The 45,180-nt window shown below is 74.0% G+C and carries 43 protein-coding genes; 21 read left to right on the plus strand and 22 right to left on the minus strand.

Annotation, left to right across the window (positions count from 1 at the left end; translation table 11 throughout):
• The coding region (locus CTKZ_RS14395; protein WP_148090501.1) for an MFS transporter at positions 1 to 625 on the minus strand (625 nt) is incomplete at its 3' end.
• Positions 626 to 767: 142 nt separating this feature from the next.
• Between CTKZ_RS14395 and CTKZ_RS14400 the strand changes: the two genes are divergently transcribed.
• The 3 genes from CTKZ_RS14400 to CTKZ_RS14410 are packed head-to-tail and all read left to right on the plus strand — an operon-like array spanning position 768 to position 3,505.
• Positions 768 to 2,192 carry a ferredoxin reductase family protein gene (locus tag CTKZ_RS14400; RefSeq protein ID WP_235843493.1) on the plus strand — a complete coding sequence of 475 codons (1,425 nt, stop codon included), beginning with the start codon at positions 768 to 770 and terminating at the stop codon, positions 2,190 to 2,192.
• A 6-nt stretch (positions 2,193 to 2,198) separates the two neighbouring features.
• A complete protein-coding gene (locus CTKZ_RS14405) occupies positions 2,199 to 2,741 on the plus strand; it encodes an FMN-binding protein (RefSeq protein WP_124343591.1) in 543 nt (180 codons plus the stop codon).
• The gene (locus CTKZ_RS14410) at positions 2,738 to 3,505 is read left to right on the plus strand and encodes an FAD:protein FMN transferase (protein ID WP_235843494.1); all 768 of its coding nucleotides are present in this window, start codon (positions 2,738 to 2,740) and stop codon (positions 3,503 to 3,505) included. Before CTKZ_RS14405 ends, CTKZ_RS14410 begins: the two co-directional genes overlap by 4 nt.
• Before the next feature lie 55 nt (positions 3,506 to 3,560).
• On the opposite strand, the gene CTKZ_RS14415 is transcribed toward CTKZ_RS14410, so the two are convergent.
• From CTKZ_RS14415 to CTKZ_RS14440, 6 genes are all read right to left on the minus strand, one after another.
• Positions 3,561 to 4,454 carry an SDR family oxidoreductase gene (locus CTKZ_RS14415; protein WP_124343592.1) on the minus strand — a complete coding sequence of 298 codons (894 nt, stop codon included), beginning with the start codon at positions 4,452 to 4,454 and terminating at the stop codon, positions 3,561 to 3,563.
• A gap of 89 nt (positions 4,455 to 4,543) precedes the next feature.
• Positions 4,544 to 6,562: an ABC transporter ATP-binding protein gene (locus CTKZ_RS14420; RefSeq protein ID WP_124343593.1), complete on the minus strand. Its 2,019-nt coding sequence runs from the start codon at positions 6,560 to 6,562 to the stop codon at positions 4,544 to 4,546.
• Complete coding sequence (locus CTKZ_RS14425) at positions 6,559 to 8,304, minus strand: ABC transporter ATP-binding protein (protein WP_124343594.1); 1,746 nt, start codon at positions 8,302 to 8,304, stop codon at positions 6,559 to 6,561. Before CTKZ_RS14425 ends, CTKZ_RS14420 begins: the two co-directional genes overlap by 4 nt.
• Positions 8,305 to 8,518: 214 nt before the next feature.
• Positions 8,519 to 9,679 (minus strand): SPFH domain-containing protein, encoded by a 1,161-nt coding sequence (locus CTKZ_RS14430; protein ID WP_124343595.1) that lies wholly within the window; start codon positions 9,677 to 9,679, stop codon positions 8,519 to 8,521.
• Between the two features lie 49 nt (positions 9,680 to 9,728).
• Complete coding sequence (locus tag CTKZ_RS14435; protein ID WP_124343596.1) at positions 9,729 to 10,199, minus strand: NfeD family protein; 471 nt, start codon at positions 10,197 to 10,199, stop codon at positions 9,729 to 9,731.
• Between the two features lie 120 nt (positions 10,200 to 10,319).
• The gene (locus tag CTKZ_RS14440) at positions 10,320 to 11,105 is read right to left on the minus strand and encodes an ABC transporter ATP-binding protein (RefSeq protein WP_124343597.1); all 786 of its coding nucleotides are present in this window, start codon (positions 11,103 to 11,105) and stop codon (positions 10,320 to 10,322) included.
• Positions 11,106 to 11,217: 112 nt separating this feature from the next.
• On the opposite strand from CTKZ_RS14440, the gene CTKZ_RS14445 reads away from it, so the two are divergent.
• On the plus strand, positions 11,218 to 11,988 hold the full coding sequence (locus tag CTKZ_RS14445; RefSeq protein WP_124343598.1) for an Rv1486c family protein: 771 nt from the start codon (positions 11,218 to 11,220) through the stop codon (positions 11,986 to 11,988).
• A gap of 6 nt (positions 11,989 to 11,994) precedes the next feature.
• Here CTKZ_RS14445 and glgA read toward each other — a convergent pair whose 3' ends face one another.
• On the minus strand, positions 11,995 to 13,218 hold the full coding sequence (glgA, locus tag CTKZ_RS14450; RefSeq protein WP_124343599.1) for a glycogen synthase: 1,224 nt from the start codon (positions 13,216 to 13,218) through the stop codon (positions 11,995 to 11,997).
• Positions 13,219 to 13,329: 111 nt separating this feature from the next.
• Here glgA and glgC point away from each other — a divergent pair, with 111 nt between their 5' ends.
• From glgC to CTKZ_RS14465, 3 genes are all read left to right on the plus strand, one after another.
• Entirely contained in the window at positions 13,330 to 14,571 is a 1,242-nt protein-coding gene (gene glgC / locus CTKZ_RS14455; RefSeq protein WP_124343600.1) for a glucose-1-phosphate adenylyltransferase, read from the plus strand.
• Between the two features lie 167 nt (positions 14,572 to 14,738).
• Complete coding sequence (gene serB, locus CTKZ_RS14460) at positions 14,739 to 15,413, plus strand: phosphoserine phosphatase SerB (protein ID WP_268904341.1); 675 nt, start codon at positions 14,739 to 14,741, stop codon at positions 15,411 to 15,413.
• On the plus strand, positions 15,410 to 16,495 hold the full coding sequence (locus tag CTKZ_RS14465; protein WP_124343601.1) for a DUF4037 domain-containing protein: 1,086 nt from the start codon (positions 15,410 to 15,412) through the stop codon (positions 16,493 to 16,495). Before serB ends, CTKZ_RS14465 begins: the two co-directional genes overlap by 4 nt.
• 48 nt (positions 16,496 to 16,543) lie before the next feature.
• Here the strand turns inward: CTKZ_RS14465 and CTKZ_RS14470 are convergent, their stop codons facing one another.
• Genes CTKZ_RS14470 through CTKZ_RS14480 form a run of 3 tightly spaced genes read right to left on the minus strand, consistent with a single transcriptional unit; the run spans position 16,544 to position 18,646 of the window.
• Entirely contained in the window at positions 16,544 to 17,062 is a 519-nt protein-coding gene (locus tag CTKZ_RS14470) for a SixA phosphatase family protein (RefSeq protein WP_124343602.1), read from the minus strand.
• 15 nt (positions 17,063 to 17,077) lie between these two features.
• Positions 17,078 to 17,848, minus strand: coding sequence for an enoyl-ACP reductase FabI (fabI, locus tag CTKZ_RS14475; RefSeq protein WP_124343603.1), 771 nt, complete (start codon positions 17,846 to 17,848; stop codon positions 17,078 to 17,080).
• A gap of 45 nt (positions 17,849 to 17,893) precedes the next feature.
• A complete protein-coding gene (locus CTKZ_RS14480; RefSeq protein ID WP_124343604.1) occupies positions 17,894 to 18,646 on the minus strand; it encodes a beta-ketoacyl-ACP reductase in 753 nt (250 codons plus the stop codon).
• A gap of 134 nt (positions 18,647 to 18,780) precedes the next feature.
• Here CTKZ_RS14480 and CTKZ_RS14485 point away from each other — a divergent pair, with 134 nt between their 5' ends.
• From CTKZ_RS14485 to CTKZ_RS14495, 3 genes are read left to right on the plus strand one after another with little or no spacing between them, the layout of a single operon-like run.
• A complete protein-coding gene (locus tag CTKZ_RS14485; RefSeq protein WP_124343605.1) occupies positions 18,781 to 19,131 on the plus strand; it encodes a DUF3099 domain-containing protein in 351 nt (116 codons plus the stop codon).
• On the plus strand, positions 19,128 to 19,370 hold the full coding sequence (locus CTKZ_RS14490) for a hypothetical protein (protein ID WP_124343606.1): 243 nt from the start codon (positions 19,128 to 19,130) through the stop codon (positions 19,368 to 19,370). The genes CTKZ_RS14485 and CTKZ_RS14490 overlap by 4 nt, the downstream gene beginning before the upstream one ends.
• Positions 19,367 to 20,383 (plus strand): SURF1 family cytochrome oxidase biogenesis protein, encoded by a 1,017-nt coding sequence (locus tag CTKZ_RS14495; protein ID WP_124343607.1) that lies wholly within the window; start codon positions 19,367 to 19,369, stop codon positions 20,381 to 20,383. The genes CTKZ_RS14490 and CTKZ_RS14495 overlap by 4 nt, the downstream gene beginning before the upstream one ends.
• On the opposite strand, the gene CTKZ_RS14500 is transcribed toward CTKZ_RS14495, so the two are convergent.
• A complete protein-coding gene (locus tag CTKZ_RS14500; protein WP_124343608.1) occupies positions 20,367 to 21,965 on the minus strand; it encodes an ABC-F family ATP-binding cassette domain-containing protein in 1,599 nt (532 codons plus the stop codon). The genes CTKZ_RS14495 and CTKZ_RS14500 overlap by 17 nt on opposite strands.
• Positions 21,966 to 22,098: 133 nt before the next feature.
• Here CTKZ_RS14500 and CTKZ_RS14505 point away from each other — a divergent pair, with 133 nt between their 5' ends.
• The 4 genes from CTKZ_RS14505 to ypfJ all read left to right on the plus strand — a co-directional run bounded on the left by CTKZ_RS14505 (position 22,099) and on the right by ypfJ (position 25,092).
• Positions 22,099 to 22,737: a biotin transporter BioY gene (locus CTKZ_RS14505; RefSeq protein WP_124343609.1), complete on the plus strand. Its 639-nt coding sequence runs from the start codon at positions 22,099 to 22,101 to the stop codon at positions 22,735 to 22,737.
• A 13-nt stretch (positions 22,738 to 22,750) separates the two neighbouring features.
• The gene (locus tag CTKZ_RS14510; RefSeq protein WP_124343610.1) at positions 22,751 to 23,470 is read left to right on the plus strand and encodes an energy-coupling factor ABC transporter ATP-binding protein; all 720 of its coding nucleotides are present in this window, start codon (positions 22,751 to 22,753) and stop codon (positions 23,468 to 23,470) included.
• The gene (locus CTKZ_RS14515; protein ID WP_124343611.1) at positions 23,467 to 24,111 is read left to right on the plus strand and encodes an energy-coupling factor transporter transmembrane component T family protein; all 645 of its coding nucleotides are present in this window, start codon (positions 23,467 to 23,469) and stop codon (positions 24,109 to 24,111) included. The genes CTKZ_RS14510 and CTKZ_RS14515 overlap by 4 nt, the downstream gene beginning before the upstream one ends.
• A gap of 93 nt (positions 24,112 to 24,204) precedes the next feature.
• Positions 24,205 to 25,092, plus strand: coding sequence for a KPN_02809 family neutral zinc metallopeptidase (ypfJ, locus tag CTKZ_RS14520; RefSeq protein ID WP_124343612.1), 888 nt, complete (start codon positions 24,205 to 24,207; stop codon positions 25,090 to 25,092).
• 232 nt (positions 25,093 to 25,324) lie between these two features.
• Here the strand turns inward: ypfJ and CTKZ_RS14525 are convergent, their stop codons facing one another.
• Complete coding sequence (locus CTKZ_RS14525; RefSeq protein WP_235843495.1) at positions 25,325 to 28,732, minus strand: glycoside hydrolase family 9 protein; 3,408 nt, start codon at positions 28,730 to 28,732, stop codon at positions 25,325 to 25,327.
• A gap of 287 nt (positions 28,733 to 29,019) precedes the next feature.
• Between CTKZ_RS14525 and CTKZ_RS14530 the strand changes: the two genes are divergently transcribed.
• Positions 29,020 to 30,003 (plus strand): LacI family DNA-binding transcriptional regulator, encoded by a 984-nt coding sequence (locus CTKZ_RS14530; protein ID WP_235843496.1) that lies wholly within the window; start codon positions 29,020 to 29,022, stop codon positions 30,001 to 30,003.
• Between the two features lie 55 nt (positions 30,004 to 30,058).
• Entirely contained in the window at positions 30,059 to 30,598 is a 540-nt protein-coding gene (locus CTKZ_RS14535; RefSeq protein WP_235843497.1) for a GNAT family N-acetyltransferase, read from the plus strand.
• A gap of 89 nt (positions 30,599 to 30,687) precedes the next feature.
• Here CTKZ_RS14535 and CTKZ_RS14540 read toward each other — a convergent pair whose 3' ends face one another.
• The 8 genes from CTKZ_RS14540 to CTKZ_RS14575 form a co-directional block, all read right to left on the minus strand.
• Complete coding sequence (locus CTKZ_RS14540) at positions 30,688 to 31,014, minus strand: metal-sulfur cluster assembly factor (protein WP_124343615.1); 327 nt, start codon at positions 31,012 to 31,014, stop codon at positions 30,688 to 30,690.
• A complete protein-coding gene (gene sufU, locus CTKZ_RS14545) occupies positions 31,011 to 31,496 on the minus strand; it encodes a Fe-S cluster assembly sulfur transfer protein SufU (protein ID WP_124343616.1) in 486 nt (161 codons plus the stop codon). The genes CTKZ_RS14540 and sufU overlap by 4 nt, the downstream gene beginning before the upstream one ends.
• Entirely contained in the window at positions 31,493 to 32,839 is a 1,347-nt protein-coding gene (locus tag CTKZ_RS14550) for a SufS family cysteine desulfurase (RefSeq protein WP_124343617.1), read from the minus strand. The genes sufU and CTKZ_RS14550 overlap by 4 nt, the downstream gene beginning before the upstream one ends.
• Positions 32,840 to 32,934: 95 nt before the next feature.
• A complete protein-coding gene (gene sufC, locus CTKZ_RS14555; RefSeq protein ID WP_124343618.1) occupies positions 32,935 to 33,693 on the minus strand; it encodes a Fe-S cluster assembly ATPase SufC in 759 nt (252 codons plus the stop codon).
• A gap of 16 nt (positions 33,694 to 33,709) precedes the next feature.
• Positions 33,710 to 34,042, minus strand: a complete 333-nt coding sequence (locus CTKZ_RS14560) for a non-heme iron oxygenase ferredoxin subunit (protein ID WP_124343619.1) — start codon at positions 34,040 to 34,042, stop codon at positions 33,710 to 33,712.
• Positions 34,039 to 35,340, minus strand: a complete 1,302-nt coding sequence (sufD, locus tag CTKZ_RS14565) for a Fe-S cluster assembly protein SufD (protein ID WP_124343620.1) — start codon at positions 35,338 to 35,340, stop codon at positions 34,039 to 34,041. The genes CTKZ_RS14560 and sufD overlap by 4 nt, the downstream gene beginning before the upstream one ends.
• The gene (sufB, locus tag CTKZ_RS14570) at positions 35,340 to 36,785 is read right to left on the minus strand and encodes a Fe-S cluster assembly protein SufB (RefSeq protein ID WP_124343621.1); all 1,446 of its coding nucleotides are present in this window, start codon (positions 36,783 to 36,785) and stop codon (positions 35,340 to 35,342) included. The genes sufD and sufB overlap by 1 nt, the downstream gene beginning before the upstream one ends.
• Entirely contained in the window at positions 36,782 to 37,519 is a 738-nt protein-coding gene (locus CTKZ_RS14575) for a helix-turn-helix transcriptional regulator (protein ID WP_124343622.1), read from the minus strand. The genes sufB and CTKZ_RS14575 overlap by 4 nt, the downstream gene beginning before the upstream one ends.
• A 274-nt stretch (positions 37,520 to 37,793) precedes the next feature.
• Here CTKZ_RS14575 and CTKZ_RS14580 point away from each other — a divergent pair, with 274 nt between their 5' ends.
• From CTKZ_RS14580 to CTKZ_RS14600, 5 genes are all read left to right on the plus strand, one after another.
• Positions 37,794 to 38,717, plus strand: coding sequence for an ABC transporter ATP-binding protein (locus CTKZ_RS14580; protein ID WP_124343623.1), 924 nt, complete (start codon positions 37,794 to 37,796; stop codon positions 38,715 to 38,717).
• Entirely contained in the window at positions 38,714 to 39,493 is a 780-nt protein-coding gene (locus CTKZ_RS14585) for an ABC transporter permease (protein ID WP_124343624.1), read from the plus strand. The genes CTKZ_RS14580 and CTKZ_RS14585 overlap by 4 nt, the downstream gene beginning before the upstream one ends.
• 114 nt (positions 39,494 to 39,607) lie before the next feature.
• The gene (locus tag CTKZ_RS14590) at positions 39,608 to 40,588 is read left to right on the plus strand and encodes a COX15/CtaA family protein (protein ID WP_124343625.1); all 981 of its coding nucleotides are present in this window, start codon (positions 39,608 to 39,610) and stop codon (positions 40,586 to 40,588) included.
• A 100-nt stretch (positions 40,589 to 40,688) separates the two neighbouring features.
• Positions 40,689 to 41,705 carry an ATP-binding cassette domain-containing protein gene (locus CTKZ_RS14595; protein ID WP_124343626.1) on the plus strand — a complete coding sequence of 339 codons (1,017 nt, stop codon included), beginning with the start codon at positions 40,689 to 40,691 and terminating at the stop codon, positions 41,703 to 41,705.
• Positions 41,702 to 42,523: an ABC transporter permease gene (locus tag CTKZ_RS14600; RefSeq protein ID WP_124343627.1), complete on the plus strand. Its 822-nt coding sequence runs from the start codon at positions 41,702 to 41,704 to the stop codon at positions 42,521 to 42,523. Before CTKZ_RS14595 ends, CTKZ_RS14600 begins: the two co-directional genes overlap by 4 nt.
• A 58-nt stretch (positions 42,524 to 42,581) precedes the next feature.
• Here the strand turns inward: CTKZ_RS14600 and CTKZ_RS21635 are convergent.
• Positions 42,582 to 45,180, minus strand: a 2,599-nt coding sequence (locus tag CTKZ_RS21635) for an ATP-binding protein (protein WP_160142907.1), incomplete at its 5' end; no start/stop codon positions are given.

Here is a 45,180-nt window from a genome sequence, read left to right on the forward strand (position 1 = left end):
CGTCCGGCACGGGCGTCCCGTCCGCGAGCGCGGCCCGCTCCGCCGGCGTCATCGCGCCGCCGACCCGCTGCCGTGACACGAGCACCGCGGTGACGACGGCGAGCGCCGCAGTGGCCGCGACGGCCGGCCGCCAGCCGAACCCGGCGGCGACGCACGCCCCCACGGCGAGAGGCCCGATCAGGCCCACGCCCGACCCGACGCCGTTGGCCTCGGTGACGGCCGCCGACGCCGCGGGGCCGTGGTGCTGCGCGAGCCCCGGCTGGGCCGAGCTGATCGCGAGGTTCCCACCGATCGCGAGCACGAACATCCCGAGCAGGCTCACCGCGAGCGACCCCGCGGTGAGCAGCACCGTGATGCCGACGACCACGACGGCGCACGACGCGAGCAGCGTCCAGCGCCGCCCGCGGGCCCGCACCGAGCGCGGCGTGAGGAACGCCGTGAGGATCGCGCCCGCCGCCATCGCGGTGCCGTGCAGACCGGCCTGCGCGCCGGTGAGGTCGAGGTCGTCGGCGAGCAGCGGCACGCTCGGGTTGAACGAGTAGAGCAGCCACCCCCACACGACGAAGCAGCCGTACAGCGCGACGGTGAAGCGGTCGCGCCGGAGCCGCGGGTGGGAGGGGGTCATGCGGGCAGGTTACGTCCCGCCGGTGACGCGTCCCGCGGGCCGGAGGTCCCCCGCGGCGCGCGGCCACCCGCTCGGCCCATTCATGGCCGCCTCCCGCACTGCTCACGGGGTTCTCCCAGGAACGGGCACGAGCGTCAGTCCCGTGAGCACCACGACAGTCGAGCAGCCCCCGGCCGCGGCACCCCCGCCGCTCCCCGTGCGCCTGCGTCCGCCGCGCACCGCCCGCTGGTGGCCCGACGCGGTCACCGCGCTGACGTGGGCCACCGTCGTGTGGGTCGTCGGGCTGTGGGCGACGGGCGGCGGCGTCGGCGCGCTCGCCGGGTCGCCCGCCGACGTGCTCGGCTCGGTGGGCCGCCTGTCCGGGCTGCTCGCCAGCGACCTCCTGCTGCTGCAGGTGCTCGGCATGGCCCGCATCCCGTGGGCCGAGCGGGCGTTCGGCCAGGACCGGCTCGCGCGCTGGCACCGGTGGACGGGGTTCACGTCCTTCCACCTGCTGCTCGTGCACATGGCGACGCTCGTGGTGTCGTATGCGCTCGCCGCCGGCACGGGCGTGCTGCGCGAGGCGTGGGACATCGTGACGACGCTGCCCGGCATGCTGATCGCGGCCGCGGGCACGGCGCTGCTGGTGGCCGTCGTGACGTCGTCGCTGCGCGCCGCGCGCCGCCGGGTGCGGTACGAGAGCTGGCACCTGCTCCACCTGTACGCCTACCTCGGCGTCGGGCTCGCGGTCCCCCACCAGCTGTGGACGGGGACGGACTTCGTCGGACGCCCGTGGGCCGCGGTGTTCTGGTGGACGCTCTGGGGTGCCGCGGTCACCGCGGTCCTCGTCTTCCGCGTCGGCGTGCCGCTGCGGACGTCCCTGCGGCACCGCCTGCGCGTGGACCACGTCGTGCCGGAGGCTCCGGGGCTGGTGTCGGTGCACGTCGGCGGGCGCCGGCTCGAGGAGCTCCGCGTCGACGCCGGGCAGTTCTTCGTGTGGCGCTTCCTCACCGGGCCCGGGTGGACCCGGGGGCACCCCCTGTCGTTGTCCGCCGTGCCCACGTCGGCCGGTCTGCGGCTCACCGTCGGGACGCGCGGCGACGACGGGGAACGCCTGGCCCGGCTGCGGCCCGGCACGCGCGTGCTCGTCGAGGGGCCGTACGGACGCCTGACTCCGCGCGCGCGCACGCGCCCACGGCTCGCCGGCTTCGCCGCGGGCTCCGGCGTCGCCCCCGTCATGGCGCTCCTGCACGACAGCGCGTGGCAGGCGGGCACCGACACCCTCGTCCTGCGCGCGAGCTCCGTCGAGGAGACGCCGCTGGCCGCGGACGTCGCGTGGCTCGTGCGCGACCGCGGCCTGCGGTACGTCCCCCTGACGGGGCCACGCAGCACCACCGGCACGACCTGGCTGCCCGGCGACCTCGGTCACGTCCCCGGTCCCGACGCCGTCCGGTGGCTCGTCCCGGACCTCGACGAGCACGACGTCGTCGTCTGCGGCCCGGCGCCGTGGGCCGACGCGGTGGTCGCGGCGGTGCGAGCCGCCGGCGTCCCCGACTCCGCCGTCCACCTCGAGCGCTACGACTGGTAGGTCACCATGAGACGTCTTGTCGCCCTCGCCGTCGGGACCGTGGCCGGTCTCGTCGCCCTCGTCGCCTACCCGACCAGCCGGAACGCGTCCGTCGACGCGGCCGCCGACTCCCCCGCCGCTGCGCAGGCGAGCGGAGGCGGTTCGTCCACCGGCGGTGCGTCCTCCGCCGACGACTCCGACGCTGGCACGTCGGACGGCACGCCCGACCCGTCCGCGGACACTGCCGGCGGGTCGAGCGGCGCCACCGACGGTGCGCGGGGCTCGACCGGGGTGTCCGGCACGTTCACGGGCGCCGCGGTGCAGACCCGCTGGGGTCCGGTGCAGGTGCGGATCGTCGTGCAGGACGGCCGGATCACGTCCGCCGACGCGGTCGTCCACCCGGACGCGAACGGCCGCGACCGGCAGATCAACGCCTACGCGATCCCGCAGCTCGACCAGGAGGTCGTGAGCGCTCAGAGTGCGGGCATCGACCTCGTCTCGGGCGCGACCGTGACGAGCGACGGCTACGTCCAGTCGTTGCAGGACGCGATCGACCAGGCGTTCTCGTGACCGCGGTCGACGCGTCCGCCGCGCCGCGCCGGGCCTGGGTCGAGCACCACATGGGCATGCCGTGGAGCGTGCACGTGCGGGGCGAGGCCGCGCACGACGAGCTGACGGAACGCCTCGTCGCACAGGCGTTCGCGGAGGTCGACCGGATCGACGCACTGCTCAGCCCGTTCCGCGACGACTCCGAGCTGTCCCGGCTGCGGCGCGGTGAGCTCGCGCTGGCCGACGCGGCCCCCGAGCTGCAAGAGGTGGAGCGGCTGTGCCGGGCCGCGCTGGCGCGGACGCTCGGATGGTTCGACGCGTGGCGGTGGCGCGACGGCTTCGACCCGACGGGCCTCGTCAAGGGGTGGGCGGTGGCGCGGGCCGCACGGATCCTCGAGCCGATCGCGTCCGACGTGGCGGTGGACGCGGGCGGCGACCTGGCGGCACGGTGCGTCGACCCGGACGGCACGTGGCTGGTCGGTGTGGAGGACCCCGTGGACCGCACGCGCGTCCTGGCGACCGTCCCGGTCGGCACGGGTGCGGTGGCGACGTCCGGGACGGCGGCGCGCGGCTCGCACATCGCCGACCCGCGCACGGGCGTCGCGGCGACGGGCGTCCGTCAGGCGACCGTGATCGGGCCGTCGGTCCTGTGGGCCGACGTCTTCGCCACCGCGGCCGTCGCGCAGGGCGTCACGGCCGTCGACCGGGTGCACGAGCTGCACGGCACGTCGGGCGTCCTCGTGCTGGACGACGGGTCGACCCACGCGTGGTCGAACCCGGTCTAGCGACGAGCGTCCCGACGTGCCGTGCGCGGTCCGTCGCGGCGCGGCGCGACCCGGGTCAGAGCGGCTTGCCGCCCGTCACCGCGATGTAGTCGCCGCTCACGTAGCTGGACTCCTGCGACGCCAGGAACACGTACGCCGGGGCGAGCTCGGCGGGCTGCCCGGCGCGGCCGAGCGGCGTGTCGGAGCCGAACGAGTCGACCTTCTCGGGGTCCATCGTCGCGGGGATGAGCGGCGTCCAGATCGGGCCCGGGCAGACCGCGTTGACGCGGATGCCCTTCTCGCCGAGCTGCTGCGCGAGGCCGCGCGTGAAGTTGAGGATGCCGGCCTTGCTCGTCGCGTAGTCGAGCAGCGGCGGGCTCGGCTGCTGCGCCTGGATCGAGCTCGTGTTGATGATCGACGACCCGGGCTGCATGTGCGGCACCGCGGCCTTGGTGATCCAGAACAGCGCGTACAGGTTGGTCTTGAAGACGCGGTCGAGCTGCTCGGTGGTGATGCCGAGCAGGCCGTCCTCCTGCGCCATCTGGTAGGCCGCGTTGTTGACGAGGACGTCGAGCCCGCCGAGCTCGCGCACGGTCGTCTCGACGAGCTCGACGCACGTCTGCTCGTCCTGGATGTCGCCGGGGGCGTGCACGGCGCGTCGCCCGGCCTCCTCGACGAGGCGCGCGGTCTCCTTCGCGTCCTCCTCCTCCTCGGGGAGGTAGGACAGCACGACGTCGGCGCCCTCCCGGGCGAACGCGAGCGCGACCGCCCGGCCGATGCCGGAGTCGGCGCCCGTGATCAGCGCACGCTTGCCCGCGAGCCGGTCGGCGCCCTGGTACGACGTCTCGCCGTGGTCGGGCTGGTGGTCCATCTGCTCGGTGAGGCCGGGGTGCGGGATCTGCTCCGCGTCCTGGGCCTCCTCACCGGGCTGCTGCGAGCGGGGGTCCTGGGGGGTGGTCTGGTCCGTCATCGGTCCATCGTCGGCACGCGCGTCCGCGGAGCGCCACCGGAACGGGTGTCCAGGTGCGGCGCCCCGAGCCTCGGGCGCCGCACCCGCGCTCACTCGTCGGCCGTCACCGCGGCCGCGAACTGGCTCGCGTACAGCCGCGCGTACGCGCCGTCGGCGGCGAGCAGCTCGTCGTGCGACCCCTGCTCGACGATCGACCCGTGCTCCATCACGAGGATGGTGTCGGCGTCGCGGATGGTCGACAGGCGGTGCGCGATCACGAAGGACGTCCGACCAGCGCGCAGCGCGTTCATCGCCTGCTGGACGAGCACCTCGGTGCGCGTGTCCACCGACGACGTCGCCTCGTCGAGGATGAGGATCGCCGGGTCCGCCAGGAACGCGCGCGCGATGGTCAGCAGCTGCTTCTCCCCTGCGGACACGTTGGCGCCCTCGTCGTCGACCTTCGTGTCGTACCCGTCGGGCAGCGTCCGCACGAACCGGTCGACGTGCGTGGCCTGCGCGGCGGCGACGATCTCCTCGTGCGTCGCGGAGTCGACGCCGTACGCGATGTTCTCCGCGAGCGTGCCGCCGAACAGCCACGTGTCCTGCAGCACCATGCCCATCTGCGAGCGCAGCTCGTCGCGCGTCAGGTCGCGCGTGTCGACGCCGTCGAGCGTGATCCGCCCGGAGTCGGCGTCGTAGAACCGCATGAGCAGGTTGACGAGCGTCGTCTTGCCCGCGCCCGTGGGCCCGACGATCGCGACGGTCGCGCCGGGCTCGGCGACGATCGACAGGTCGTCGATGAGGGGCGTGTCGGGGTCGTAGCGGAACGCGACGTGCTCGAACGTGACGCGCCCGCGGACGGGCCGGTCGAGCGTCGTGGCCGGCTCGGGGTCGGGCGTCTGCTCGGGCGCGTCGAGCAGCTGGAAGACGCGCTCGGCCGACGCGACGCCCGACTGCAGCAGGTTCGCCATGGACGCGATCTGCGTGATCGGCTGCGTGAACTGGCGGCTGTACTGGATGAACGCCTGCACGTCGCCGATGCTCATGGCTCCCGACGCGACGCGCAGCCCGCCGACGACCGCGACGACGAGGTAGTTGAGGTTCGCGAGGAAGCCCAGGGCGGGCTGGATGATCCCGGAGATGTACTGCGCCTTGAACGACGCCTGGTACAGCGCCTCGTTGCGCTCGTCGAACGTCTGCGCGGCCTCGTGCTGGCGGCCGAAGACGGTCACGAGCGCGTGCCCGGTGAACATCTCCTCGATGTGCGCGTTGAGCTTGCCGGTCCACGCCCACTGGTCGATGAACTGCGGCCGGGACCGCTTCGCGATCGCCCCCGCGACCATGACCGACGCCGGGACGGTGACGAGCGCGACGACCGCGAGCAGCGGCGAGATCCAGAACATCATGACGAGCACGCCGACGACCGTGAGCACGGACGTGATGAGCTGCGACAGCGTCTGCTGCAAGGACTGCGCGACGTTGTCGATGTCGTTGGTGACGCGGCTGAGCAGCTCGCCGCGCGGCTGGCCGTCGACGTACGACAGGGGCAGCCGGGACAGCTTCTTCTCGACGCGCTCGCGCAGCCGGTAGACGGTCCGCTGCACGACGCCCGCGGTGATGCGGCCCTGCAGCCAGCCGAACAGGAACGACCCGACGTAGATGACCACGACGACGAGCAGCAGGTTGCGCAGCTGCGTGAAGTCGACGCCCTGCCCGGGCACGACGTCGGTGCCCTGAAGCATGTCGGCGAACTGCGTCTGCCCCTCGGCGCGCAGGCCGTCGATGGCCTGCTGCTTGGTGAGGCCTGCGGGCAGCTGGCCGCCGATCCAGCCGTCGAAGATGAGGTTGGTCGCGTTGCCCAGCAGCTTGGGTCCGATGACGGCGAGCACGACGGACGCGACACCGAGCACGATCACCGCGACGAGCGGCACGCGCTCGGGGCGCAGCTCGGTGAGGAACCGCCGGCCGGAGCCGCGGAAGTCCATCGACTTCTCGCCGGGCATGCCCATGCCGCCCATCGGGCCCGGACCGCCGCGCGGCGGCCGGCGGGGCACGGCGACGGCCTGCCCGGGACGGGCCGTGGGCACCGCCGGGTCGGCGGTGGGGGCGGGACGCTCCTGCTCGCTCACGCCGCCTCCTCCGCGCTCACCTGCGAGTAGACGATCTCGCGGTAGGTCTCCGACGTCTCCAGCAGCTCGTGGTGGGTGCCGACGCCGACGACGGCGCCCTCCTCGAGCACGACGATGCGGTCGGCGTGCCGGATGGTCGCGACCCGCTGCGCGACGACGAGGACGGTCGCGTCGCGCGTCTCGGGGACCAGCGCGGCGCGCAGGGCCGCGTCGGTCGCGTAGTCGAGGGCCGAGAACGAGTCGTCGAACAGGTACACGTGCGGACGTCGGACGAGCGCGCGCGCGATGGCGAGCCGTTGTCGCTGACCACCCGACACGTTCGTGCCGCCCTGACTGATCGGGGCGTCGAGCCCGTCGGCGAGCTCCTCGACGAACCCGCGCGCCTGCGCGACCTCGAGCGCGTGCCACAGCTCGTCGTCCGTCGCGCCGGGCCGCCCGAACTCGAGGTTGCTGCGCACCGTCCCCGAGAAGAGGTACGGCTTCTGCGGGACGAGCCCGATCTGCGTCCACAGCACGTCCGGGTCCAGGTCGCGCACGTCGACGCCGTCGAGCAGGACGGCACCGCCGGTCGCGTCGAACAGGCGCGGGACGAGGTTGAGCAGCGTCGTCTTGCCGGAGCCGGTCGAGCCGATGATCGCGGTCGTCCGGCCGGGCTCCGCGACCAGGTCGACACCGTGCAGGACCGCCTGCTCCGCGCCCGGGTACCGGAACTCCACGCCGCGCAGCTCGACCAGCCCGGGTCGCGACGTCGGCCCGACCGGGAGCCCGACGGGCTTCGCCGGCGGCTCGACGCTCGTCGTCGTCGACAGCACCTCGCCGATGCGCTCCGCGGACACCACGGCCCGCGGGAACATCACGAACATCATCGTCGACATCATGACCGCGACCAGGATGTAGGCGATGTAGGACAGGAACGCGGTGAGCGCCCCGATCTGCATCTCCCCCGCGTCGACGCGCTGCCCGCCGAACCACAGGACCCCGACGCTCGTGACGTTGAGCACGAGCATGACGGCCGGGAACATGAGCGCCATGAGCCGGCCGACGCGCAGCGACGTGTCGAACAGGTCCGTGTTCGCGGCGGCGAACCGCTGCGACTCGCGCTCCTCCCGCACGAACGCCCGCACGACGCGGATGCCCGTGATCTGCTCGCGCAGCACCCGGTTGATCGCGTCGATGCGCTTCTGCATGGACCGGAAGTACGGCACCATCCGCACGACGATCGCCGCGATGACGGCCGCGAGCACCGGGACGGCGAACAGCAGGATCCCGGACAGCCCGACGTCCTCCTGCAGCGCCATGACGACGCCGCCGACCAGCATGATCGGCGCGACGATCATGAGCGTGAACGTGAACAGCACGACCATCTGGACCTGCTGCACGTCGTTCGTGGTCCGGGTGATGAGCGTGGGGGCGCCGAAGTGGCCGATCTCCTGCGCGGAGAACGTCTGCACGTGGCCGAACAGCCGGCCGCGCACGTCGCGACCGAACGCCATCGCGGCCTTGGCGCCGAAGTAGACGGCGGCGACGGCGCACACCACCTGGACCAGGCTGACGGCGAGCATGACGCCGCCGAGCCGGAGGATCTGCGTCGTGTCGCCCGTGGCGACGCCGTCGTCGATGATGCGGGCGTTGAGGCTGGGCAGGTAGAGCGTGGCGAGCGTCTGGACCAGCTGCAGGACGACGACCGCGACGACGGCGGAGCGGTACGGCCTCAGGTGGTGGCGCAGGAGCGTGACGAGCACGGGACCTTCTCCCTGGTCGGGCGGAGGTCGGGCTCTCGTGCACCGTCGTCCGCTCTGGCGACGCTAGAACTCCCGGCTTGCCCCGGACAACGGCAAAGGGCCCGTGTCGTGCCCGCGTTCGCCGCAGGCGAAGAGCCCCGCGGCGACAGCCACGGGGCTCTTCGGGAGATGCGGTCGTCCCGCGCGGGTCGTCCGACCAGGGGCTGCCCGGTCGTCAGGCGGTCGGCTCCTCCGGGGCGGGCGGCGTGGCCGGCTTCTGCAGCGGCGGCGGCACCGCACCGCCGCCCGGGCGCTGACCGAGCTCGACCGTCGGGTCGAACGGACGACCGCTGAGCGTGCCCGCGCTCGTGGCGTCCGCGGTCGCGGCGGCCGACTCGCGCCGCGCCTCCGCGAGGGCCTCGGCCGGGTCCGTCAGCGCGACGGGCGGCAGGTCCTCGCCGAGCGGGGACTCGCCCGCAGGCCGCGCCGGGCCGCCCGTGTCGCCGGCACCGCTGAACCCGCGTGCCAGCTGGCCGAGGGCGCCCGTGAGCTCCGACGGCAGGAACCACATCTTGCTCGACGGGCTCTGCGCGATCTTCGGCAGGATCTGCAGGTACTGGTAGGCGAGCAGCTTGGGATCGGCGTCGCCGCGGTGGACCGCGTCGAACACCTGGAGGATCGCGCGCGCCTCACCCTCGGCGGTGAGGATCGCGGCCTGCGCGGCACCCTCGGCGCGGAGGATCGCAGCCTGCTTCTCGCCCTCGGCCGTGAGGATCTGCGACTGCTTGACGCCCTCGGCGGTGAGGATCGCGGCACGACGGTCACGCTCGGCGCGCATCTGCTGCTCCATCGAGCCCTGCACCGAGGCGGGCGGGTCGATGGCCTTGAGCTCGACGCGGTTGACGCGGATGCCCCAGCGGCCCGTCGCCTCGTCGAGGACGCCGCGCAGCTGGCCGTTGATCTGGTCGCGGCTCGTGAGCGTCTGCTCGAGGTCCATCGACCCGATGACGTTGCGGAGCGTCGTGACGGTGAGCTGCTCGATGCCGGTGATGTAGTTCGCGATCTCGTAGACGGCCGACTTCGGGTCCGTGACCTGGAAGTAGATGACCGTGTCGATGCTCACCACGAGGTTGTCCGAGGTGATCACCGGCTGCGGCGGGAACGACACGACCTGCTCGCGCAGGTCCACGCCCGCGCGGACCCGGTCGACGAACGGGATCAGCAGGTGCAGGCCCGCGTCGAGCGTGCGCGAGTAGCGGCCGAGGCGCTCGACGATGATCGCGACGGTCTGCGGCACGATCCGCACCGAGCGGACGAGCGCGACGACGAGGAACAGCAGGACGAGCCCCGCGACCAGGTAGAAGGCGATCGTGCCCACGTTCGACGTGTCGTCCAAGAGGTCCTCCTCGGGTGGTGCCCGGAGTCTCCGGGCGGCAGGGCGGTGGTCAGTGCGCGGGAGCGACGCCGGGCACGGGCGGCTGCCCCGTCCCGGCCGGGGCGACGACGGCCGTCGCACCGTCGATGCGGGCGACGCGGACGGGGGTGCCGGGGGCGATCGCGGTGCCGGCGTCGGCGCGCGCGCTCCACACCTCGCCCGCGAGCTTCACGCGGCCGCCCTCGACCGTGACGGTCGACATGACGACGGCCTCGCGGCCGACGAGCGCCGCGGTGTTGGTCTCGACGAGCGGCATCCGGCCGCGCAGGTGGCGCAGCAGCCAGGGGCGCAGCGCGAGCAGCAGGAGCGCCGCGGTCGCGCAGGCGACGACGATCTGGACGGGCACCGGTGCGCCGAGGCCCGCGGAGAGCGCCCCGCCGAGGGCACCACCCGCGAGCATGATGAAGACGAGGTCGAGGGTGAGCATCTCGAGGATGCCGAGCGCGAGCGCCCCGCTGAGCCACCACAGCCAGTCCGGCACGGCCGAACCTCCCGGTCCCGGCGCGGTCGTCGAATGACCGCGCTGTACACCGATCCTAGACGATCACTTTGCCCTGGCGTGGGGCAGACGCCCGCCCGGTCGCCCGGACGAGCGGCGACGTCAGCGCGCCGCGCGCGCCGCCCACCGGCCCCCGACGTGGTCCACCTCGAGGTCGAGGCCGAACGCGCCGGACAGGTTCTCGGCCGTCAGCACCTCGTCGAGCGGGCCCGCCGCGTGCACGCGCCCGTCGCGCAGCAGCAGGAGGTGCGTGAAGCCCGGCGGGATCTCCTCGACGTGGTGCGTGACCAGCACGAGGACGGGCGAGCGCGGGTCCGCGGCCAGCTCGGACAGCGCCGCGACGAGCTCCTCGCGGCCGCCCAGGTCCAGGCCGGCCGCGGGCTCGTCGAGCAGCAGCAGCTCCGGGTCCGTCATGAGCGACCGCGCGATCTGCACGCGCTTGCGCTCCCCCTCGCTCAGCGTGCCGAAGAACCGGTCGGCCAGTCGCTCGACGCCGAACGCGCGCAGCAGGTCCGCGGCACGCTGCTCGTCGAGCTCCTCGTACGACTCGCGCCAGCGGCCCGTCACGCCGTACGCGGCGGTCAGCACGACGTCGCGCACGGTCTCGCCCGACGGGATGCGGTCGGCGAGCGCCGCGCTGGACAGGCCCACGCGCGGTCGCAGCTCGAACACGTCGACCCGGCCGAGCCGCGACCCGAGCACGTCGGCGGTGCCCTGGGACGGGTGCATGCGGCCCGACGCGACCTGGAGCATCGTCGTCTTGCCGGCGCCGTTGCGGCCGAGCACGACCCAGCGCTCGCCCTCCCGGACCGTCCACGACACGTCGTCGAGGATCGTCGTCGTCCCCCGGCGGATCGTCACGGCCTGCAGGTCGAGCACGTCGGTCATGGTGACGACCCTAACCAACGGGACGAACGTCCTCGGCACGCACCGGCGGGTCGCCCGGCGTGGCCTCGGTCACGTGCGCGGGACGGACCCGGACCGGCCCTACGGTGGAGGCGTGACGACGCTCGACCTGCCCCGCTCCGTGGTCCTCGCGCTGTGGCTCGCGCAGGACGGGGTGGACCGCGCCGCGATGGCCCGCGCGGTGCAGGTCGACGACGAGCCGCACACGGTCCGCGCGACCGTCGACGGGTCGGAGCACGTCGACGGTCCCCTGTCGCTGCTGCTCGACGTGTGCGGTCCCGGGCAGCGCGACGTCGCCGCCCTCGTGCCCGCGCCGGGCGACGCGTCGGGCGCTCCCCCGGCCGTGAGCGCCGCCGCGACCACGGCGGGTGAGGCGCTCCTCGTCCGCAGCGAGCTCGCGTGCGTCGCGGCGGTGCCGGGCGTCGAGCGGTTCGGGTCCGACCTCGAGCCGGGTCACCTGGTCACCTGGGACGTGCACGGCGTCGCCGACTGGCGCACCGCGGTGCTCGGTGCGGCGGGCTCGCTGTCCGACGCCGAGCGCGCGCTGCGGCAGGGGCTCATCGACGCGACCGAGGCGCTCGTGCGGCTCGACGTGGCCCGGTGGCGGCCCGACGCGGCCGAGCAGATCGCCGGGCTGCGCGACCTCGACCTGCCGGCGTGGCGGCTGCCCGACGGCATCGACGGCCGCCGGGTCCGGGTGCTCGCGTCGGCGGCCCGGCTGCGCGGCATCGTCGCGCTCGCGACGCAGGACGACGGCGGCGCGGTCAACCTGTGGCAGGCCGACCAGCGCTCGACGGCGCTGCGCGAGGTCGACCGCGTCGCCCGCCGCGCGATGGCGGCCGCGGCGACGTCGATCGGACCCTGACCCGGCTCAGCCCAGGACGTCGCGGTAGACGGTGAGCGTGCGCTCGCCGATCGCCTCCCACGAGAAGTGGTCCTCGACGCGCGTGCGTGCGGCGCGACCCCAGTCGGCGGCGCGGTCGGGGTCCTGGACGAGCGCGGTCAGCGCGTCCGCGAGGTCGCCGACGAACCGGTCGGGATCGACGGGTGTGCCGGTGCCGTCCTGCACCTGGTCGATCGGGACGAGCGTGCCCGTGACGCCGTCGACGATGACCTCGGGGATGCCGCCCGTGGCGGTGCCGACGACGGGCAGGCCGACGGCCATGGCCTCGAGGTTGACGATGCCGAGCGGCTCGTAGACCGACGGGCAGACGAACACCGTGCCGTGCGCGAGGATCGCGACGACGTCGGCGCGCGGCAGCATGCGGTCGATCCACACGACGCCCGAGCGCTTCTCGCGCAGCTGCGCGACGAGGCCCTCGACCTCGGCGGCGATCTGGGGGGTGTCGGGCGCGCCCGCGCAGAGCACGAGCTGCACGTCCGCGGGCAGGCGCTCGGCGGCGCGCAGGAAGTACGGCAGGCCCTTCTGGCGCGTGATGCGCCCGACGAACACGACGGCCGGCCGCGTCGGGTCGATGCCGAGCGCCCGCACGGTGGCCTCGGCTCGCTCGGCGTCGTCGCCGGTCGGGCGGCGCCAGCCGTCGAGGTCGATGCCGTTGTGCACGACGTGCACGCGCGACGGGTCGACCGCCGGGTACGACCGCAGGATGTCCTCGCGCATGCCGCCCGACACGGCGATGACGGCGGCCGCCGCCTCGTACGCGGTGCGCTCGGCCCACGAGGAGATCGCGTACCCGCCGCCGAGCTGCTCGGCCTTCCACGGGCGCAGCGGCTCGAGGCTGTGCGCGGTGAGGACGTGCGGGACGCCGTGCAGGAGCGACGCGAGGTGCCCGGCGAGATTCGCGTACCAGGTGTGGGAGTGCACGAGCGAGCTCACGACGCCGTCGTCGCCGACCCGGCCGACCGCGTCGACCATCTCGAGGTCGACGCCGAGCGTCTGCAGCGCCGCGTTCGCGGACGCCAGCCCGGCGGGGACGGTGTACCCCTCGACGCCCGGCTCGTCGCGCGGTCCGTCGAAGGCGTGCACGCGCACGTCGACCTTGTCGCGCAGGACGCGGGTGAGCCCCGCGACGTGGACCCCGGCACCGCCGTAGACGTGCGGCGGGTACTCGCGGGTCAGCAGGTCGACACGCACCAGGACCTCCACTGTCGGGTCCGGTCGGCGACCGGCTCTCTCCGCGACACGCTAGCGCGAGACGGGCCGCTCGCCTCGCCGGAGGACGCCCCGTGGGCCTAGGGTCGTCGCATGGCAGCGCCGCGTGTTCTCGCAATCGTCCTCGCAGGTGGAGAGGGCAAACGACTCATGCCGCTCACGGCGCACCGCGCGAAGCCCGCCGTCCCGTTCGGGGGCATCTACCGGCTCGTCGACTTCGCGCTGTCGAACGTCATCAACTCGCGCTACCTGCACGTCATCGTGCTCACCCAGTACAAGTCGCACAGCCTCGACCGGCACGTGTCGAAGACGTGGCGCATGTCGCCGCTCCTGGGGAACTACGTGGCCGCGGTGCCCGCGCAGCAGCGCGTCGGCAAGCACTGGTACCTGGGGTCCGCGGACGCGATCTACCAGTGCCTCAACATCATCGAGGACGAGCGCCCCGACATCGTCGTCGTGGTCGGCGCCGACCACGTGTACCGGATGGACTTCTCGCAGATGGTCGACGCGCACCGGGAGTCCGGTGCCGAGCTGACCGTCGCGGCGATCCGGCAGCCGATCCACGAGGCCGACCAGTTCGGCGTCATCGAGACGCACCCGAGCGACCCGACGAAGATCGCGGCGTTCCGCGAGAAGCCGACCGACCCCGTCGGCCTGCCCGACTCGCCGCTCGAGATCCTCGCGTCGATGGGCAACTACGTCGCGAACACCGACGCGCTCGTCCGCGCGGTCACCGAGGACGCCGAGAACCCGACGTCGCGGCACGACATGGGCGGCGACATCGTCCCGGCGTTCGTCGCGCGCGGCACCGCCGCGGTCTACGACTTCATCCGCAACGACGTGCCCGGCTCGACGCCGCGCGACCGCGACTACTGGCGCGACGTCGGGACGATCGACGCGTTCTACGAGGCCAACACCGACCTCATCTCGATCGAGCCGGTGTTCAACCTCTACAACGACGAGTGGCCGCTCTACACCGGCTACACGGGCCTCCCGCCGGCCAAGTTCGTGCACGCGGGCGCCGGTCGCCTCGGCCACGCGGCCGACTCGATCGTGTCCCCGGGCGTGCTCGTCTCCGGTGCGACCGTCTCCGGGTCCGTCATCTCGCCCGGCGTGCGGCTGCACTCCTGGGCGCAGGTCACGGACTCCGTGCTCATGGACGACGTGCACGTGCACCGCTACGCGCAGGTGCACCGCGCGATCATCGACAAGAACGTCATCGTCCCGGAGCGCGCGCGGATCGGGCTCGACCGCGAGCACGACCTCGCGCGCGGATTCACGATCACCGAGTCGGGCATCACCGTCGTGCCGAAGGGCGCCGTCGTCTCCGACTGACGACGTCCGGACACCAGGCGGGCACCCACGACGACGCTGCGGACCGTCGCACTAGCCTGCGAGGCGTGAGCACCCCCGCGCCCCGCACCGCCGTGCCCGCCGACGTCACCGCGCCCGCCGACATCACGGTGCCCGCCGACGACACCGAGCCCGCAACGGCCGCCGTGATCGAGCCCGGCGCGAGCGCCGACGCCGTCGAGGACACGCGTCGGCTCGTCGTCATGGACGTCGACTCGACGTTCATCACGGGCGAGGTCGTCGAGATGCTCGCGGCGCACGCCGGGACGGAGGAGCTCGTCACCGAGATCACCGAGCGCGCGATGCGCGGCGAGATCGACTTCGCCGCGTCGCTGCACGAGCGCGTCGCGACCCTCGCCGGGCTGCCGGCGACGGTGTGCGAGGACGTGCTCGCCCAGGTCGAGCTGTCGCCCGGTGCCGTCGAGCTCGTCGCGGAGCTCGACGCGCGCGGGTGGCCCGTCGGGCTGGTGTCGGGCGGGTTCCTCGAGATCGTCGAGCCGCTGGCCGCGCGGGTCGGCATCCGGCTCGTGCACGCGAACCGGCTCGAGGTCGCGGACGGTCGCCTCACGGGCCGCGTCGCCGGGCCAGTGGTCGACCGCGCGGCGAAGGCGCAGACGCTGCGCGAGTACGCCGTGCGGGTCGGCGTCCCGATGGAGCGCACGATCGCGATCGGCGACGGCGCCAACGACCTCGACATGCTGGCCGCGGCGGGCTTCGGCATCGCGTTCAACGCCAAGCCGCTCGTCGCCGCGTCGGCGGACGCCGTCGTCACGGACCGCCTGGACGCGGTCCTCGACCTGCCGCCGTTCACCGTCGGCACGTGACTCCCGCGTTCGTCCCGGGGCGGGAGCTCGCGCGCCTGCTGTACGCGTACGTCGCGCCCGTGCTCGCGGCGCGCGGGCTGGCGCACACGGCGGCGCTCGTCGGGCCGGGGTCGGACGTGCTGGGCCACGACGACGCGACGTCGACCGACCACGACTGGGGTCCGCGCCTGCAGGTGCTGCTCTCCCCCGACGACCACGCGGCGCACGCCGCCGCCCTGCACGAGGAGCTGCGGCACGTCCTGCCGGAGCAGGTGGGCGGCTGGACGACGCGCGCGGCGCCCCCGGCGGACGACGGCACGCGCGGCCCGGGGGTGGGCTGCCCGGGCAGCCCGGTCGAGCACCGGGTCGAGATCCTCACGCTCGACACCCTGCTGACGCGCGTGCTCGGGCACGTCCGCCCGCCCCTGACGGTCGCCGACTGGCTCGTCATCCCGCAGCAGCGCCTGCTGTCGCTCACGGCGGGCGTCGTGCTGCACGACGACCTGGGCCTGGCGCGCGTGCGCGCGGACCTCGCGTCCTACCCGCACGACGTGTGGCTCTACCAGCAGGCGTCGGCGTGGTGGGCGGTCGCCGAGGACTCCCACCTGGCGCCACGCGCCGGGATGGCGGGCGACGACCTCGGCTCGCGGCTGGTGACGGCGCGGGTCTGCCGCACGGCGGTCCTGCTCGCGTTCCTCCAGGCGCGGACGTACGCGCCCTACGACAAGTGGCTCGGCACGGCGTTCCGGCGGCTTCCGTCGTCGCGCGACCTGCTCGGCCCGCTCGACGCCGCGCTGGCGGCCGCGGACTGGGAGGCGCGCCAGCGCGCGCTGGGCCAGGTGCTCGTCGCGCTGCTGCGCGGGCACAACGCGCTCGGCCTGACGGCGCCGGTCCCCGAGGAGACGGTGCCGTTCCACGCCCGGCCGTTCGAGGTGGTCGACGCGGAGGGTGTCGCGGACGCCCTGCTCGCCGCGGTGGTCGATCCCGCGGTGCGGTCGCTGGGACGGCGACGCCCGGTCGGCGGGATCGACCTGGTCACGCAGAGCGCGGCCCTCGCGACGGACGTCACGCGCACCGCGGCGCTGCGGGGCCTGTACCGCTGACGACGGTGCGCCCAACGCCGCGTACCGACGCCGGGCGAGCCCGGACGGTCAGCCCGGCAGGCCGAGGCGCTCGAGCGTCGCGCCCGCCGGTGCCAGGCCCGACCACGGGCCGGTGAACCCGAGCACGGACCAGCTCGCGGTCGGCACGCCGACCTGCACGCGCGACAGGGCGGCGCCGTCGGAGTCGGGACCCGCGAGCGCGGCGGCGGCACGGCTCATCGTCGGCTCGTGCCCGACGACGAGCACGGTCGCCACGTCGTCGGCCACGCCGCGCAGGACGTCGAGCAGGGTCGAGACACCCGCGTCGTACACCTCGTCGCGCAGCTCGAGCGCCGGGTCGGCGCCGAGCGTGCCGCGCACCAGCTCCCACGTCTGCCGGGTGCGCAGGCTGGTCGAGCACAGCACGAGGTCGGGGACGAGCCCCGCCTCGGCGAGCTGCGCGCCGACCTGACCGGACTGCTTGCGGCCCACGAGCGACAGCGGCCGCTGGGGGTCGGGAAGGCCCTCGGGGTGCTCGGCCTTGGCGTGCCGGAGCAGGAGCAGTCGGTGGGTGGAGTCGGACGTCACCGGCTCAGCGTCCCATCACAGGCCCATCGCGTGCACGCCGCCGTCGACGTGCACGATCTCCCCGGTCGTCGCCGGGAACCAGTCGGACAGGAGCGCGGCGACGGCGCGGGCCGTGGGCTCGGGGTCGGAGACGTCCCAGCCGAGCGGCGCACGGTCGGGCCAGCCGCCCTCCATGGCCTCGAAGCCCGGGATCGACTTCGCGGCCGTCGTGCGGATCGGGCCCGCGGACACGAGGTTGACGCGCACGCCGTGCGGGCCGAGGTCGCGCGCGAGGTACCGGGCGGTCGACTCGAAGGCGGCCTTGGCGACACCCATCCAGTCGTAGACCGGCCACGCGTACCGCGCGTCGAACGTGAGGCCGACGACGGCCGAGCCGCGGGCCAGCAGCGGCTGCGCGGCGACGGCGAGCGACTTCAGCGAGTACGCGCTGACGTGCAGCGCGGTCGCGACGTCGTCCCACTCGCCCGCGAGGAAGTTGCCGCCCATGACGGACTGCGGCGCGAAGCCGATGGAGTGCACGACCCCGTCGAGGCTGTCGAGCCCGGCCGCACGCACGCGGTCCGCGAGCGCGTCGAGGTCCTCCTGCGACGTCGCGTCGAGCTGCAGGACCTGCGCCTCGACGGGCAGGCGCCGGGCGATGGCCTGGGTCAGCCGGAACTGCCGGCCGAACGAGGTGAGCACGACCTGCGCGCCCTGCTCCTGCGCGAGGCGCGCGACGTGGAACGCGATCGAGCCGTCGGTGAGGACGCCGGTGACGAGGAGCTTCTTGCCGTCGAGCAGACCCATGGGAGTTCCGTCCTGTTGCGGTGCGTGGGGAAAGGTCGTGGGGGGTCAGTGACCCATGCCGAGGCCGCCGTCGACGGGGATCACGGCGCCCGAGATGTAGCCGGCGGCGTCGGAGGCGACGAACTCGACGGCCGCGGCGACCTCCTCGGGCTGCGCGAAGCGCCCGGCAGGGATCGTCGCGAGGTAGGCCTTCTGGCGGTCCTCGGGCAGCGCGCGCGTCATGTCGGTGTCGATGAAGCCGGGCGCGACGACGTTCGCGGTGATGCCGCGACCGCCCAGCTCGCGCGTGATCGACCGCGCCATGCCGACGAGCGCCGCCTTCGACGCGGAGTAGTTCACCTGGCCGGGCCCGCCGTACAGACCGACGACCGACGAGATGAGCACGATGCGCCCGCGACGCAGCCGGATCATGCCCTTGGACGCGCGCCGCACGACGCGGAACGCGCCCGTGAGGTTGACGTCGAGGACGTCGGTGAACTCCTCGTCGGTCATGCGCAGCAGCAGCTGGTCGCGCGTGACGCCCGCGTTCGCGACGACGACCTCGACCGGGCCGTGCGCGGCCTCGATCTCGGTGAACGCCGCGTCGACCGCGACGGTGTCCCGCACGTCGGCCACCGCACCCAGCACGCCGTCGGGCAGGTCGCCCGAGCGGTAGATCGTCGCGACCTTGTCGCCGGCCGCCACGAAGCGCTCCGCGATGGAGCGGCCGATGCCGCGGTTCGCGCCGGTCACGAGGACGCTGCGCGGGCGGTGCTCGGACCGCGTGGGAGGCGTGGCGTTGTCGGAAGTCTCAGGCACGGAACCCGACGCTATCCGACGTCCCCGGAGCGACGCCGGTCCGGCCCGGCACAGGAACACCCCGGCATGTTGTGGGAACCGGACAACGGCGGCCCCCGACGGTAGGTGTCCGTCGACCGGACTACGATCAGGTGGTGAGCAGCCGCAGGACCCCCAGAGCGCACGACGCGCCGGGCGACGACGTCCAGCGCATCACGTCCGCGCCCGAGTCCCTGGCCGACGACATGGCCCGCCGGCAGCGCCGCTACCTCGCCCAGATGGGCGTCCGCATGGTGTGCTTCGCGGCCGCCTTCTTCACCTGGGGGCACCTGCCGGTCGTGGTGCCGATCATCCTGCTGATCGCGGCCGTCGTGCTGCCGTACGTCGCGGTCCTGTTCGCCAACGCGGGGCGCGAGCGGCGCGACACGGACGACGCGTCGTTCATGCAGTACCGCGAGATCGGGCCGGGCTCGGGTCCGCACCACCAGGTCGGGGGCGGCTCGTGAGCCTGCTGGGCGGCGTGCCCGACGCCGTCGACGAGCTCGTCTGCTCCGCCCGTGGCTGCCGCGCCGACGCCGCGTGGGGCCTGCTGTGGAACAACCCGAAGCTGCACACGCCCGAGCGCCGCAAGGTGTGGCTCGCGTGCGACGAGCACCGCGAGCACCTGTCGCAGTACCTCGACGTGCGCGGCTTCCTGCGTGACGTCGTCGCGGCCGGCGACCTCGACCGGGTGGCGCCGTCGTGAGTGCGGCCGCTCGCCGGGCCGTCGGGATCGTCTGCGTCGGGATCGTCCTCGCGACCGCGTGCGTGCTCCTGGGCCGGTGGCAGTGGAACCGGCACGTGTGGCGTGACGCGGCGATCGCGGTCGTGACGACCAACTACGCCGCCGACCCCGTGCCGCTCGACGACGTGCTCGCCTCGACGGACGAGACGCTCGGGAAGGCCGACGAGTGGCGCACCGTCGAGGTCGTCGGGCGGTACGACTCCGACGCGACCGTCCTGCTGCGCAACCGCCCGGTCGACGGCCACCCGGCGTACCACGTTCTCGTCCCGTTCGTGGTGTCGGACGCCTCCGCGGGCATCGCGGACGACCCGACGGGCGCGGGAGGGGTACTCGTCGTCGACCGCGGCTGGGTGCCGACCGGGGAGGACGCGAGCGCCGCCGTCGACGTGCCCGCTCCCCCGACCGGCACCGTGACGCTCACCGCGCGCCTGCGGCTCGACGAGCGCGAGACGACCCGCACGGCGCCTCCCGGCCAGGTGCAGGCGGTCGCGTCGTCGCAGGTCCTCGCGGCGGGCAGGCTGGACGCGGTCCCCTACGCCGCCTACGCGCAGCGGCTGGCGGAGGACCCGGCACCCGCCCAGGTGCCCGGCACCCTTCCGCCGCCGAGCACCGACCCGGGCTCGCACCTGTCGTACGCGTTCCAGTGGTGGGCGTTCGCGCTGCTGATCCTCGGCGGGTCGGTGGTCATCGCGCGCCGCGAGGCGGCCCTCCCGACGGAGGCCGCGACCGGCGACGGCGTCTCCGGCGGCGAGCCGAGCACGGCTCCCCCGGGCGACGGCGCGTCGGACGACACGGACCGACGGTCCGTCCGCCCCGGTGCCGGTGCCGCACCGGCCGGCCACGCACCCGACCGACCGGCACCCCGCCGACGCGGCGGCCGCGCCGAGGACGAGGAGGACGCGCTCATCGATGCGCAGCTCGCCGCGCGCGGCGGGACCGACGGCCGCGACGGGCCGGTCAGGCCAGCGCGATGAGGTCCAGGTAGTCCGGACCCCACAGGTCCTCGGCGCCGTCGGGCAGCAGCAGCACGCGCTCGGGGTCGAGCGCGGCCACGGCGCCCTCGTCGTGGGAGACCAGCACGACCGCGCCCTTGTAGGTGCGCAGCGCCGCGAGGATCTCCTCGCGCGACGCGGGGTCCAGGTTGTTCGTGGGCTCGTCGAGCAGCAGCACGTTCGCCGACGAGACGACGAGCGTCGCGAGCGCGAGACGCGTCTTCTCCCCGCCCGACAGGACGCGCGCCGGCTTGTCGGCGTCGTCGCCCGAGAACAGGAACGAGCCGAGCACCGAGCGGACCTGCGTGTCGGTGAGGTCGGGCGCCGCCGTGCGGAGGTTCTCGACGACCGTGCGGTCGAGGTCGAGCGTCTCGTGCTCCTGCGCGTAGTACCCGAGCTTGAGCCCGTGCCCGGGCTTCACCTCACCCGTGTCGGACGCCTCGATGCCGCCGAGGATGCGCAGCAGCGTCGTCTTGCCCGCGCCGTTGAGGCCCAGCACGACGACCTTCGAGCCGCGGTCGATCGCGAGGTCCACGTCGGTGAACACCTCGAGCGAGCCGTACGACTTCGACAGCCCTTCGGCCGTGATGGGCGTGCGACCGCAGGGCGCCGGGTCGGGGAACCGCAGGCGCGCGACCTTGTCCTGGGCGCGCACCTCCTCGAGCCCGGACAGCATGCGCTCGGCGCGCCGCGCCATGTTCTGCGCCGCGACGGCCTTCGTGGCCTTCGCGCGCATCTTGTCCGCCTGCGCGAGGAGCACCGACGCCTTCTTCTCGGCGTTCGCGCGCTCGCGACGGCGGCGCTTCTCGTCGGTCTCGCGCTGCTGCAGGTACGCGTCCCAGCCGAGGTTGTACTGGTCGAGCTGCGACCGGTTCGCGTCGAGGTGGAAGACCTTGTTGACGGTCGCCCGGAGCAGCTCGACGTCGTGCGAGATGACGACGAAGCCGCCCGAGTACTGCTTGAGGTAGTCGCGCAGCCACGTGATCGAGTCGGCGTCGAGGTGGTTCGTCGGCTCGTCGAGCAGGAGCGTGTCGACGCCCGAGAACAGGATCCGCGCGAGCTCGACCCGTCGCCGCTGACCGCCGGACAGCGTCCCCATGGGCTGCGCGAGCACGCGGTCGTCGAGCCCGAGGTTGGACGTGATGCGGTGCGCCTCGCTCTCGGCCGCGTAGCCGCCGGCCGCGGTGAAGCGGGCCTCGAGGCGCGCGTACCGGGCCATCGCCGTCTCGCGCACGTCGTCGTCCGCGGCGGCCATCGCGCCCTCGGTCACGCGCATCGCGCTGACGATCTCGTCGAGGCCGCGCGCCGACAGCACGCGGTCCATCGCGAGCTGCGCGAGGTCGCCGTGGCTGGGGTCCTGCGGGAGGTACCCGATGTCGCCCGAGCGGGAGATCGTGCCGCCCGTCGGCTGGGTCTCCCCCGACAGCGTGCGGGTGAGGGTCGTCTTGCCGGCGCCGTTGCGGCCGACGAGACCGATGCGGTCGCCCGAGGCGATGCGGAAGGTCGTCGGCTCGAGCAGCACACGGGCGCCGACGCGCAGCTCGACGGCCTGAGCGGTGATCACGTGGTGGTTTCCTCCGAGAAATGCGTCCCGGCGTTGGCCACGGACGCGAAGGACCCCGATTCTACCTAGCCGCTAGCGTGACGATCCGCGCTGATTTCCGACGCCACGACGCCACGAGGCCCCTGGGGGACCCATGACCGACGCGCCCGAGAAGCACCTGTCGACCGACTCCGCCGCCGCGGCGGCCGTCCATCCCGCACCCGTCGTCCGCTCCAGCGTCGCCACGGACGTCGCGCTCGTCTCGACGTTCGCGGCGTTCATCGCGGTGTGCGCGATCCTCCCGGGCATCCCGACGCCGTCCGGCGTGCCGATCACGCTGCAGACGTTCGGCGTGGTGCTCGCCGGCCTCGTGCTGGGCTGGCGGCGCGGCGCGCTCGCCGTCCTCCTGTACCTGGTCGTCGGCCTCGCGGGCGTGCCCGTGTTCGCGGACGGCACCGGCGGCCTCGTCGTGCTGACCAAGCCGTCCGTCGGCTACCTGCTCGCATTCCCGTTCGCCGCGGCCGTCGCGGGCCTCCTCGCCGGACGCGCGCTGCGCCTCACGGGTGCCCTGCGCTACCTGGCGCTCGTCGGGGCCGGTCTCGGTGCGAGCTTCCTCACCATCCACCCCGCGGGCATCGTGGGCCTCATGGCCCGGCTGGGCGTCTCCTTCGGCGAGGCCTTCGCGATCGACGTCGTGTACTGGCCCGGCGACCTCGTGAAGAACCTGCTCGCGGCGGCGGTCGCGCTCGCCGTGTTCCGCGCGTTCCCCGACCTCCTGCGCTCGCGCCGCTGACGGCAGGCACCGGATGATCGAGCTCGACGACGTCGTCGTCACCGCCTGGAGCCCCGACCCGGCCGGTGGAGCCGACCGCGTCGTGCGGCTGCTCGGGCCGGTGACGCTGCGGCTCGCCGAGCGCCGGATCGCCGTCGTCGGGGCCAACGGCTCGGGCAAGTCGACGCTCGCGCGGCTGCTCAACGGGCTCGTGCTGCCGTCGAGCGGGACGGTGCGCGTCGACGGGCTCGACACGGCCACCGACGGTGCCGCGGTGCGGCAGCGCGTCGGGTTCGTGTTCACCGACCCCAACGCGCAGATCGTCCTGCCGACACCGCTCGAGGACGTCGCGCTGTCGTTGCGGCGGCGGTTCCCCGACAAGGTGGAGCGACTCGAGGCCGCGCGGGCCGCGCTGCGTCGGTTCGGGCTCGGCGAGCGGGCGGACGTGTCCGTGCACGCGCTGTCCGGTGGCCAGCGTCAGCTGCTCGCGATCGCGGCCGTGCTGGCCGTCGAGCCCGCGGTCCTGGTGTGCGACGAGCCGACGACGCTGCTCGACCTGCGCTGGCGACGCGTCGTGGACGACCTGCTCGCCGACCTCGACCAGCAGGTCGTCGTCGTCACGCACGACCTCGACGCCGCCCGCCGTGCCGACCGCGTCCTCGTCGTCGACGACGGGCTCGTCGTGTACGACGGCGACCCGCACGAGGCCGTCGCGCACTACGAGGCGCTCATGGGTCAGGCGGGCGTGCCGTGACGCGCCGCGAGCGGGGCCCGCTCCGTCCACCCTGGGCCGGTCCGCTGGGCCTCTACCACCCCGGCACGACGGTCGTGCACCGCCTGCCTGCGGGCGCGAAGCTCGCCGGCCTCGCCCTGGCCGGCGTCGCGGTGCTGCTGCTCGACGGCCCACGCTCGGCCGTCGGCGCCCTCGTCGTCGCGGTCGGCGTGCTGCTCGTCGCACGCGTCCCGCTGCACCGCACGACCCGCGGCCTGCTGCCCGTCACCGTCCTCGCCCTGGTCCTCGGTCTCTACCAGACGTGGTCGCGCGGCTGGGAGGTCGGTGTCGAGGTCGCGGCCGAGCTGCTCGCGCTCGTCGTCCTCGGGACGGTCGTCACCGCGACCACCCGGTCCGACGCGCTGCTCGACGTCCTCGCGCGCGTGACGCGGCCCCTGCGGCACGTCGGGCTGCACCCCGAGACCGCCGCGCTCGCCGTCGGCCTGTTCCTGCGCACGATCCCGGTGCTCGCGCAGTCCTCGCTCGACGTCCGCGCCGCCGCCCGAGCCCGCGGGCTCGACCGCGACCCCCGTGCGCTCGTCGTACCCGCGGCGGTCCGGATGGTCGCGCACGCGCGCGCGACGGGCGACGCGCTCGCCGCGCGCGGTCTCGCCGACGACTGACGCCTGCTCGGCCCCGGGTGCCCGACGTGCACGAACGGGTGGCGCCGCCGTCCCGACGCGCGGACTGAGGGACGCGGCGTTAAGTTCCCCTCCGTGACGTTCGGTGAGGGTGGTCAGTTCGAGGGCGGTCGCGTGCGCACGAGCCGCGGCGGCAAGGTCGCCGTGGGCGGCGGGATCGGCGCGCTCGTCGTCGCCGTGCTCGCGATCTTCCTCAACCAGTCGGGCAACGGCGACCTCGCGAACGTCCTGCAGGGCGCGGCCGGCGGCAGCGGCCAGCAGGCGGAGCAGGGCGTCGTCGGCGACTGCACCGCGGAGCAGGCCAACGAGCAGCGCGACTGCCGCCTCTCCGCGACGCTCCAGGCGCTCGACGCCTACTGGGCGGACGAGCTCCCCGCGCAGGGCGCGCAGTTCGCGCAGCCCGCCGCCGAGGCGTTCGAGGGTCAGACCACGACGGGCTGCGGCGCCGCATCGGCGTCGACCGGGCCGTTCTACTGCCCTCCCGACCAGACCATCTACCTCGACCTCGGCTTCTACGACCTCCTGCAGAGCCAGTTCGGCGCCGAGGGCGGCCCGCTCGCGGAGATGTACGTGACGGCGCACGAGTACGGGCACCACGTCCAGAACCTCACCGGCGTCATGGACCGCGCGCAGCGGCAGGGCACCGGCGCGGAGTCCGACTCCGTGCGCGTCGAGCTCCAGGCCGACTGCTACGCGGGCATGTGGGTCGGCAGCGCTGCGACCGAGGTCGACCCGGACACCGGCGTGACGTTCCTCGAGCCGATCACCGCCGAGCAGCTCCAGCAGGCGCTGTCCGCCGCGGAGGCCGTCGGCGACGACCACATCCAGCAGCAGTCCGGCGGCGGCGTGAACCCCGACTCGTGGACCCACGGCTCGTCCGAGCAGCGTCAGCGCTGGTTCACCACCGGCTACGAGCAGGGCACCCTCGCCGCGTGCGACACCTTCGCGACCGACGAGCTCTGACACCCGCGCCCCGCGGGGCGGTGGTGCGCTGCTGACGCATCGGCCGCCCGCGGTGACCCACGCGCTCCGACGCGTCTGGCACCTGAGGTGACCCCGCCCTGCGACGCGTCTGGCACCTGAGGTGACCCCCTGCGACGCGGCTGCGTCCAGAGCGGCCGACGCACGTCGCTCCCGCGGCACTGAGGTCACGGGAGCGACGTGGTCCCACAGGTGCCGACCGGCACGCAGGTCGTCAGCCGGTCGTGCGCGCTCTCCGGGTCAGGACGACCGCACCCGCGCCTGCGGCGACGAGCAGCAGCCCGATGCCGAGGAGCGCCCACGGGTCGGCGCCCGTGACGGCGAGGGGACCCGGACGGGCCGCCGCCGGGGCGACGCCGCTCGAGGTGCCCCCCGCCCCGCCGCCCGGTGCGCCGGGCGCGGCCACCGTGAGGGTCGCCGGGTCGGAGTAGGCGCCACCGAAGGAGTTCGCCACGTACGCCCGGAACCGCGCCCCCGAGTCGGCGGTGCGCGCCGTGAACGCGAGCGTCGCCTCCGTCGCCCCCGGCACGTCGGTCCACGTCCCGTCGACGAGCCGCTGCCACTGCACGGTCGGGGTCGGCGAGCCCGACGCGGCGACGGTGAAGCGGGCCTGCGCGCCGTCGGCGACCGTGACGTCCGCAGGTCCGGTACGGACCCACGCGACCGTGCCCGCGGCCGACGCTCCGCCGCGCTGGTCGGCGACGAACGACGCCACCCACGACAGGGCCGAGTTCCAGTTCACGGTGATCTCGTTGGTCGACCACGACTGGATGTCGTCGACGTAGCAGAGCTGCGGTGCGCACATGTGGTCGGGGCCGTAGAGACCGCTGATGACCGGGTCCCACGTGCCGACGTCCGAGTTCGGCCCGCCCGACACCGACCCGACCGGCGGGTTGGGCAGCGCGTCTGTGAGCGAGTGCGCGAACCACCGGCTGTGCTGGTCGTCGGAGAACACGTCGCCGTAGCCCGTGACGTACGAGATGTTGAGCGCGTTGCGGCCGAGCAGGTAGTCCATCGACTCGAGCACGGCGTCCGCGAACCGCTGGTCGCCCGTGAGGTCGAACGCGGTGCCGAGGACCACCTGGTTGTTGAGGACCGCGGAGTTCGACCCCCACTCGTACACGCCGTCGTCGTCGCCGCTGTACGCGGTGCCGAACGGCTCGGCCGCCTGCCGCTCGAGGTACGTCTCCGCACCGTCCACGACCGACTGGCGGATCGCGGTCCGTCCGGGGATGTCGGACTCCACGACGGCGAGGTCCAGGCGCCCGAGGGCTGCGGTCTCGCCCCAGTACATGCCGCCCGCGGTGAAGATGTCCGCGGTGTGGAGCTCGTTCGCGAGCACCGCGTCCCGGAACTGCGGCTCCCCCGTCGTGAGGAACAGCTCCGCAGCCGCCCAGTAGAACTCGTCGGTCACGTCCGTGTCGTCGTACGGACCGCCACCCGGGCTCGGGTCGGCGTTCGGCGCCGGCGCGTACAGGTCGGGCGTGGCGACCGCGGCGGCGTACGCGGTGCGGGCGGCGGCGAGCAGCTCGGCGGCGAACTCGGCGTCGTACGGCTCCCACAGCCGGGCGCCCTGCGCCGCGGCGGCCGCGAGGTTCAGCGTCGCCGCGGTCGACGGGCGGTGCAGCCGGCGCTCCTGCGGGTCGTCGGACGGCAGCAGCGGCAGACCGGTCCAGTCCACGTCGTGCACCTTGTGGTGGACCATGCCGGCGAGCGGCTCCCCGGCCGGGACCTGCATGCGCAGCATCCACTCGAGCTCCCACCGCGCCTCGTCCAGCGCGTCGGGGACGCCGTTGGTCTGCTCGACGAGCGGGATGTCGAGGGAGCCGTCCCCGAGGGCCGCGACGTCGCCCGTCGGCGCGTGCAGGGCACGCTCGTAGGTGCTCATGACCTGCGCGACGGCGATGCCGCCGTTGACGACGTACTTGCCGTGGTCTCCCGCGTCGTACCAGCCGCCGACGACGTCGAGCGTGTAGTCGCACGTCCAGTCGCCGTAGAGGTTCTGCGCCTCTGCCGGCGTGATGCAGGGGACGGCGTGGTCGCCCTGGTTGGCGCCTGCGTCACCCGGCCGTCCGACGTGGCCCGCAGGGCGCGTGTAGCGCCCGTCGCCCATGATCGACCCGTCGATCGCGATGCCGCTGCGCACCGGGTAGAAGTAGTCGAGCGCGTCGTGGCGCAGGCTGTCGTACAGGTCGTCGCCGACGACGAACGGGTGGCTGGTCTCGCCGTCCGCGCGCAGCGTGTAGGTGCCGGGCGTGGTGACGTCGCCGAAGTCCACGACGTGCACGTTGACGCCGGCCGTCGGGTCGACGCCGCGCGGCGTCGACGTGCCGGACGCGACCACGGTGCTGCCGGAGCGGAGCTCCCAGTCGACGGGTTCGGTCTGCGTCGTGACGAGCGTCGCGCGCTTGGGCCCGTCGGTCAGGTACCCGACCTGGTTCACGCGCACGCGCGAGCCGGTGTCGGGCGCGTACGGCGGCGGCGGCTCCGTCGTCTCGGCGAACGACAGCTCGGTGATGCAGAACGTGTACGGCGCCGTGCGTCGACCGAGCTCGAGCTGGATGCGGCCGTACGCCGCCGACGGGTCGGCGCTGAACGAGGCGTCGGCCGTGAAGGCGTAGGTGAAGGTCGTCGGCGTCGTCGTCAGTGCCGCGTCGTCGTCGAGCACGCGGTGCCACGGTTCGCCGAACTGGCCGACGAGCACGTTGACGGGCGCCGGGTCGCTCGCGTAGGCGGTGAGCTCGAGGACGTAGCTGCGGCCCTCGACGACCTCGACGTGCTTGAGCTCGAGACCGGCCTCGTACGGGTTGGCGTAGCCGCCGCGCAGGTCGATGCACGCGCTGAGCCCGTCGGCCCCGGCGCGGGCCGTCCCGCCACCGGCGGCGTCGTACAGCGAGAACGCCCCGAGGTCGCCGCCCGCGAACGAGTGGTCGATGCGGGCGCCCGACGTGACGGAGAAGTCGTCGACGCAGAACGTGTACGGCGCGGCCTGCCCGCCGAGCTGGAACGACACCTGGCCGGTCCCGGTCGTCCAGTCGTCGGCGACCGGCGAGCCCGGGGTGCCCGGACGCGTGGGCCAGTCGGCGGGGGTGAACGTGAACTCGACGTGCTGGGGCGTCGCGGTGCCGTCGAGCACGACCTGGTGGCCGAACGCGGCCGGGTACCCGAGCCCACCCTGCACCGGGACGGTGACCGGCGCGGACGCGTGCGCCTCGAACGACACCGTGTACGTGGTGTCGCGGTCGTACGTCACGTCGTCGTGCTGCAGCGCGATGTCCCAGGGGTTGACGCCACCGTCGACCGCCGCGCACATCTCCCCGCCGGTCACGGACGACGACACGGACCCGGCGTTCGCGTAGGTGAACCAGCCCTGCGCGTCGCCGTCGGCGAAGCCGTGCTCGTCCGTCAGGGGGGCGGCGGTCGCAGTCGACGCGACGGCCGCGACGACGAGCAGGGGCCGACGTCGAGCCGGCCAGCCACCGGCGGCGCCGGCGTGGGCGCGGGGCGGGTGTGGGGACCACGGTGTCTCCGGAAGGGTGAGGGCGGGCGCCGTCGGGGCGCGATGTCTGGTGGTGCGGGCAGTGAGAACTGGTAGCGCTTCCACGACGTCCGAGACGGACACACCGCACGAAGGTCGACGTCGCTCGCCGCTCGCGCCACATCGTCACGGTGGCGCTCCTCGACTGACTGGACGCGCTTCCAGTTCCGCGCTTGATGGTCCGGGCGACGCCTTTCGATGTCAAGACGAAGCGGCAGGTCATCGCTCTAAGGAGTGAGCGAGCGTGCACCGTGATCCCGCCGGGAGCGCTGCCCGCCGCAGCATCCTCGGTGGTAGCCTCACGCGGGTTCAGCACGCGGACGAGGGGAACCATGACAGGTCGGACCGGACGCCCTCCCACCCTCGACGAGGTGGCCGAACGCGCCGGTGTCTCGCGCTCCGCGGCGTCGCGCGCCATCAACAACGCCGTCCACGTCAGCCCCGCGACGCGTCGCGCGGTCGACCGCGCGGTGCGCGAGCTGGGCTACGTCCCGAACGTCACCGCGCAGGCGCTCGCGCGCCAGAAGGTCGGCGCCGTCGTCCTCGCCGCGTCGCACGACAACCCGGACCTCCTCGGGGACCCGTTCATCGGCCAGGTGATCGTGGGGGTCACGACGGCGCTCGAGAACACCGAGCTCGACCTCAAGCTCCTCCTGTGCCACCCCGAGCGCGGCCACGACCGCGTCCGGCGCATGCTGCGACGCCCCCGTGCCGACGGGGTCATGGTCATGGCGCTGCGCGGCGACGACCCCCTCCAGCGGATGGTCGAGGAGTCGGGGCTGCCCGCGGTGTACGGCGGCCGGCCCCTGCACGGCCAGCCCGAGCTGTTCGTCGACGTCGACAACAGGGGCGGCGGCCGGACCGCGGCCGAGCACCTCGTCCGGCTCGGCCGCCGACGCATCGCCACGATCGCCGGACCCGAGGACTCGCACGCGGCCGTCGCGCGCCTCGAGGGCGTCACCGACGCCCTGTCCGTCGCGAACCTCGACCCCACGCTCGTCGAGCGCGCCGACTTCACGCGGGAGGGCGGCGCGCGCGCGATGGAGCGCCTGCTCGACCGCGATCCCGACATCGACGCCGTGGCCGTCGCGTCCGACAACATGGCCGTCGGAGCGGTCCGGACCCTCGCGCTGCACGGACGACGCGTGCCCGAGGACGTCGCCGTCGTGGGCTTCGACGACCTGCCGATCGCCGAGCTCGCCTACCCGCCGCTCACCACGGTCCAGCAGCCGATCCGCTCGCTCGGGCAGGAGATGGCGCGGGTCCTCCTCGCGGTCGTCGACGGCGAGACGCCCAGCTCGCTCCTGCTGCCGACACGGCTCGTGGTCCGCGAGTCGGCCCCGCTCCCGACCTAGCGACCAGTTGATGTCGACCTGCGCCCAGGCCCGGCGCCGGGCTACGGTCGCGCGCGTGCTGATCCGCTCCGAGACCCCTGCTGACGTCGATGCCGTGCGGGAGGTCGTCGGCTCCGCGTTCGGCGAGCACGCCGACCACGTCCTGACCATGCTCGACGCGCTCCGCGCTGACCCCGCGTGGGTCGAGGGCCTCTCGCTCGTCGCGCTCGGCGGCGACGGTGACGTCGTGGGGCACGTGCTGCTCACGCGCGTCACGATCGCCTCGGCGCGGGGGCCCGTGCCCGCACTCACGCTCTCCCCGCTCTCCGTCGCCCCTGCCGCGCAGCGACGCGGTATCGGCACGGCTCTCGTCGCGGCCGCGCTCGACAGTGCCTCGGCCGCGGGATGGCCGCTCGTCGTCCTCGAGGGCGACCCCCGCTACTACGGCCGCCGCGGCTTCGTCGCCGCCGACCCGGTCGGGCTCGCGTCGCCGTCACCCCTCATCCCGCCGGGCGCGTGGCAGGTCGCGCTCCTGCCCGCGCACGAGCCTTGGATGACGGGTGCGACGACGCTGTCCGCTCCCCTGCTCGCGATCAACGACGTCCCTCGCGTCTGACGGACCGCGGCGCCGCTCCCGGCAGTCGCACGACGACGCCCGGCCTCCGGCGGGAGGCGGGCGTCGTCGTGGACGTGCTGCTCGGCTGGTCAGATGTTGAAGCCGAGGGCGCGCATCTGGGCGCGGCCGTCGTCGGTGATCTTCTCCGGGCCCCACGGCGGCATCCAGACCCAGTTGATGCGGAAGCCGTCGACGATGCCGTCGAGCGCCTGCGCGGACTGGTCCTCGATGACGTCGGTCAGCGGGCACGCCGCGGAGGTGAGGGTCATGTCGATCACGGCGGTGTTCGTCTGGTCGATGACGACGCCGTAGACGAGGCCGAGGTCGACGACGTTGATGCCGAGCTCGGGGTCGATGACGTCCCGCATGGCCTCCTCGACGTCGGCGACCGTGGTCGGGTTGGTCTCGGTGCTCATGCGTCCTCCTTGGTGCGCGTCGCGCCGGTCTTGATGAGTGCGTCGTTCAGGGCGACCCAGCCGAGCAGGGCGCACTTCACGCGGGCCGAGTAGCGGCCGACGCCCGTGAAGGCGGCGGCGTCTCCGAGCTTGTCCTCCACCTCGTCACCGAGCCCGGCGCCCTTCGACTGCATGAGGGCGCGGAACGTGCCCGCGAGGTCGTCGACGGTCGTCAGGTCCTGGTCGACGACGAGGTCGTGCAGCACGGAGACAGAGGCCTGCGAGATGCTGCAGCCCTGCCCCTCCCAGCGCACGTCGCGGACGACCCCCGAGAGGTCGACGTCGACCTGCAAGGTCACCTCGTCGCCACAGGTCGGGTTGACCTGGTGCGACTGGGCCGTGCGGGCCTCGGCCACCGCGACCTCGCCGAGGCCCCGCCCGTGCGGGTGCTTCGCGTGGTCGAGGATGACCTGCTGGTACAGCTGTTCCATCGAGGTGCTCATGCGTTGCTCCCGTCCTCCAGACCGAAGAACGTCCGCACCCCCGCGAGTGCTTCCCGGAACACCTCGATCTCCTCGTCGGTCGTGTAGACGGCGGCCGACGCGCGCGCGGTCGCGGCGACGCCGAACCGGCGGTGCAGCGGCTGCGCGCAGTGGTGCCCGACGCGGACGGCGACGCCGGCGTCGTCGAGCACCTGGCCGACGTCGTGCGCGTGCACGCCGTCGACGACGAACGACACGTTCGCGAGCCGGTCGCGCGCGTCGGTCGGGCCGATCACGCGGACGCCCGGCACGGACGCGACCGCGTCGAGCAGCAGCTGCGTGAGGTGGGCCTCGTGCGCGGCGACGGCGTCCATGCCGAGCTCGGCGAGGTAGGACGCGGCGGCGCCCATGCCCACGGCCTGCGACACCATCTGCGTGCCGGCCTCGAACCGCTGCGGCGGCGGCGCGTACGTCGTGCGCTCCATCGTGACGACCTCGACCATCGACCCGCCGGTCGTGACGGGCGGCATGGCCTCGAGCAGCTCACGCCGCCCGTAGAGCGCGCCGACGCCCGTCGGGCCGAGCATCTTGTGGCCGGAGAACGCGGCGAAGTCGACGCCCAGCGCGTGCAGGTCGACGGGCAGGTGCGGCACGGACTGGCACGCGTCGAGCACCGTCAGCGCCCCGACGGCACGCGCACGGTCCACGAACGCGCGCACGGGCGTGATCGCACCCGTCACGTTCGACGCGTGCGTGAACGCGAGCACGCGCGTCCGCTCCCCCACGACCGTCGCCAGGTCGTCGAGGCGCAGCCGCCCGTCGTCGTCGACACCGATCCAGCGCAGCGTCGCACCCGTCCGCGCGGCGAGCTCCTGCCACGGCACGAGGTTCGCGTGGTGCTCGAGCTCGGTCACGACGATCTCGTCGCCCGGACGGAGCGCGAAGCGCGCCGACTCCGAGCCGCCGCGGCCCAGCGACGCGTTCGACATCGCGTACGCGACGAGGTTGATCGCCGCGGTCGCGTTCGACGTCCAGACGAGCTCGCCGGGCGAGACGCCGACGAACGACGCGACCCGGGCGCGCGCGTCCTCGAACGCCTCCGTGGCCTCCTCCGCGAGCTGGTGCGCGCCGCGGTGCACGGCGGCGTTGCGCTGCACGTAGAAGTCCTGCTCGGCGTCGAGGACGACCTCGGGCTTCTGCGACGTCGCCCCGGAGTCGAGGTAGACGAGCGGGCGTCCGCCGCGCAGGGTGCGCGCGAGCAGCGGGAAGTCCGCACGGACCGCCGCGAGCTCGGCGGGACCGAGCGTGCCGGCCGCGGCCGGCGCCCCGCCCTGCGGGACCGCGGTGTCGAGCGTGCTGGTCACGTCGTCCGCCCTTCGTCGTGGGTGTGTGCGTCTACCGGGTCAGGAGTCCCCGGGGGCGTCGCACGGACGCTCCCGGGGACGGTGGTCGTCGGTCGTCAGACCGCCGACGTGAGGAACCGGTCGTAGCCCTCGTTCTCGAGGCGCTCGGCGAGCTCGGGCCCGCCCTCCTCGGCGACCTTGCCGTCGACGAAGACGTGCACGAAGTCGGGCTGGATGTAGCGCAGGATGCGCGTGTAGTGCGTGATGAGCAGCACGCCGACGTCCGGGTTCTGGCGGACGCGGTTGACGCCCTCCGACACGACGCGCAGCGCGTCGACGTCGAGGCCCGAGTCGGTCTCGTCGAGGATCGCGAACTTCGGCTTGAGGAGCTCCATCTGGAGGATCTCGTGGCGCTTCTTCTCACCGCCGGAGAAGCCCTCGTTCACGGAGCGGTCCGCGAACGCCGGGTCCATGCGGAGGTCGTCCATCGCGGTGCGGACGTCCTTGACCCAGGTGCGCAGCGGCGGGGCCTCGCCGTCGATCGCGGTCTTCGCGGTGCGCAGGAAGTTCGACACCGAGACGCCGGGCACCTCGACGGGGTACTGCATCGCGAGGAACAGGCCCGCGCGGGCGCGCTCGTCGACGGACAGGGCGAGGACGTCCTCGCCGTCGAGCGTCACGGTGCCGGAGGTGATCTGGTACTTCGGGTGGCCCGCGAGCGAGTACGCGAGCGTGGACTTGCCGGACCCGTTGGGGCCCATGATCGCGTGCGTCTCGCCGCTGTTCACGGTCAGGTCGACACCGCGCAGGATGGGCTTGGCGCCCTCCTTGGTCTCGACGCTGACGTGCAGGTCGCGGATCTCCAGGGTGGCCATGCGGGGTACTCCTAGGTCAGAGGGGGGCGTCGACGTCGACCAGCACGCGCTGGCCGTCGACGGTCACGGGGTAGACGGGGACGGGCCGGACCGCGGGCGGGCCGAGCGGCTTGCCGGTGCGCAGGTCGAACCGCGACCCGTGCAGCCAGCACTCGATCGAGCAGTCCTCGACCTCGCCGTCGGACAGCGAGACCGCGCCGTGCGAGCAGATGTCGCTGATGGCGTGCAGCTCGCCGTCCTCGTCGCGGACGATCGCGACCTCGACGGGTCCGGACTCGCCCTCGAGCTCGACGCGGAGCGTGCCGGCGGCCGGCACGTCCTCGTCGTAGCAGGCGAGCTGTGCGGTCATGCGCGCTCCGTGTGGACGGACGACTCGGAACCGTCGACGTGCGGACGGTCGGCGAGCCCGTCGAGCGCCGACATGGACGCCTCGAGCTCCTTCTCGATCGCACCGATGAGCCGCTCCTCGACCGCGGGGACGCCGATCTCGTGGACCAGCTCCGCGAAGAAGCCGCGCACGACGAGCCGACGCGCGTCGGCCTCGGGGATGCCGCGGGCGCGCAGGTAGAAGAGCTGCTCGTCGTCGAAGCGGCCGGTCGCGGACGCGTGGCCCGCACCCTCGATGACGCCCGTCTCGATCTCGAGGTTCGGCACCGAGTCCGCGCGCGCCCCGTCGGTGAGGACGAGGTTGCGGTTGAGCTCGTACGTGTCGGTGCCCTCGGCAGCCGCGCGGATCAGCACGTCGCCGACCCACACGGTGTGCGCGCCCGCGCCCTGCAGCGCGCCCTTGTAGGTCACACGGCTCACGCAGTTGGGGACCGCGTGGTCGACGAACAGGCGCTGCTCCTGGTGCTGGCCCGCGTCGGCGAAGTACAGGCCGAGCAGGTTGACCGACGCCCCCTCGCCGACGAACGCGGCGTCGGGCGTGATGCGCACGACGTCGCCGCCGAGCGTCACCGCGATGTGCTTGACGGTCGCGTCGCGACCGATCCGCAGCCGGTGCGACGACGCGTGGACCGAGCCCTCGGCCCAGTCGTGCACCGTGACGACGGTGAGGTGCGCACCCTCGTCCGCGACGATCTCGACGGTCTCGGTGAGCGACGCGTGCCCGACGTGGTCGATGACGACGACGCCCTCGGACAGCGCCTCGGCGTGCACCAGCAGGTGCGTCGCCGACGGCTCGAGCGGCGCGTCGTGCGTGCCCGCACCCTCGACGCCCTCGATCTTGATCGACGTCACGGTGGACGCGACCTTCTCGCGCGGGACCGTCACGACGGTCGCACGCGGGAACGACGCCCACGCGACGGCGGCGGTGCGGTCGCCGGGCTCGCCCGCGCGGCCGAGGCGCTCGTCATCGCGGTCGACGATCTCGACCCTGACCTCGGGCGCCTCGACGACGGTCGTCAGCACGCCGTGACCCGTGAGCACGCCCTCGCTCGTCGCGGCGAACAGCGGCGCGAGGCGGTCGACGGGCGAGAACCGCCACTCCTCCTCACGGCCCGTGGGGACCGCGAAGTCGGCGACGTCGAAGGACGTCGGACGCGCGGCGCGGGACGCCTCCGGGGTGCCCCCGGTGCCGTGCGTGTGGGCCCCGTCGGCGACCGCCCGCGAGTGGTCGGTCGACAGGTTCTCCGTGGTGGTCGTCATCAGCCGACGGCCCCTTCCATCTGCAGCTCGATGAGGCGGTTGAGCTCGAGGGCGTACTCCATGGGCAGCTCGCGCGCGATGGGCTCGACGAACCCGCGCACGATCATGGCCATCGCCTCGGTCTCGGGCATGCCCCGGGACATCAGGTAGAACAGCTGGTCCTCGCTCACGCGCGACACCGTGGCCTCGTGGCCCATCGACACGTCGTCCTCGCGGACGTCGACGTACGGGTAGGTGTCGGAGCGCGAGATCTGGTCGACGAGCAGCGCGTCGCAGAGCACGTTCGACGCGGAGTGGCTCGCACCCTCCAGCACCTGCACGAGCCCGCGGTAGGACGTGCGGCCACCGCCGCGCGCGACCGACTTCGAGACGATCGACGACGACGTGTGCGGCGCGGCGTGCACCATCTTGGCGCCCGCGTCCTGGTGCTGGCCCTCGCCCGCGAACGCGATCGACAGCGTCTCGCCGCGCGCGTGCTCGCCCATGAGGTAGATCGCCGGGTACTTCATCGTGACCTTGGAGCCGATGTTGCCGTCGACCCACTCCATCGTCGCGCCCTCGGCGGCGGTCGCCCGCTTGGTGACGAGGTTGTACACGTTGTTCGACCAGTTCTGGATCGTCGTGTACCGCACGCGGGCGTTCTTCTTGACGATGATCTCGACGACCGCGGAGTGCAGCGAGTCCGACGAGTAGACGGGCGCGGTGCAGCCCTCGACGTAGTGCACGTATGAGCCCTCGTCGGCGATGATCAGCGTCCGCTCGAACTGGCCCATGTTCTCCGTGTTGATGCGGAAGTAGGCCTGCAGCGGGATCTCGACGTGCACGCCCGGCGGCACGTAGACGAACGACCCGCCCGACCACACGGCGGTGTTGAGCGACGCGAACTTGTTGTCGCCCGGGGGGATCACGGAGCCGAAGTACTGCTCGAAGATCTCGGGGTGCTCGCGCAGGCCCGTGTCAGTGTCGAGGAAGATGACGCCCTGCTCCTCGAGCGACTCCTGGATCTGGTGGTAGACGACCTCGGACTCGTACTGCGCGGCGACGCCCGCGACGAGGCGCTGCTTCTCCGCCTCCGGGATGCCGAGGCGGTCGTACGTGTTCTTGATGTCCTCGGGCAGGTCCTCCCAGCTGGCGGCCTGCTTCTCGGTCGAGCGCACGAAGTACTTGATGTTGTCGAAGTCGATGCCCGACAGGTCGGAGCCCCACCACGGCATGGGCTTCTTCTCGAACAGGCGCAGCGACTTCAGGCGCGTCTTGAGCATCCACTCGGGCTCGTTCTTCAGCGCCGAGATCTCCCGCACGACGGCCTCGGACAGGCCGCGCTTCGCCGTGGCGCCGGCCACGTCGGTGTCGTGCCAGCCGTAGTTGTAGTTGCCGATCGAGGCGATGGCCTCGTCCTGCGTGAGGGGCGCGGCGGCTGCCGCGTTCTCGGTGGGTGCACTCATGCTGTCGGTCCTTCCGGGGCGAGCACGGGGGCTGCGGGGGTCGGTGCGGTCGTCGGGATGTTCGTGGTGCAGACGTGCCCACCACCGGCGAGGGTGGCGAGGCGCTGCACGTGGACGCCGAGGATGCGCGAGAACGCGCGGGCCTCGGCCTCGCAGAGCTGCGGGAACTCGTGCGCGACGTCCTGGACGGGGCAGTGCCCCTGGCAGAGCTGGACGGCCCGCGCGCCGGGGACGGGCCGCGCGGACGCGGCGTACCCGTCGGCGGTCAGGCCGTCGGCGAGCGAGCGGGCGCGGGCGGTGACGTCCTCGCCGGCCGCGTCGACGACCGCCACGAGGCGCTGCTCGAGGTCACGGACGCGCTGCTCGGCGAAGCTCTCGACCGCGGCGGGGCCGCCCGTCTCGGCGAGGAAGCGCAGCGCCTGCGCGGCGAGCTCGGAGTAGCGGTGCGAGAGCGCGGCCTGGCCGCGGCTGGTCACGACGTAGCGGCGGGCCGGGCGACCGCGACGCGCCGGGCCGAGGCCGACCCCGTCGTGCACGGCGATCTGGTCGCCGGACTCGAGCACCGCGAGGTGCCGGCGGATGCCGGTGGTCGTGAGGTCGAGCCGGGCGGCGAGCTCGGTGGCGGACACCGGACCCTGCGCGGCGACGAGCCGCAGGACGCGCTCGCGCGTGCCGGCGTCGGACTCGGGCGTCGCCGCGGTGCTCACGGCGGCGACGGGCAGCGTCGCGCTCATGGTCACCTCCCGGATCGTGGGGCCTCCCCCCACGCCGCGCGACCGGACGGACCGGCCGAGGGCACGACCGGGGGATGGTCGCGATATTGGCAACATCCTTGTTGCCGAAATCCATCCCTGCAAGCAAGGGTGACCTTCCCGCAGGTCGCGACGCGCGACGGGCGCCCGTGCCCACCGGCGAGGACGCGACGCCCGCGAGGCCGGCTGTGGCGGACGTCACCCCGGAGGGCGGACGCTCCGGGCCGGCCGGACCGCGCGCCTAGACTCCCCTCTCGTGCCCGACTCCCCCGCGCTGGAGGTCCGTGGGCTCGTCAAGCGGTACGGCGGTCGCGCCGTCGTCGACGGGCTCGACCTCGCCGCGCTCCCCGGCCAGGTCACGGCCGTGCTCGGGCCCAACGGCGCCGGCAAGACGACGACCATCGAGTGCTGCGAGGGGCTGCGCACGCCCGACGAGGGTGCCGTGCGCGTCCTCGGGCTCGACCCGCGCACGCAGGCCCGCGAGCTCCGCCCGCGCGTGGGCGTCATGCTCCAGGACGGCGGCCTGCCGACGTCGATCCGCGCCGCCGACATGCTCGCGCACGTCGCGCGCATGTACGCCGACCCGCGCGACCTCGGCGAGCTCACCGAACGGCTCGGGCTCGGGTCGTTCGCGCGCACCACGGTCCGGCGCCTGTCCGGCGGGCAGCGGCAGCGTCTCGCGCTCGCCGCGGCGGTCGTCGGGCGGCCCGACGTCGTGTTCCTCGACGAGCCCAGCGCAGGCATGGACCCGCAGGCACGGCTCGCCGTTTGGGAGCTCGTGCGCGAGCTGCGGGCCGAGGGTGTCGCCGTGCTGCTCACGACCCACCTCATGGACGAGGCCGAGGACCTCGCGGACCACGTGGTCGTCGTCGACCAGGGCCGCGTCCTCGCCGAGGGGTCGGTCGCGGACCTGCTGGCGTCGGCGGACGACCGCTCGCTCCGCCTGGAGACGCGCGCCGGTCTCGACCTGGACGGCCTGCGCACCGCGCTCGGCGACGGGTTCGCCGTCGCCGAGGCCGCGCCCGGCACGTACGTCGTCTCCGGCGCGGTCGAGCCCGCGACCGTCGCGGCCGTCACGGCCTGGCTCGCCGCGGGCGACGTGCTCGCGACGCGCCTGTCGGTGGGCCGCTCGACGCTCGAGGACGTCTTCCTCGACCTGACGGGACGGGACCTGCGATGACGACGACCACCGCCGACCGCCGCGCGCACGCCGGAGCCGCCCCCACGTGGCGTCGGGTCCTCGCGCAGACGTCGTTCGAGGCCCGCGCGATCCTGCGCAACGGCGAGCAGCTGCTCGTCACGGTCGTCGTGCCCGTCCTCGTGCTCGTCGGGCTGACGCGCGGCACGTTCGTCGAGCTCGACACCGGCGGCGCGAGCCGCATCGACTTCCTCGCACCCGGCGTCCTGGCGCTCGCCGTCATGACGACGTCGTTCACGTCGCAGGCCATCGCGTCGTCGTTCGACCGGCGCAACGGCGTGCTGCGGCTGCTGTCCACGACGCCGCTCGGTCGCGGCGGGCTGCTCGCGGGCAAGGTGCTCGGCGTGCTCGTCGTCGAGCTCGTGCAGGTGCTCGTCATCGGCGCCGCGGCCGTCGTGCTCGGCTGGCGTCCGGACCCCGCCGGGATCCCGCTCGCCGCCGTCGCCGTCGTGCTCGGCACCGCGGCGTTCACGTCGCTCGCGATGCTCGTCGCCGGCACGCTGCGCGCCGAGGCCGTGCTCGCCGTCGCCAACCTCGCGCTGCTCGTGCTCGCGGTCGCGGGCGGCGTGATCGTGCCCGCGAGCAGCCTGCCGGGCCCGCTCCAGCACGTCGCGCTGCTGCTGCCGTCGGGCGCGCTCGGCGAGGCCATGCGCGAGACGCTGCTGCACGGCGTCCTGCCGCCGTGGTCGGTCGTCGTGCTGCTCGGCTGGACCGCCGCGCTCGGCTGGGGCGCGGGACGCCTGTTCCGCTGGCACTGACGGCCGACCGGCACGCGCGAGGGACGGGCGCCCGGCTGCCGGCGTCGTGACGTGTGACGCGGCTCGCGCCCCGCACGGTCGGACCGTCCATCGCGCCGAACTACCCTGGGACGCGTGACGACGCCCGCCACCGCCCCCGTCCGGCCGCCCCTGCTCGACCGCCTGCGGCCGCGCTGGACCCGGCCCGCGATCGTCGCGAACCTGATCGGGCAGATCGTCATCGTCGGCACCGGCGGCGCCGTGCGGCTCACCGGGTCGGGGCTCGGCTGCTCGACGTGGCCGCAGTGCGAGCCGGGCGAGTTCACGCCCCGGTTCCACGAGGCCACGTCGATCCACCCGTTCATCGAGTTCGGCAACCGGACGATCACCGGCGTGCTGGGCATCCTCGCGATCGTCGTCGCGCTCCTCGTCTTCTCCGACCGGAGCCGCTCGGCCGCCTACCGCTGGCTCGGCCTCGCGCCGCTCGCCGGGGTCGCGGTGCAGGCCGTCGTCGGCGGGATCACCGTGCTCGTCGACCTGCACCCCGCGATCGTCGGCGGCCACCTGCTCATCTCGATGGCGCTGATCGCCGCGTCGACGTGGCTGCTCGTGCGGTCCGCCGAGGGCGACGCGCGACCCGAGCCGCTCGTCGACCGCACGACGTACGGCCTGCGCTGGCTGCTCGCCGCGCTCACCGTCGTCGTCCTCGTGCTCGGGGTCGTCGTCACCGGCGCCGGGCCGCACTCGGGCGACGAGGAGGTCGGCTACCGGTTCGCGGTCGACCCGTACGCGATGGCTCGCGTGCACGCGGCATCGGTGTGGCTCTTCGTCGCGGTCCTCGCCGTCATGCTGTGGCGGGTCCTGCGGTCGCAGGTCGGCGGTCGACCCCGCACGGTCGGGCTCGTGCTGCTCGGCGTGACGCTCGGGCAGGGGCTGATCGGGTACGTCCAGCTCTTCACCGGCCTGCCGATCGCGCTCGTCAACCTGCACATGGTGGGGGCGGCGCTGCTCGCCGCGGGCGTCGTGTCGTTCTGCGGCACGCTCCGCACGCGCGGGCCGGTGCCCGTCGTCCCGGGCGCCGGTGCGCCCGCGGCCGCGCCGCTGACGGCGGTCTGACAGCGGACCGACAGCGGCCCGCCGGCGGCGCCACGCGCTGACAGCGGGCTGACAGCGGGGTCCGTCCACCCTGGTCACGACAACGACCAGGGAGGACACCATGACCCACCACACCTGGGCCATCGAGGCCGAGGGCCTCGTCAAGACGTTCGGCGAGCAGCGTGCCGTCGACGGCGTCGACCTCACCGTCCGGACCGGCACCGTCTACGGCGTGCTCGGCCCTAATGGTGCCGGCAAGACGACGACGATCCGCATGCTCGCCACGCTCCTGCGCCCCGACGCCGGCACGGCCCGCATCTTCGGGCACGACGTGGCGCACGAGCCGCACGTCGTGCGCCAGCTCATCGGCGTCACGGGCCAGTACGCGTCGGTCGACGAGACGCTGAGCGCGACCGAGAACCTCGTGCTCTTCTCGCGCCTGCACGGTCTGTCCCGCACCGCCGCGCGTGCCAAGTCCGCGGACCTGCTGGAGCGGTTCGGCCTGACGGAGGCGGCGAACAAGCCGCTGCGGAACTTCTCCGGCGGCATGCGGCGCCGGCTGGACCTCGCGGCGAGCCTCATCGCGCAGCCGCCGCTCATCTTCCTCGACGAGCCGACGACGGGCCTCGACCCGCGCACCCGCGCGCAGATGTGGGACACGATCCGCGAGCTCGTCGCGACCGGTTCGACGGTCCTGCTCACGACCCAGTACCTCGACGAGGCCGACCAGCTCGCGGACCGCATCGCGGTCATCGACCGCGGCCGCGTCGTCGCCGAGGGCACCGCCGACGAGCTCAAGTCGGCGGTCGGGACGCAGTCGCTGCAGCTGCGGCTCGCCGACCCCGGCCAGGTGCTGGCCGCCGCGGCGACGATCCGCGACCGGTTCCGCGTCGAGCCGACGGTCTCCCCCGAGGCCGCGCGCCTCACCCTCCCGCTGGACGACCCCGCCGCGGTGACCGACCTGCTCGTGCTGCTGCGCGAGCGCGGCCTCGCCGTCGACGAGCTGTCCATGCAGAAGCCCTCGCTCGACGAGGTCTTCCTCACGCTCACCGGCCACCCGGCCGAGGCGTCCGACGACGCGGACGCGTCCGCGGCCGAGCACGCGGCCGACGCCGCAGGAACGACGGTGAACGCATGAGCGCCACGACCCTGACCCCCACCACCGGCGTCCCCGCCGACCTCGCGCGCACCGTCTCGTGGCCCGTCGCGGTGAAGCAGTCGCTCACCATGGCGTGGCGCGGGCTGCTCAAGGTCCGCCGCACGCCCGAGCAGCTCTTCGACGTGACGCTGCAGCCGATCATCTTCACGCTGATGTTCACGTACATCTTCGGCGGCGCGATCTCCGGCAGCGTGCGCGACTACCTGCCGATCATCATCCCGGGCATCCTCGTCCAGACCGTCCTGACGACGTCGGTCGTCACGGGCGTCCAGCTCCGCGAGGACATGGACAAGGGCGTGTTCGACCGGTTCAAGTCGCTGCCGATCGCGCGCGTCGCACCCCTCGCGGGCGCGCTCGTCGCCGACGCGGTCCGGTACCTCATCGCGACGACGCTCACCTTCACGATGGGCTACGTCATGGGCTACCGGCCCGGCGGCGGGATCGGCGGCGTCGTGCTCGCCGGCCTGCTCGTGATCCTGTGCTCGTGGTCGCTGAGCTGGATCTTCGCGTTCTTCGGCGTCGTCGGGCGCACCGCGTCGTCCGTCCAGGGCATCTCGTTCCTCGTGCTCTTCCCGCTGACGTTCCTCTCGAACGCGTTCGTCGACCCGTCGACGATGCCACGGCCCCTGCAGGTGTTCGCCGAGGCGAACCCGGTGTCGCACCTCGTCACGGCCGTGCGCGAGCTCGCCAACACGGCGACCGTGACGCACGAGGTGGGCCTGGCGCTGCTGGGCTCCGCGATCGTCGTCGCGGTCTTCGCGCCCCTCGCGGTGCGGGCGTACATGCGCAAGGCCTGAGAGCAGGACGACGGACGCCCTGGGGACCTCTCCCCGGGGCGTCCGTCGCGTGTGCCGCTCAGCGCCAGAGCGCGTCGACGAGCGCGAGCGCCCGCGTCGCGGCGTGCCGTCGCCCGACGGCCCGCGCCCGCGCGCGTGCGGCGTCCGTCCGGTCCGTGCCCAGCAGCTCGCGGGCACGCGCGTCGAGCGGTGCGCGGTGCAGCATGGGCAGGTCCTGGCGTGAGCCGAGCAGCTCGGCGAGGAAGAAGAGCTCGAGCCCGTCGTCGACCCGTGACGCGTCGCCCGACCCCGCCCACGCGGCCGTGCCGAGACCGACGGCCGCGGTGCCGAGGACCGGGTGGTCGACGGCGTCGGCAGCGCGCACGCGCTGCCACTCGTGCACGTGCCGCGCGAGGGCCGGCGCCGGCGTGCTCGGCGCGGGCCGGGCGGCGCGGACCGCCTCCGGTGCGAGCACGAGGCGGGCGATCCAGCCGACCGTGATCATGATGAACCACGGCGACGTCCGCTCCCCTCCGCCGTCGGGCCCGAACGCGTCGTACGCGGCCTGGAGGTGGTCGAGCGCGGCGGCGACGTCGCCCTCCGCGGCCGCGATCTCACCCCGTCCGGCCCGCTCGAGGGCCACGAGCTCGGGCGACTGCCAGGTGGTGCGGCCCATGCGGCCCGACGCCGCGACCTCCGCGAGCGCGTCGCACCGGTCCCGCGCCGTGGCCAGGTCGCCGACGCCCACCGAGGCCGCGAGCTCGAGCCACGCGACCTGGTGCAGCTCCTCCTCGGCGACCAGGCGGCCCATCCCGGTGCGCGCCACCGACACCCATCGCAGCGCCTCCTGCGCGAGCCCTTCCTCGGCCGCGAGCTGCGCGAGGAACGACGCGTTGTTCGCCTCCGCCCAGACGTCGCCCCGGGCGACGCCCAGCGCGTACGCCTCCTCGACCCATCGCCGCGCCACCTCGAGCCGGCCCGAGTTCTCCGCGAGCTGCGCCGAGAGCATGTGGCCCAGCATCGCCAGGTAGGTGTCGCTCGACCGTCGGAGGTCCGCGAGCTCGCGCGCCATCCCGGCGACCGACCCCGCGAGCGCGAGCCCCGCGAACGCGCGCGTCCGGGGGCCGAGGTGCGACCCGAGCTCCCGCACGACCAGCCGCAGGCGCGCGAGCGCACGCGCGGTGCTCCCCGCGTCCCCGAAGATGCCCATCGCGGCGAGCTCCGTGAGCGCGAGCGCCGCCGCGTCCGCGTGCCGTGGCGCGACCCGCCACCCGTGCGTGCCCGCCAGCAGGTCGATGCCGAGGCCGAAGACCTGCTCGTGCGCCCCGCGCAGGCTCCAGTACCCGGTGAGCGCGACGTACAGCGCGTACGCCTCGCCCGTCAGGCCGCGGTCCAGCGCCGTGCGGAACGCGAGCAGCAGGTTGTCCTGCTCGCGGCGCAGCGCGCGCATCGCCGCGGGCTGGTCGCCGTCGACGAGCGCGGGTGCCCAGCGGTCGGCGAACGCGAGCGCCCACGCGAGCATCGCGTCGAGGGCGGCGTCGTGCTCGCCCGCCTCGGTCAGGCGCAGGTGGCCGAACTCGCGGACCGTCTCCAGCATGCGGTACCGGACGACCGGCTCGTCGTCGCCCTCGCCGCGGTCCTCCACGACGCTGCACAGGGACTGCAGCACGAGACCGTCGAGGGCGTCGAGCACGTCCCAGGCGTCGTCGGTGCCGGCTCCGTCCGTGGCGACGGCCCCGTCCCCGGTGACGGCGGGCGCGGTCGTCAGCCGGCCGAGCGCCGCGGCCGCGTCGAGGTCGAACCCGTCGGGCAGCACGGACAGACGGCGCAGCACGCGCTGCTCGTCGTCGCCCAGCAGGTGCCAGCTCCAGTCGATGACGGCCTCCAGCGTGCGGTGGCGGTCGGGCGCCAGCCGGTCCCCGGACCGCAGCAGCGCGAACCGGGCGTCGAGGCGACGCTCCACCTCCTCGACCGTCATGGTACGCACGCGCGCGGCGGCGAGCTCGATCGCGAGCGGCAGCCCGTCGAGCCGCGTCGCGATGCGCGCGACCACCTCGAGCGGCAGGGCGACCCCGGGCCGGGCGGCGCGCGCCCGCTCGCGGAACAGCTCGACGGCGGCGCCGTGACCGCCGTCGACCGGCAGCGGCGCGAGCGGGTGCACGCGCTCGCCTGCCACGAGCAACGGCGTACGGCTCGTGGTGAGGACCCGGAGGCCCGGCACGGCGGCCAGCAGCGCGTCCGCGCACTGCGCGGCCCCCGCGACCACGTGCTCGCAGTTGTCGAGCACGAGCAGGGTGGGGACCTCGCCCAACCGCTCGGCGATCCGGCCGGTCGCGTCGGTCGTCGCGGGGAGCCGGTCGCCCAGCCGCGCGCTGCGCGCGTGCGCGAGGCCGAGCGCCGACGCGATCGCGGTCTCCACGTCGGCGTCCGAGCGCACGCCCGCGAGCTCGACGACGACGACCCACGCGTCGTCCTGCGCGCGCCGGCCGACCTCCTGCACGAGCGTCGTCTTGCCCAGCCCGCCCGTCCCGAGCACGGTCACGAGGCGGGCGTCCGCCCACGCGGCGTCGACGGCGGCCAGGTCGTGGGCGCGTCCCAGCAGCGCGTGCCGCGCGGCGCGCAGGCCGACCGGGTGCCGGACGGGCGTGCGCCGGTGCGCGCTCGTCGCGGCGTCGCCC

Source organism: Cellulomonas algicola (genome assembly GCF_003851725.1).
GTDB classification, from domain to species: Bacteria; Actinomycetota; Actinomycetes; order Actinomycetales; family Cellulomonadaceae; genus Cellulomonas; species Cellulomonas algicola.

Coding starts and splice junctions, on each gene's coding strand:
- CTKZ_RS14405 (WP_124343591.1), top strand. CDS start 2,199: ATGAGACGTCTTGTCGCCCTCGCCGTCGGGACCGTGGCCGGTCTCGTC.
- CTKZ_RS14415 (WP_124343592.1), bottom strand. CDS start 4,454: ATGACGGACCAGACCACCCCCCAGGACCCCCGCTCGCAGCAGCCCGGT.
- CTKZ_RS14440 (WP_124343597.1), bottom strand. CDS start 11,105: ATGACCGACGTGCTCGACCTGCAGGCCGTGACGATCCGCCGGGGGACG.
- glgC (WP_124343600.1), top strand. CDS start 13,330: ATGGCAGCGCCGCGTGTTCTCGCAATCGTCCTCGCAGGTGGAGAGGGC.
- fabI (WP_124343603.1), bottom strand. CDS start 17,848: ATGGGTCTGCTCGACGGCAAGAAGCTCCTCGTCACCGGCGTCCTCACC.
- CTKZ_RS14505 (WP_124343609.1), top strand. CDS start 22,099: ATGACCGACGCGCCCGAGAAGCACCTGTCGACCGACTCCGCCGCCGCG.
- CTKZ_RS14510 (WP_124343610.1), top strand. CDS start 22,751: ATGATCGAGCTCGACGACGTCGTCGTCACCGCCTGGAGCCCCGACCCG.
- CTKZ_RS14540 (WP_124343615.1), bottom strand. CDS start 31,014: ATGAGCACCGAGACCAACCCGACCACGGTCGCCGACGTCGAGGAGGCC.
- sufU (WP_124343616.1), bottom strand. CDS start 31,496: ATGAGCACCTCGATGGAACAGCTGTACCAGCAGGTCATCCTCGACCAC.
- sufC (WP_124343618.1), bottom strand. CDS start 33,693: ATGGCCACCCTGGAGATCCGCGACCTGCACGTCAGCGTCGAGACCAAG.
- CTKZ_RS14560 (WP_124343619.1), bottom strand. CDS start 34,042: ATGACCGCACAGCTCGCCTGCTACGACGAGGACGTGCCGGCCGCCGGC.
- sufD (WP_124343620.1), bottom strand. CDS start 35,340: ATGACGACCACCACGGAGAACCTGTCGACCGACCACTCGCGGGCGGTC.
- sufB (WP_124343621.1), bottom strand. CDS start 36,785: ATGAGTGCACCCACCGAGAACGCGGCAGCCGCCGCGCCCCTCACGCAG.
- CTKZ_RS14575 (WP_124343622.1), bottom strand. CDS start 37,519: ATGAGCGCGACGCTGCCCGTCGCCGCCGTGAGCACCGCGGCGACGCCC.
- CTKZ_RS14585 (WP_124343624.1), top strand. CDS start 38,714: ATGACGACGACCACCGCCGACCGCCGCGCGCACGCCGGAGCCGCCCCC.
- CTKZ_RS14595 (WP_124343626.1), top strand. CDS start 40,689: ATGACCCACCACACCTGGGCCATCGAGGCCGAGGGCCTCGTCAAGACG.
- CTKZ_RS14600 (WP_124343627.1), top strand. CDS start 41,702: ATGAGCGCCACGACCCTGACCCCCACCACCGGCGTCCCCGCCGACCTC.